Genomic DNA, 55,551 nt, shown 5'->3' with positions numbered 1-55,551 from the left:
CCCGGCTCGATCACCGGTGCATCCAGGCTCAGAGGGAAACCGGCCGAGTGCCAGGCCTTGAGGCCACCGTCCAGAATAAACACGCCATCTCGCTTGCCCAGCCAGGCGAGCAACCACCACGCCCGGGCGGCATAGGCGCCTGGGCCGTCGTCGTACAGCACCACGTCGGTGTCGGCATTGATGCCCCACGCGCGCAACTGTCGAACCAGGGTATCGGCCGCCGGCAACGGGTGACGGCCGGTCACGCTTTTGGTCACCGGGCCACTGAGGTGGCGTTCCAAATCAGCGTATTGCGCACCTTCGATATGCCCTTCGGCATAACTGCAGCGCCCGTAATCCGGGTCTTCCAGGGCAAAACGGCAATCCAGGGTCACCAGCCCTCCGGCCTTCTGGCGCTCGGCCAGTTGCTGGGGGCTGATCAGTTGGGCAAGCGGCATGACGGACTCCTGTGAACAGATTCGAGAAAGGTCCTACTTCACTTCTTCCAGTGCCTGATTCAACGGCACATAAAACTCTTTGAACAAGGCGTCTACCGCCTCTTTCGCCTGGGGCGTGACAAACCCCGCCTCCAGCAACAGCACCTGATACACCCCGCGCTTGATTGCTTCGGCGCTCAAGTGGGCGGAATTTTCATTGGTGGTGCACAGGAAACGCACCCAGGAGGTGAGGATGATCCAGGCATTGAGCGTCAGGGCCTCAGTTTGCACCGGGTCCATATTGAGGATGCCGGCGTCGACAAACCCTTGGTAAATCGCAGCGGCTTGACTCAGGCAGCGCTGAGAGAAGCGCCGGTAGCTGGTGGCCAATTCCGGGTCACTGTCCAGCATGTGTTCGAGGTCGCGGTGCAGGAAACGGTAACGCCACATGCCCGCCAGCACGGCTTGCAGGTAAAAGCGTTTGTCTTCGACCGTGACGGCTCGGCCCTCGGGCGGGCGCAGGAAGCTGTCTACCAGGGCTTCGTACTCACGAAACAGCACGGCGATAATCGCCTGCTTGTTGGGGAAGTGGTAGTACAGGTTGCCCGGGGAAATTTCCATGTGAGCGGCAATATGGTTGGTGCTGACACTGCGCTCGCCCTGCTGGTTAAACAGCTCCAGGCTGGTTTGCACAATGCGTTCGCTGGTCTTAATTCGTGGCGCCATAGGGGATCAGCTTCCATACACGTGATGAAGCATCTTACGGTCTATCCTCAACGGGATGAATCCGCAGGTTGATGCAACGACATTTGACAACTTAGAGCAATAACTCTAAAAATCCAGGCAGACCTATAACAATCGGGAACTGCGCCATGCCTGCCAACGTCGCCTATCTGCACGATCCCCAGGCGCTGGACGAACTCCAACACCTGTTCGACGCCCAACGCCGCGCCTATGCCGCCAACCCGATGCCACCGGCTGCGCAACGTCAACAATGGCTCAAAGCCTTGCGCGACCTGCTCAGCGACGAACGTCAGTCGTTAATAGACGCGATCAGCAGTGACTTCAGCAACCGCAGCGCAGATGAAACCCTGTTCGCCGAACTTATGCCCAGTCTGCACAGCATTCACTATGCCAGCAAACACCTCAAAGGCTGGATGAAACCTTCCCGGCGGGCGGTGGGCATTGCGTTTCAGCCGGCGTCGGCCAAAGTCATTTATCAGCCATTGGGCGTGGTCGGCGTGATCGTGCCGTGGAACTACCCGTTGTATTTGGCCATTGGCCCGCTGGTGGGCGCCCTCGCTGCCGGTAACCGGGTAATGCTCAAGCTCAGCGAATCCACGCCCGCGACCGGTAAACTGCTCAAGGCGCTGCTGGCGAAAGTCTTCCCCGAGGACCTGGTGTGCGTGGTGCTCGGCGAAGCCGATATGGGCGTTGCATTCTCCAGTTTACGTTTCGATCACCTGCTGTTCACCGGCGCCACCAGCATCGGCAAGCACGTGATGCGCGCCGCCGCCGAAAACCTGACCCCCGTCACGCTGGAACTGGGCGGCAAATCGCCGGCCATCGTTTCCGCCGACGTGCCGCTCAAGGACGCTGCCGAGCGCATCGCTTTCGGTAAAGCCCTGAACGCCGGGCAAACCTGTGTGGCGCCGGACTACGTGCTGGTGCCGGAAGATCGCGTTGAAGGTTTCGTCGAGGCTTACACCACCGCCGTGCGCGGGTTTTATCCCACGCTCGTCGACAACCCGGACTACACCGCCATCATCAATGAACGGCAACTGGCCAGGCTCAATGCCTACATCAAGGACGCCACGGACAAAGGCGCCACCCTCATTCCCCTCTACGAGCAAAGCCAGGCAAGGCGCATGGCTCACAGCCTGTTGCTGAACGTCAGCGATGAGATGACGGTGATGCAGGACGAAATTTTCGGTCCGGTGCTGCCGATAGTGCCTTATCGCGGCATTGACCAGGCGTTTGCCTACATCAACGCACGGCCGCGCCCACTGGCCCTGTACTACTTCGGCTACAACAAGCGTGAACAGAACCGCGTACTTCACGAAACCCATTCCGGCGGCGTGTGCCTGAACGACACGTTGCTGCACGTGGCTCAGGACGACATGCCGTTTGGCGGCATCGGCCCGTCGGGCATGGGCCATTACCACGGCCATGAAGGGTTTCTGACGTTCAGCAAGGCCAAGGGTGTGTTGGTCAAGCAACGCCTGAACGCGGCGAAATTGATTTACCCGCCCTACGGTAAATCCATCCAGAAGCTGATCCAGACGTTGTTTATCCGCTGATAGCGCCACTCACGGGACCCAAACAATGAACCCCAGCCTGACTGACTCACCTGCGCTGTCGCGGCGCGGCGTTTTGAAAATCGGCCTGTGCGCCAGCGCGTTCCTGGCCACCGCCGGGCTGGGCGCGAGCCTCAGTGGCTGCTCCAGCAGCACGCCGGCCACTGGTTTTGCCATGTTGCGCAGCAGTGACTTGCCGTTTTTACGCGCGGTGATCCCGGTACTGCTCGAAGGTGCGGCCAGCGTCGAGGAGGTGGTTGCCGGCATCGAAGACACCCTGAAAAAGCTCGACTACAGCCTGCAGCACCTGTCGCCAGAGATGTTCAAGCTCACCCAGCAGTTGTTTGACGTGCTGGGCATGGGCATCACCCGAGGCCCGTTGACCGGTATCTGGGGCAGCTGGGAAAACGCCAGCGCCGAGCAGATCCGCAGCTTCCTGCACCGCTGGGAAAACAGCTACCTGAACCTGCTGCGCATGGGCCAGGGCTCGCTGCTCAAGCTGGTGATCATGGCCTGGTACTTCCGGCCTGCGGCGTGGGTGCATTGCGGCTACCCCGGCCCACCAAAGATCTAGCCCTGATACCCCAATTCACTGTGGGAGCTGGCTTGCCTGCGATCGCGGTATATCAGCAAAGAATGTGTCGGCAGGCAGACCGCTATCGCAGGCAAGCCAGCTCCCACAGTGACTGCAACTTCGTATAAAAATAAGAGAGCAACCCCATGCCCGTACCCGATCTGTTCCGCGACGGCCTGGCCCGTGGCTGGAAAACCCACAACGGCGCCGCCCTCGGCGGCGACCTGACCCTGGAAGCCGACGTGGCGATCATCGGCAGCGGCGCTGGTGGCGGTACCACAGCGGAAATCCTCAGCGCCGCTGGCTACAAGGTGTTGCTGATCGAAGAAGGCCCGCTCAAGACCAGCAGCGATTTCAAGCTGCTTGAAGACGAGGCCTACGCCAGCCTGTACCAGGAAGGCATCGGCCGCATGAGCAAGGACGGCGCGATCACTATCCTGCAGGGCCGGGCGGTGGGCGGCACCACGCTGATCAACTGGACGTCCAGTTTCCGCACGCCCGACGCTACCCTCGCCCACTGGGCCAGCGAATACGCGGTGAAGGGCCACAGCAGCCTGGAGATGGCGCCTTGGTTCGAGAAAATGGAACAGCGCCTGGGCATCGCGCCCTGGGCCATCCCACCCAACGCCAACAATGATGTGATCCGCAAAGGCTGCGAAAAACTCGGCTACAGCTGGCACGTGATCCCGCGCAATGTACGCGGCTGTTTCAACCTGGGGTATTGCGGCATGGGCTGCCCGGTCAATGCCAAGCAGTCGATGCTGGTGACCACTATTCCATCGGCCCTGGAAAACGGCGGCGAACTGCTCTACCTGGCCCGCGCCGAACGCCTCAACTACAGCGGCGACACCATCAGCAGCCTCCACTGCGTGGCGATGGACGAGCGTTGCGTGGCACCCACGGGGCGCAACATTACGGTCAAGGCCAAGCATTACGTACTGTCGGGTGGCGGCATCAACAGCCCGGCACTGCTGATGCGCTCGGACGCGCCCGACCCGCATTCACGGCTCGGCAAGCGTACCTTTCTGCACCTGGTGAATTTCTCCGCAGGGCTGTTCGACGAGGTGATCAACCCGTTCTATGGCGCGCCTCAGTCGATTTATTCCGACCACTTCCAATGGCTGGATGGCACCACCGGCAAAATGTCTTACAAGCTGGAGGCGCCGCCCCTGCACCCGGGCTTGGCAAGTACGTTGTTCGGCGGCTACGGCACGCAAAACGCGCTGGACATGCGCCAACTGCCTCACACCCACGCCATGCTCGCATTGCTGCGCGACGGGTTTCACCCCGACAGCCCCGGCGGCACCGTGGAGTTGCGCGGGGACGGCACGCCGGTGCTGGATTATCAGGTATCGGCTTATGCCTGGGACGGCCTGCGCCGGGCCTTTCATACCATGGCCGAGATTCAGTTCGCGGCAGGCGCCAAGTCGGTCAAGCCACTGCACCACGATGCGCGCTACGTGACCACGCTGGCCGAAGCCAAAAGCATGATTGACGGGCTGAGCCTGGAACTGCATCGCACCACGCTGGGCAGCGCCCATGTGATGGGCGGTTGTGCCATGGGCGAAGACCCGAAACATGCAGTCGCCGACAGCCTCGGGCGACATCACCAACTGCGCAACCTGTCGATCCACGATGGCTCGCTATTCCCCACCAGCATTGGGGCTAACCCGCAATTGTCGGTCTACGGTTTGACTGCGCAACTGGCGAGCGCATTGGCCGAACGTCTGAAAACAGCGTGAAAAAACACGCTATTCGCGGTGTCTATTCGGCTTTCTTATGCATAAGTTGACTTGGCCGACCGGGACGGCTGCGATACCATCCGGTTCCCCAACGGACTCCGCCAGGACGACGCGATGAACCGAGTGTTGTACCCAGGTACTTTCGACCCGATTACCAAAGGCCATGGCGATCTGGTCGAACGCGCCTCGCGCTTGTTCGACCATGTGATCATCGCGGTCGCGGCCAGCCCCAAGAAAAACCCGCTGTTTCCCCTGGAACAGCGCGTGGAGTTGGCGCAGGAAGTCACCAAACACTTGCCCAATGTGGAAGTGATGGGCTTCTCGACCCTGCTGGCGCATTTTGCCAAAGAGCAGAATGCCAACGTGTTCCTGCGCGGCCTGCGCGCCGTGTCGGATTTCGAATACGAATTCCAGCTGGCCAACATGAACCGCCAACTGGCGCCGGAGGTGGAAAGCCTGTTCCTCACGCCGTCGGAACGTTATTCGTTCATTTCCTCGACGTTGGTCCGTGAAATCGCCGCTTTGGGCGGGGATATCACCAAGTTCGTGCACCCAGCTGTGGCTGATGCGCTGACGCTGCGCTTCAAGAAGTAGAGGCTTGTTGTGGCGAGCGGGCTTGCCCCGCGTTGGGGCGCGCAGCGGCCCTGAAACCAGGCGGCACGGTTCAGGCTGAAACTATGCGGTGTCTTTACTGGGGCCGCTTCGCAGCCCAATGCGGGGCAAGCCCGCTCGCCACAACAAGCCCGCCCACCACACCAAGCTTGCTGGCCACAGGTCAGACCTGCTCGCACTGCGGGCGCCAATACGGCACAATTGCGCGCATTAGTTTTCAGATGCCTTGGCTGACAGCCCTGGCAGGAGTTTCCATGTCCCTGATCATCACCGACGATTGCATCAATTGCGACGTCTGCGAACCCGAGTGCCCGAACGCCGCGATCTCCCAGGGTGAGGAGATCTACGTGATCGACCCCAACCTGTGCACCCAGTGTGTCGGCCACTACGACGAGCCGCAGTGCCAACAAGTGTGCCCGGTGGATTGCATTCCGCTGGATGAAGCGCATCCGGAATCGGAAGAGCAGTTGATGGAGAAGTACCGGAAGATTACCGGTAAGGCTTGAGGCTTTTTATTGCCTTCAGGGCCTCATCGCAGGCAAGCCAGCTCCCACATTTAGAAATGTGAATACATTCAAAGGTGGGAGCTGGCTTGCCTGCGATGGCGATATCAACCATCACACCGTCATCAGCTCTGGCACCTTGGGCAAAACACACTCGCGCGCTGCCCCAACACCACATTGCGCAATTCTGTCCCGCAGACCTTGCACGCCTCACCGCCCCGGCCATACACATACAATTCCTGCTGGAAATACCCTGGCTGCCCGTCGCCGCCGATAAAATCCCGCAATGTCGTACCGCCACGCTCGATGGCCGCCGCCAGCACGCGCTTGATCTCGATCGCCAGCTTCAAATAACGCCCACGGGAAATGCCGCCGGCGGGCCGACGCGGATCAATCCCCGCCGCAAACAACGCTTCCGTCGCATAAATATTGCCCACGCCCACCACCACCGCGTTGTCCATGATGAACGGCTTCACCGCCATCGAACGCCCGCGGGACAGCTTGAACAGGCGCTCGCCATCAAACAGGTCGGTCAACGGCTCCGGCCCCAGGCGAATCAGCAGTTCGTGGTTGTGCGGGTCCTGGCTCCAGAGCATCGCGCCAAAACGCCGCGGGTCGGTGTAACGCAGGGCCAGGCCCGACTCCAACTCAATGTCCACATGCTCATGCTTGAGCGCCGGCAAACCGGCTTCCACCAAACGCAAATTGCCGGACATGCCCAAATGGCTGATCAAGGTGCCCACTTCGGCGTTGATCAGCAGGTACTTGGCTCGCCGCTCCACTTGCACGATGCGCTGCCCGGACAGGCGCACATCGAGGTCTTCGGGGATCGGCCAGCGCAAGCGCCGCTCACGCACCACCACGCGGCTGACGCGCTGGCCTTCAAGGTGCGGTGCAATGCCCCGCCGGGTGGTTTCGACTTCTGGTAACTCGGGCATGCATACCTCTTGCAGAAAGGGTCAGTTCGCGCCCAGTTCGCGGATCGACAACTTCATGCTTTCGAAGTCGTAGTCCGACAGGCCCACGTAATCCAGCACCAGATGGCCGATGGCGTTCCACTCATGGTCCACCGCCTGGTTGCCCAGCACGCGATACGACGAGCAAATATGCTCGGCCATTTTCAGGATCGCCAGCAGGTTTTTAAGCTGTGGATTGCGCGTGGACTCATCGCTGAACACCGCCAGGGCGTTGTGGTGATTGGCGATAGCGTCGGTCACGTGCTCCGGCAAGCGCCAGGACTTGGCGGTGTAATAGCCGACCACGGCATGGTTGGTGTGAAACGCGTTGTTCTCGGTATCGACCACACGGCAATCCGGGCCAGCGTTGGCGTACGCCTCTTCCAGCACGGCCATGTAATTGGGGAAGCGCTTGAGCATCAGCGGCACGCCGCAATCGTGGAACAGGCCCAGCGCATAGGCTTCGTCGACAGCTTGGGAGCCGGTGCGCTTGGCGACGGTCAGGCAGGTCATGGCCACATCCTGGGCGGTGTCCCAGAAACGGTTGAGGGTGACGATAGTGTCGTCGCTCATCTCGCCCCTGATCGACAGCGCGTTGATCAGGTTGATGATCGAACGGCTGCCCAGCAGGTTCACCGCGCGCTGGATCGAGGCAATCTTGTTGCTCAGGCCGAAATACGACGAGTTGACGATTTTCAGCAAGGCACCGGACAGGCCCGGGTCCTGGGAGATCAGCCGCGCGATCACTTCCAGGTCCGGGTCGGGCATGTATTGCTCCATCTGCAAATCCACCATGATTTGCGGTTGGGGCGGCACGCTGATGCCCTGCAGGACCTGCTGGATCTGCTCGGGAGAAAGCTCTTGGGACATAAGTACACACTCTGGGCTAGGCGCGGATTCTAACCTCTATGGGAACCTGACCGACACCTCAAAAACCTGATCCGACACGCGATCAAATGTGGGAGCGGGCTTGTATGGGAGCTGGCTTGCCTGCGATAGCATCACCTCGGTTCCTTCACATACCGAGTCGCCTGCATCGCGGGCAAGCCAGGCTCCCACAGGGGCATCACAGCCCACATGTCCGGCGGCGCCACGGTTTCCTGCACAACACGGTATACTCCCGCTCTTTTTTCCGGAGCGACGTCATGTCCCTGCCAAGCCTGCGTCTCAAAGCCAACGCCGATCGTCGTTTGCGCAACGGCCACCTGTGGGTCTACAGCAACGAAATCGACGTGGCCGCCACCCCACTTCACGGCTTCCAGGCAGGCGACCAGGCCATCCTGGAAGCGGCCGGCGGCAAGACCCTGGGCATCGTGGCCATGAGCCCGAACAACCTGATCTGTGCGCGCCTGCTGTCGCGCGACATCAAGCTGCCTTTGGACAAATCGCTGCTGGTGCACCGCATCAACGTCGCCCTGTCCCTGCGTGACCGCCTGTTCGACAAGCCGTTCTACCGCCTGGTCTACGGCGACTCCGACCTGTTGCCAGGCCTGGTAGTCGACCGTTTCGGCGACATCCTGGTGGTACAGATCGCCTCGGCGACCATGGAAGCGCACAAGGAAGACGTGATCGCCGCGCTGACCCAAGTGCTCAAGCCGAGCGGCATTCTGTTCAAGAACGACTCCGCCGCGCGCGACGCCGAAGGCCTCAACCGCTACGTCGAAACCGTGTTCGGCCTGGTGCCGGAGTGGGTTGCGCTGGAAGAAAACGGCGTGAAATTCGAAGCCCCGGTGATTCAGGGCCAGAAAACCGGCTGGTTCTACGACCACCGCATGAACCGCGCGCGCCTGGCCCCGTATGCCAAAGGCAAACGCGTGCTCGACCTGTACAGCTACATCGGCGGCTGGGGCGTACAGGCTGCAGCCTTCGGCGCCAGTGAAGTGTTCTGCGTCGACGCTTCGGCCTTCGCCCTTGACGGTGTGGAGCGCAACGCGGCACTGAACGGTGTTGCCGAGAAGATGACCTGCATCGAAGGCGACGTGTTCGAAGCCCTGAAGGAACTGAAAGCCAGCGAAGAGCGTTTCGACGTGATCGTCGCCGACCCACCGGCCTTCATCAAACGCAAAAAAGACATGAAAAACGGCGAAGGCGCCTACCGCCGCCTGAACGAGCAAGCCATGCGCCTGCTCAGCAAAGACGGCATCCTCTTCAGCGCTTCGTGCTCCATGCACCTGCCGGAAGACGACCTGCAAAACATCCTGCTGACCAGCGCACGTCACCTGGATCGCAATATCCAGATGCTCGAACGCGGCGGCCAGGGACCGGATCACCCGGTGCACCCGGCGATTGCCGAGACGCGCTACATCAAAAGCATCACGTGCCGGTTGTTGCCTAATAGCTAAGGCCAGCACAGCGCTTTGACCCACCATAAATCAAGTGTGGGAGCTGGCTTGCCTGCGATGGCGGAGGATCAGTCAATAGATGCATTGGCTGATACACCGCTATCGCAGGCAAGCCAGCTCCCACATTTTGATTGAATTCCATTTTTTGCAGACTAGTATCGGTTTCTGGAATTACTCCGGAAAACAAAAACAATGTCTGGGCCGTACCTCTCCCGCTTCATCCTCATCACCTGCATCTCCCTGATCAGCTTCTTCCCGATCAATATCCTGCTGCCCTCATTCCCCGCCCTGGCTGCACGGTTCGACACCCCAACTGCCGATATTGCGCTGTCCATCAGCCTGTTCACGCTGGTCTTCTCGGTCTCTCAGCTAATCGCCGGCCCGCTGTCGGATAAGTGGGGTCGCAAAGAAGTCCTGATCGGCTGCATCACACTGTCGATCCTCGGAGCTATCGGTTGCGCACTGGCTTCGGGCTACCTGACCTTCCTGCTGTTTCGCGGCGTGCAGGCCATGGGCTGTGGCTTCTTTGTGCTCGGCCACGCGCTGGTAGAGGATCTATTCGAAGAACGAGACCGCGCCCGCGTGCGCCTCTATTACATGACCCTGAGCGGTTCGTTTGTGGCGCTGTCACCGCTGATTGGCTCCTGGCTGCAAACTACCTTCGACTGGCAAGGCAGCTTCTACGGCTTTGCGCTGATGGCACTGGGGATGCTGATCCATGCGTTCTGCATTCTGCCGTCCAAATCCGCCAGCCCGTATCGGGCGCCGGTGTCGATCTTCGGCACGCTCAAGGCCGTCGCACGCAATCGAGACTTTCTGCGCTACTGGTGGATCGCCGCGCTGGTGTTTGCCTGTTACTTCGCGCTGATCAGCGTGACACCGATGATTTTCATGGATGCCTTTAAGCTCTCCGAATACCAGTACGCCTTGGTGCTGATGGTGTACGGCGCGGCGTACCTGCTCGGCGGCGTGGCAGCCTCGTACTTGCAAAAACACATCTCGCTGTCCCGCCAGATCAACCTCGGCCTCGGCTTGCTTCTCGTTGCCGGCGTGCTGTTGACGCTGATCATCAGCTTCGAGGCCATCACCACCGTGACCCTGCTGGTCCCGATGCTGATCAGCGCCCTGGCCGTCACGCTGGTTAGACCTGCCGCGATTTCTGCGGCCATGTTGCTGTTCTCAAACAGCGCGGGCACGGCGGCATCGGCTGGCAACAGCATCATGTTTCTCACCGCAGCCGTCAGCAGCGCCGCGCTGGCGCAGGCTGGCAGCCATATGTTGATGACTATTGCCATCAGCTTCATCGCTTTCAGCTTATGGGGTTGGCTGACAAATTCGCGGGTCAGCCGTTGATGCCCCGCCACACGTCCCGTAACCGCTAACTTCACACTGGCGGCCATTCCCTCCCGCCGCCAGCGGTGTAGAATCGACGCTATTCATCGCCAGTCATCCCCCGGCGGGTTTATGAGCTCAAGGCCCAAGCACGCGGCGATCCCGCGACGCGAGTGGCAACTTTTGGACACACGGCCATTTTTCGGGTGTTCCAGACGTCAATAGAAGCTCACTCCCTTTGATACCGATTAGCCGCCCGGAGTGCTCCAATGCCTGATTACCGCTCGAAAACATCCACCCATGGCCGCAACATGGCCGGCGCGCGCGCACTGTGGCGTGCCACGGGGATGAAAGATGACGACTTCAAGAAGCCGATCATCGCGATTGCCAACTCGTTTACCCAGTTCGTACCCGGCCACGTCCACCTCAAGGACCTGGGCCAACTGGTCGCCCGCGAGATCGAACGCGCCGGCGGTGTAGCCAAGGAATTCAACACCATTGCCGTGGATGACGGCATCGCCATGGGCCATGACGGCATGCTGTATTCCCTGCCGAGCCGCGAGATCATCGCCGACTCCGTGGAATACATGGTCAACGCCCACTGCGCCGACGCTATCGTGTGCATCTCCAACTGCGACAAGATCACCCCCGGCATGCTGATGGCCGCCCTGCGCCTGAACGTCCCGGTGATCTTCGTGTCCGGCGGCCCGATGGAAGCCGGCAAGACCAAGCTGGCCTCACACGGCCTGGACCTGGTCGACGCCATGGTCATCGCCGCCGATTCCAGCGCCTCTGACGAGAAGGTCGCGGAATACGAGCGCAGCGCCTGCCCGACCTGCGGTTCGTGCTCCGGCATGTTCACCGCCAACTCGATGAACTGCCTGGTCGAAGCCCTGGGCCTGGCCTTGCCTGGCAACGGTTCCACGCTGGCCACCCACAGCGACCGCGAGCAGCTGTTCCTGCAGGCTGGCCGCACCATCGTCGAGCTGTGCAAGCGCTACTACCACGACAACGATGAGTCGGTGTTGCCGCGCAACATCGCCAACTTCAAGGCGTTCGAAAACGCCATGACGCTGGACATCGCCATGGGCGGCTCCACCAACACCATCCTGCACTTGCTGGCCGCCGCGCAAGAAGCCGAGATCGACTTCGACCTTCGCGACATCGACCGCCTGTCCCGTCACGTGCCGCAACTGTGCAAAGTCGCGCCGAACATCCAGAAGTACCACATGGAAGACGTGCACCGCGCCGGCGGGATCCTCTCGATCCTGGGTTCCCTGGCCCGTGGCGGCCTGTTGCACACCGACCTGCCGACCGTGCACAGCAAGACCCTCGCCGAAGGCATCGCCAAGTGGGACATCACCCAGACTGACGACGAAGCCGTGCACACCTTCTTCAAGGCCGGCCCGGCGGGCATCCCGACGCAAACCGCGTTCAGCCAGTCGACCCGCTATGAAACACTGGATGACGACCGTGAAAACGGCTGCATCCGCAGTGTCGAGCACGCCTACTCGCAAGAAGGCGGCCTGGCCGTGCTGTACGGCAACATCGCGCTGGATGGCTGCGTGGTGAAAACCGCCGGTGTGGATGAATCCATCCACGTCTTCGAAGGTCGCGCCAGAATCTACGAAAGCCAGGACAGCTCGGTGCGCGGCATCCTCGCCGACGAAGTCAAAGAAGGCGACATCGTGATTATCCGCTACGAAGGCCCCAAAGGCGGCCCGGGTATGCAGGAGATGCTCTACCCGACGTCCTACCTGAAGTCCAAAGGCCTGGGCAAAGCCTGCGCCTTGCTCACCGATGGCCGCTTCTCCGGCGGCACCTCGGGCCTGTCCATCGGCCACGCTTCGCCGGAAGCCGCTGCCGGCGGCGCGATTGGCCTGGTGCAGGATGGCGACAAGGTGCTGATCGACATTCCGAACCGCTCGATCAACCTGTTGATCAGCGACGAAGAACTGGCGGCACGCCGGGTTGAGCAAGACAAGAAAGGCTGGAAACCGGTTGAAAAGCGTCCGCGCAAAGTGACGACCGCGTTGAAAGCCTATGCCCTGCTGGCCACCAGTGCCGACAAGGGTGCGGTGCGTAACAAGGCGATGCTCGACGGCCTGTAAGCCTCGCCCATAAAAATGCCCCGCCAAGTGCGGGGCATTTTTTGCCTGATAAACCTCCATCAAACAATGCAGATCAACTGTGGGAGCTGGCTTGCCTGCGATAGCGGTGTGTCAGCTTGCATCTATAAAAACTGATACACCGCCATCGCGGGCAAGCCAGCTCCCACACTGACCGTACTTCGACTTAAAACTCTTTACTGGATGTCCTCAGGCTTGACGATCACCCAGTTCTTGTCCGCCGTCACCGGTAAACCTTCTTTAGCCTGCGCAGCCGCATGCTTGGCCATCATGCCGTTCAACTGGGTCATGTACTTGTCCTTGCGGTTGACCCACAAGTGAATGCCACCCTTGGCCACGTCCACATCGTGGAACAGCATGTAGCCATCGCTGGTCGGCGTATCGCCGCCCACGATCACCGGTTTTTTCCATTCGTCGATGTAGGTGAGGATCGCCGCGTGCTTGCCGGCCATCCAGGTCGCGGGGGTCCATAGGTACGGGGTCAGCTCCAGACCGAGGTTGGCCTTCTCGTCGTACTTGCCGGCGGTAATCTGCTTACGCGCGGTGGTCAGCTCCCCGGTCTTGCGGTCCTTGAGCAACGTGCTCACGCCGATGACGTTCTGGGGTTTAACGTTGTAGCCGTACTTCGGATCAGCCGCGACCATGCGCACCAGTTCCTCCGACGCGGCGGTCATCACGTACACCTCGATGCCGTTTTCCATCAGCTTGTTGTACAACTCGGCCTGGCCGGTGAAGACTTTTGGCGGCTGCACCTCGGACTTCTTCACCACGTCGCCTTCAAAGTAGGTGACGGGGACCGGTTTGCCGGACGCCATCAACTCATCCACCTGGACCTTGAGTTCCTTGAGGGTGAAGCCGGAAAAAATCTGCGCAACCCACGGGTAGCAGACCATGTCGTCGACTTCACAGAGGCGGTAGTAATAGCTGAACAGGCTTTCCTTGTGGTCGGCAGTGTCTTTGAACGGCATCAGCTTCAGGGAAGGGTCCATGCTGTCGCGGGTGATCAGGCCCTTGTTTTCCATGTACGGCAGCAAGGACTCTTCGAGGTCGTAGCGGTAGCTGGTGTTGTCCATGTCGAACACCGCGAAATTACCCTTGTTGGCGTTGGCGGCGATCATCTTGTTCAGTTGCTCGGCGGCAGGCGCCGGCCAGTGCTTCAACTCGGTGGCGGCAAAGGCTTGGCTGGCAAGGCCGAGGCAAAAAGCGGCGGCAAGCAACGTGGGCGCGAACTTCATAAGCGTTTTCTCCCTGAGTGAAAGACATCGACGCTAACAAACTCTTGTGACAATTCCCAAGTCGAGCACGACGGTGCGCGTTCTGATCCCGCCACAGCCATACACCTGAGCGTCAAACGCTTATTCCAAAAACGACAGTCACCATTCCATATCGGTATTAAATCAATATATTTCAAGCTGTTAGCATTTTCGGTTCGCAATCGCAGGCTCACGCGATTGGCAGCACTCTCAACGGAGCTTCAATGAATCTGCCCCTGATTCTCAACGTACTGGTGTTCGTGGCCCTGTTGCTGGGCCTGGCACAAACCCGCCGCACAAACTGGAGCCTGGCCAAGAAGGTCCTGTTCGCGCTCGCCCTGGGCGTGATATTCGGCACGGTGCTGCACACGATTTACGGCGACGGCAACCCGGTGCTCAAAGCCTCGATTGGCTGGTTCGACCTGGTCGGCAACGGCTATGTGCAGTTGCTGCAAATGATCGTGATACCGCTGGTATTCGCCTCGATCCTCAGTGCCGTGGCGCGTCTGCATAACGCCTCGTCACTGGGCAAGATCAGCTTCCTGACCATTGGCACGTTGCTGTTTACCACCGCGATTGCGGCGCTGATCGGCATCGGCCTGACCAACCTGTTCGGCCTCACCGCCGAAGGTTTGGTGGCCGGCACTCAGGAAATGGCGCGCCTGCAAGTGATCCAGAGTGATTACGCAGGCAAGGTCGCCGACCTGAATATCCCGCAACTGCTGTTGTCGTTTGTGCCGGCCAACCCGTTTGCCGACCTGGCTCGGGCCAAGCCGACCTCGATCATCAGCGTGGTGATTTTCGCCGCCTTCCTGGGGGTTGCCGCGCTGCAACTGCTCAAGGATGACGTGGAAAAAGGCCAGAAAGTGCTCAACGCCATCGACACCTTGCAAGCCTGGGTGATGCGGCTGGTGCGCCTGGTGATGAAGCTGACGCCGTATGGCGTTTTGGCGCTGATGACGAAAGTGGTCGCCGGCTCCAACCTGCAAGACATCATCAAGCTCGGTAGTTTTGTGGTGGTGTCGTACCTGGCGCTGGGCCTGATGTTTGTGGTGCACGGCCTGCTGCTGTCGCTGGCCGGGATCAACCCGCTGCGGTTCTTCCGAAAGGTGTGGCCGGTGCTGACCTTTGCGTTCACCAGCCGCTCCAGCGCGGCGGCGATTCCGCTGAGCATCGAAGCGCAGACGCGCCGTCTGGGCATTCCGCAATCCATCGCCGGGTTCGCCGCTTCGTTCGGCGCGACCATCGGCCAGAACGGTTGCGCCGGGCTTTACCCTGCGATGTTGGCGGTGATGGTGGCGCCGACCGTCGGCATCAACCCGCTGGACCCGCTGTGGATCGCGACGCTGGTGGCGATTGTGACCTTGAGTTCGGCCGGTGTGGCGGGCGTGGGCGGTGGTGCAACGTTTGCTGCGCTGATCGTGCTGCCGGCCATGGGCTTGCCGGTGTCACTGGTGGCGCTGCTGATTTCCGTGGAGCCGCTGATTGATATGGGCCGCACGGCGCTGAACGTGAACGGTTCGATGACGGCTGGGGCGATTACCAGCCAGGTTATGGGGCAGACGGATAAAGCGTTGCTGGATGCCGATGAGCATGCCGAATTAGCGCAAGCCTGACAGATCGCTATCGCGGGCAAGCCAGCTCCCACAGTTGACCGAGTTTTTCTGAAGAAACCGGATCAACCTGTGGGAGCTGGCTTGCCTGCGATGCTCTTAGGCCTTTTCCCAAACCTCAAAGTTGTACGCCGGCTTATCGCCCTCAGCCGGGTTTTCAACATTCGACACCAGATTCCACTGGTTCAAATCAAACGCCGGAAACCACGCATCCCCCTCAGGGCTCAACGCCACCCGCGTCAAATACAGGCGATCCGCCTGCTCCAGCCCCTGCGCATACAACTGCGCACCGCCGATCAGCATCAGCTCATCCACACCCTGCTCCAGTGCCCACGCCTCAGCGCGTTCCACGGCTGCTGCCAGTGACGGAAAAACTTCCGCACCTTCAAGCACAAGATCGGTCTGACGGCTAACCACCAGGTTCAAACGCCCCGGCAACGGTCGGCCCAGGGAGTCCCAGGTCTTGCGCCCCATGATGATCGGCTTGCCGAGCGTGGTGGCCTTGAAATATTTGAAATCCCCCGGCAAATGCCAGGGCATGCTGTTGTCGACGCCGATCACGCGGTTTTCACCGAGGGCTGCGATCAGGCTTAGAGGGAGAGTTTTTTTCATGGCGACGAGAATACCAGAGCCGCGAGTCAGCGGTTATGCTCCAGGCTCACTTGCTCAACAGGATGGCGCGTGACTGCACTGAACCCCCTGCAAAAACTCTGGCTGACGGAAACCGTGCGCCTGCGTGAAGAACACGCCGGTCCCCTGGAAGACCTGGAAGCCAACCGTCTGGCCCGCACGGCCGGTGGCGACTTGCCGGCGCGCATCCAGAACCGCGCGCTGCACCTGGCCGAGCGCGATGGCCTCACCGCCGCCCTTACCCGCTGGCTGCAAGGCGCGCGTCTGGCGCTGGTGCTGTTGGCGATAGTCGCGGTTATCAGCGGCGCCGGGCTGGCCTTTGCCGCATTGGGCAACGGCCTGACCCCAGTGAATGTGTTTTGGGCGTTGGGCAGCCTGCTTGGCTTGAATCTGATTTTGCTGACCAGTTGGGCCTTGGGCCTGCTGTTTGCCGGCGAGCACAGCGCCGCCCTTGGGCGACTGTGGTTGTGGCTCAGCGAAAAGCTCGCCCGAGACGCCAAGGCCGCGCAACTGGCGCCCGCGCTGCTGTTGTTGTTGCAGCGACAAAAGCTCAATCGCTGGGCGGTCGGTGTGCTGGTCAACAGCCTGTGGCTGCTGGCCTTGCTCAGTGCCATGCTGATTCTTCTCACCTTGCTCGCCACACGCCGTTACGGCTTCGTGTGGGAAACCACCATCCTCGGCGCCGACACCTTCGTCGCCGTGACCAGTGCCCTCGGCACCCTGCCCGCCTTGCTCGGCTTCAATGTGCCCACCGTCGAGATGATCCGCGCCAGCGGCGATTCCGCTCTGAATATCGAAAGCGCCCGTCAGGCCTGGGCCGCGTGGCTGGTCGGCGTGTTGCTGGTCTACGGCCTGCTGCCGCGCCTGATACTCGCCCTGCTGTGCCTGTGGCGCTGGAAACGCGGGCGCGCGGCATTGCGCCTGGACCTGAATCTGCCGGGCTACAGCCAGTTGCGCGAGCGTTTGATGCCGAGCAGTGAGCGCCTCGGCGTCAACGATGCCGCGCCCGAACAGCTGCATCACGTCAGCGGCGGCGTCAGCGAACTGGAAAGCGACGGCGCGCTGCTAGTCGCCATCGAGCTGGACGACCAACACCCTTGGCCGCCCAAGCTGCCAAACAGCATCAAACACGCCGGTATCCTCGACAGCCGCGAATCGCGCAACAAACTGCTGGAGCAACTCACGCGCTTCCCGCCCGCGCGCCTGGCGATCGCCTGCGACCCACGCCGCTCGCCGGACCGTGGCAGCCTGGCACTGATCGCCGAACTGGCGCGCAGTGCCACCGCCACCCGCGTATGGCTGCTGCAAGCGCCCACCGGCCAAGCGCTGGACGCCGAGCGCCTGGGCGACTGGCACACCGCGCTGCAACAGCTTGAGCTGCCCTTCGCCGATTGCGCGCCGCTGAACTGGCTGGAGACCGGTCATGACTAAACCGCTGAAACTCGCCGTGGTCGGCCACACCAATGTCGGCAAGACCTCGCTGCTGCGTACGCTGACCCGCGATGTGGGCTTCGGCGAAGTCTCCCATCGCCCCAGCACCACGCGGCATGTGGAAGGCGCGCGCTTGTCGGTGGACGGCGAAGCCTTGCTGGAGCTCTACGACACGCCCGGCCTGGAAGATGCCATCGCCTTGCTCGACTATCTGGAACGCCTGGACCGACCCGGCGAACGCCTCGATGGCCCGGCCCGACTGGCGCGTTTTCTGGAGGGCAGCGAAGCCCGCCAGCGTTTCGAGCAGGAAGCCAAAGTGCTGCGCCAACTGCTGGCGTCCGACGCGGGACTGTATGTAATCGATGCCCGCGAGCCGGTGCTGGCCAAGTACCGCGATGAGCTGCAAGTGCTCGCCAGTTGCGGTAAACCCTTGCTGCCGGTACTCAATTTTGTCAGCAGCAACGACCACCGCGAGCCGGACTGGCGCGAAGCCCTGGCGCGCCTTGGCCTGCATGCGCTGGTGCGTTTCGACAGCGTCGCGCCACCGGAAGACGGCGAGCGGCGGCTGTATGAAAGCCTCGCCCTGCTGCTGGAAACCGCGCGGCCACAGTTGGAGCGGCTGATCCTCGATCAGCAAGCCCAACGCCAGGCCCGCCAACAAAGCGCCGCGCGGTTGATTGCCGAGTTGCTGATCGACTGCGCCGCGTGCCGGCGCAGCGTGGTCACCGAGGATGAGCCGCACGCCATCAACGACCTGCGCAAAGCCGTGCGCCAGCGCGAACAAAAATGCGTGGAGGCCCTGCTCAAGCTGTTCGGCTTCCGCCCACAGGACGCCGCCGCCAGCGACTTGCCGTTGCTCGACGGGCGCTGGGGCGACGACCTGTTCAACCCCGAAACCCTCAAGCAACTGGGCGTGCGTGTCGGCGGCGGAATTGCTGCAGGGGCGGCGGCCGGTGCAGGCGTGGATTTACTGGTCGGCGGCTTAACCCTCGGCGCCGCCGCCCTGGCTGGCGCGATTGCCGGCGGCGCACTGCAAACCGCCCGCAGCTACGGCAGCCGCTTGCTCGGCAAGATCAAAGGCCAACGCGAGCTGACCGTGGACGACAGCGTGCTGCGCCTGCTTGCCCTGCGCCAACGCCAGTTGCTCAAGGCCCTCAACCTGCGCGGCCATGCGGCGTTGCACAGCATCAAGGTCGACACGCCCCAGGACAAAACCTGGCGCGAAGGCAAGCTCCCGGACGCACTGCACAAAGCCCGCGCCCACCCGCAATGGTCGTCACTCAACCCCCACGCCAAATTGAGTCAGGCCGAGCGCCAGGAACAGGTCGAAGCGCTGGCTCAGCGCCTGGACGCGACCTAAGCCGCCAGCAACCGTCGCGCTTTGGCCTTGAGCACGTCAAGGTCAAGCACCGGCACGTGCATTTGCTTGGCTTGCTCGTCCCAGTGGCGCAGGCGCAGGCTGACTTGGCAGAGCGGGTCTTGCGCAAACGCCCGGGCTTCTTCGGCGCTCATCACCCCGCCCTGATAACCCAGGGTACGACGGCTGGCTTCACTCAGGCGGGCGTAGTAGTCCGGCTGGCTGAAGGTCAGGTAGCGCTTGGCCTGCACGTGATACTCCACCAACTTGGCGATGCGCTCGCTGAAGCCTGCGCGGCGCAAATAATCCGCGCCCAGGCGCTCATGGCTGACCACGCCATAGCAGCCCATGTTCGCGCCGCCCTGGCCGCAGATATGCCCGATGTCGTGAAAGAACGCGGCCAACACCACCTCATCATCAAAGCCTTCGGCCATTGCCAGTTGCGCCGCCTGAGACATGTGCTCGATCTGCGACACCGGCTCGCCGATGTAATCCGCGGTGCCGTGCTGTTCGTACAAGCCGAAGACGTCGGCAATCGCCTGTTCCGGGTTCATCACGCCTCTCCCCACAACGTTGCGATATTTCGCTCGGCCATCGCCGGCCCCACACTCATGCCGACGCCGGTGTGCATCAGCGCCGCGCTCACGCCCGGTGCTGCCCGCAGGAACGAAAACGGCCCCGGCCCACGCGAGCCGTACACGCCTTGCCAGCGTTCCACCACTTGAATCTTGCAGCCCAGGGTCTGCTCGGCCAGTTCGATCATCCAGTCATCGACCTGCTCGGCATTGAACGGTGAGGCATCGCTGCCGTAGTCGTGGGAATCGCCGATGATCAGCTCACCCTGGGGCGTGGGGCTGATCAGCAAGTGAATCCCGTGCTCATGCAGGTACGGCGTTTCGCGAAGGATGTGCGCTCGCACTGGCGCGGCTTCCGGCAGGTCGGCGAAGGCGCCGTAATGCACGCAACTCAACCCCGTCAGCAAGGCATGTTGCAGGTTCAGGTCTATTGCAGGCCGCGCCCGCAGCATTTGCAGGCGGCAGATACTCGGGTTGAGTTCGGCAATCGATTCGGCCAGCAGGGTTTGGTAATCGTGGCCGGAGCAGACAATGATCTGCTCGCCGCGAAAGCTGCCTGCGGTGCTGTGCAGTTGGCCGGGCTCGACGTCGCGCACCAGGGTGGAGAAGTGAAAGTCCACGTTCAGCTCCTGCGCCAGGTAGTTGATCAGCGCCGGAATCGCTTCGCGCGAATACAGTTGCTGATCATCCTTGCCGTGCAGCGCCGCGCGGTGATGGCGGAACTGGCCGCCGTACACATCCTTCATCGCTGCGCCTTGCAGCAGCTCGACGTTGTAGCCGTGTTCCCTGGCGCGACCGGCGCAGAAGGCTTCCAGCAGATGCTCTTCAGCTTCGGTGCGGGCGAACAGGTACGAGCCGTTGCGCTTGAGCTGCAGCCCGGCCGCTTGGGCCCAATGGCCCCAGATGTCGCGGCTTTCGCGGGCGAGGTCCAGCATTGGCCCCGGTGGTTGGCCGGTGACCAGTGCCTGGCCGAAGTTGCGCACCGAGGCGCCCAGTGGCGTGGCGCTGCGTTCGAAGACCCTGACCTTGAGGCCGCGTTTGGCGGCGGCAAAGGCGTGGGACAGGCCGAGGATGCCGGCGCCCACAATCAGCAGGTCGTTTGGTTGTGTCATGTCGTGATGTCCTGAATTCGAGGCCGCTATCGCAGCCAAGCCAGCTCCCACAGGGGAATGCATTCCAGGTGTGGGAGCTGGCTTGCCTGCGATGAGGCCATCAGCCCTAACGAAAACTTACTGACCTGCCACCTTTTCCGACTTGCCGTCATAGCGCTTGCGCCATTCAGTCAGGATGCTGTCGCGGTTTTTTGAGGCCCAGGCGAAGTCGTTCTTGATCAGGCGCTGTTCGTAGTCAGCCGGCAATTCGGTCTGCGGCTTGGCAATACCCGGCTGGGCGAGCACGGCGAAGTTGTCCTTGTACAGCTCCATCGCTGCGGGGCTCGCGGAGAAGTCAGCCAGCTTTTTCGCGGCGTCTGCATGGGCGGTGCCCTTGATCACAGCCGTTGCTTCGATGTCCCAACCCAGGCCTTCTTTCGGCAGGATAATGTCCAGCGGCGCGCCCTGGCGCTTCAACTGCACGGCCGGGTATTCGAAGGAAATACCAATCGGGAACTCACCCGACGCCGCCAGCTTGCACGGCTTGGAGCCGGAGTGAACGTACTGGCCGATGTTCTGGTGCAGGTCGTCCATGAACTGCCAGCCCTGTTTCTCGCCGAAGGTTTGCAGCCAGGCGCTGACGTCGAGGAAACCGGTGCCGGATGACGCCGGGTTCGGCATCACGATCTTGCCCTTGTACTCAGGCTTGGTCAGGTCTTGCCAGCTCACCGGTTTGGTCAGGCCCTGCTTTTCGGCTTCGACCGTGTTGAAGCAAATGGTCGCGGCCCACACGTCCATGCCGACCCAGGCCGGCGGGTTGGCGGCGTCGCGGTAGTTCTTGCCGATCTTGTCCAGGTCCTTGGGCGCGTAGTTATCCAGCATGCCCTGCTGGTCGAGGATCGCCAGGCTCGAAGCAGCCAGGCCCCAGACCACGTCGGCTTGCGGGCGGTCTTTTTCAGCCAGCAGCTTGGCGGTGATGATGCCGGTGGAGTCGCGTACCCATTTGATTTCGACGTCCGGGTTGGCCTTTTCGAAGGCCTGTTTGTAGGTCTTCAACTGCTCGGCTTCGAGGGCCGTGTACACGGTCAGCTCGGTCTTGGCGAAGGCATTCAGGCTGAATGCAGTGAGTACCGCAGCGACCAGCGCCAGGGGCTTGAACATGGAACACCTCCTACAGGGACAATTATTGGCCGGGCGCGGTCTGGCGCCAGGCTTGGGAGCGGCGCAACGCGCCACGTGAGGCCCACGCCAGCAGCAGCGAGACGCCGGCCGAGGTGAACAAAATCAGGGTCGACATCGCCGCCGCGCCGCCCACGTTGCCGGCGTCATCCATATTCAACACGGCGACGGCGGCGAGGATGGTGTCGGGGCTGTAGAGGAAGATCGCGGCGGAGACAGTGGTCATCGCCGACACAAACAGGTAGCGCACGATGTCCAGCAAGGCGGGCAGGCAAATCGGTACCGTGACTTTCAAGTAATGGCGGTACAGCGGCGCCTTGAGGGACAGCGCGGCGGCTTCGAATTCGGCGTCCAGCTGGCGCAGCGCGGTGGTCGCGGTCATCTGCGCGGTGGTCAAATAGTGCGCGATGGTGCACACCACCAGCAGGGTCATGGTCCCGTAGAACACATGCAGCGGGTTGCCGTTAAGGTTAAAAAAGAACACGTAGCCCAGGCCGAGCACCAGGCCCGGCACGGCCATCGGCACAAAGCTGAGCATGCGCAGCGCCAGGTTCAGGCCTTTCTGGCCCTTGGTTTTTTCCATCAGGTAAGCGCCGGTGAAGATCAGCACACTGCCCACCAACGCTGTGCACAGCGCCATGGTCAGGCTGTTGCGGTAGGCCAGCCAGCCGCCGCCCGCGGTGTCTTCGAATTGGTAATGGCTGAGGGACAGCGACAGGTTGTACGGCCAGAATTTCACCAGCGAGGAATACACCGCCATGCCGAACACCAGCAGCAACACGGCACAGATCATCAGCACGATGGCCAGGTAGCAGCCGTCTCGCAACCGCGACGGCGCGGGCTGGAACACTTGGGCGCGGCCACTCATGGAGTCGCCATGGCGACGGCGCAGCCAGGCATCCACCGCAAAACTGAACAGCGCCGGCAGCAGCAACACCATGCCAATCAACGCGCCGCGACCAAACTGTTGCTGGCCGACCACCGCCTTGTAGGCTTCCAGCGCCAGCACCTGATAATCGCCGCCGACCACCACGGGTACGCCGAAGTCGGTGATGGTCAGGGTGAACACCAGGCAGAACGCCGCGAACACCGCCTGGCGTGTGGCCGGCCAGGTGATGCTGCGAAACGCCCGGGCCGGGCTGGCGCCCATGCTGGAAGCGGCATCAAACAAGCGCGCATCTGCCAGAGACAGCGCCGACAGTAGAATCATCAGGGCGTGTGGGAAGGTGTAGATCACCTCACCCAGCACAATCCCCCAGAAGCCGTAGATGTTGTCCGAGAGCAGGCCGCGCAACAGGCCTTGATTGCCGAACAGGTACACCAGCGCAATCCCCGGCAGCATCGACGGCGCCATCAACGGCAGCAGCGACAGGCCGCGCCAGATCGCCTTGCCGGGAATCAGCGTGCGTTGCAGGGCGTAGGCAAACAGGTAAGCCAGCGGTACGACGATGGCCGCGACGCTGAGGGAAACTTTAAGGCTGTTGCCGAGTAGCCAGTGGAAGTTGTCGCTGGTCACCAGTTCGCGCGCAGCCACCAGGCCGCCGCCCTGCCCGGCGTCACTGCTGAAGCCGCGCCAGAAGATCGCCAGCAACGGCATCAACACGGCGATGCCGAGCAGTAACAGCCACAGCAGTTTGCCGCCGACCACGAAAATACGGTCGCCCGTTTCGGCACGTGATGCCTGACGCGGCAACGTCATCACGGCGGCCATGTCAGGCAAACACCTGCAGGCTGCGCGGCGGCAAGGCTACCCAGATGTCCTGCGCACCGAGGCGCGGCATGGCTTCCGGGGCCAGCTCGGCGAGCAATGGATGCCCTGGCAGTTGCTCCAGCTCAAAGCTCATGCGGCAGCGGTTACCCAGAAAGGTGATCTCGCGGACCTTGGCCGGGAACAGGTTTTCTTCATGCACCGGCGGGTTGACGCTGATGGCTTCCGGGCGACAGAACAGCCGGCCGGATTTGGCCACGCCCGCATCGTCGGACAAGCGCATATTCATCCCGCCAACCTGGGCGTGGCTGGCACTGTTACGGCTGAATGGCAGCCAGTTGCCCTGGCCGACAAACTCCGCCACGAAAGGCGTGGCCGGGCGGTCGTAGATTTCCTGCGGCGTGGCGTACTGCTCGACCTTGCCGTTGTTCATCACGGCAATGCGGTCGGCCATCAGCATGGCCTCGTCCTGGTTGTGGGTGACCATCAGCGTGGTGATGCCCAGGCGCCGTTGCAGCTGGCGCAGCTCGGTGCACAGATGCTCACGCACACGGGCGTCGAGGGCGGACATGGGTTCGTCCAGCAGTAACAAGGAAGGCGCCGGGGCCAAGGCACGGGCCAGGGCGACACGTTGTTGCTGGCCGCCGGAAAGCTGGCCGGGGTACTTTTTTTCGCTGCCGACCAGGCCCACCAGTTCCAGCATCTGGCCGACGCGCTGACGCACTTCATCGCGGCCATTGCCCATCAGGCCGTAGCCGATATTCGCTTCAACGGTGAGATTGGGAAACAGCGCGTAGGACTGGAACAGAATGCCGTAGTCCCGCGCTTGTGGCGGCAACAGAGACACGTCGCGGTTGCCCAGACGCAGTTCACCGCTGTCCTGGCGCTCCAGGCCGGCGATGCAGCGCAGCAAGGTGGTCTTGCCGCAGCCGGACGGGCCTAGCAGGCACACCAGCTCGCCGGCGGCGACGTCCAGGGACACGTTGTCCAACGCGGTAAAGGCGCCAAAGCGCTTCTGGATACCACGCACTGTCATCGGCGCGCCGGGGTGGGTCAGGGCTGTGTTCATGGAGGCACCTCATCAAACTGATGAAGGCCATGCTAGGCGGGCAATGCGTCGCGGTTGTGGCAGGAAGGCAAAAGGCAGTGATAGTGGTATTGGTGGATTTGGGTAGGGCTCAGCAGGTGTGTTGTCGGGGCGGGCCCCATCGCAGGCAAGCCAGCTCCCACATTGGACGGTGTTCACCCATCAAAATGTGGGAGCTGGCTTGCCTGCGATAGCAACTCAAGGGCCGGCACTAAACCTCAGATTGGCGACATTTCCTGCGCCAGCCCCAGAAACGCCGCCGGCAGCCGCGCAGCCTTTCTTTCCTTGAGGCAGTACAAATACTCCGGAATCTGCGGCGCGTTTTCGATGGTCAGCACCCGCAACTGCGGGTCGTGGGGCACTTCCTGCCGGGCGATGATGCTGATGCCGATATTGCGCAGCACTGCTTCGCGAATCGATTCGCGGCTGCCGATTTCCAGCAGCGGCCCATAACTCACGCCGGCGCCCTGCAACATTTCTTCGGTCAGCCGCCGCGTGGTAGAGCCGGCTTCGCGCATCAACAAGGTGTGCCCGGCCAGGGCACTTAACGGCACGTGATCGAGGTTGGCCAACGGATGATTGCGATGCACCGCCAGCACCAGAGGATCAGTGCCCAGCACGCGGCGAATCAGGCGCGGGTCTTCGAGCAGTTGCGAGGAGGCCGCGACGTCTACGCGGTAGTCATCCAGCGCTTCAAGCACCTGCTGGGAGTTGCCGATTTCCACCGAGACGTCCACATGGGGCAGGCGCTCGCGAAAGGCTTTGACCAGATCGAGAATGTAATACGGCGCCGTTGCGGCAATGCGTAAGGCGCCCTGAACCTGGCCGGTGTTGCGCAGGAAAAACTCGATGTCCGCTTCCTGCTGCAACAGCGTCTTGACCATCGGCAGCAACCGCGCGCCGTCGTCGCTGACGGTGAGGCGGCGCCCGCCGCGGTAGAACAGCTCAACGCTGTATTGGCTTTCCAGGTTGCGAATCTGGGTGGTGACCGTGGGCTGGCTCAGGCCGAGTTTTTTCGCCGCCTGGGTGATGCTGCCCAGGCGGGCGACCATGTAAAAAGCCTTCAGCTCGGCACTCAGCACGCCACCCTCTCATCGTTTATTTGCGCAACAGACGCAGACCATTGAATACCACCAGCAGGCTCACGCCCATGTCGGCGAACACCGCCATCCACATGGTGGCCAGGCCCAGGAACGTGACCGCGAGGAAGATCGCCTTGATCACCAACGCCAGGGCGATGTTCTGCTTGAGGATACTCGACGTTTGCCGCGACAACCGAATGAAAGCCGGAATCTTGCGCAAATCGTCATCCATCAACGCCACGTCGGCGGTCTCGATGGCCGTGTCGGTGCCAGCAGCGGCCATGGCAAAACCGATCTCGGCGCGGGCCAGCGCCGGGGCGTCGTTGATGCCGTCGCCGACCATGCCCACGCGGTGGCCTTTGCCGTAAAGGGCTTCGATGGCTTGCAGTTTGTCGGTGGGCAGCAGGTCGCCCTGGGCCTGATCAATACCGACCTGGGCGGCAATCGCTTGCGCTGTGTGGGTGTTGTCGCCGGTGAGCATCAGGGTTTTGATGCCCAGCGCGTGGAGTTGCTGGATCGCTTCGCGGCTGCTGTCTTTGACGGTGTCGGCCACGGCGAACAGCGCCAGCGGGCCGGATTTGTCGAGCAGCAGCACCACGGACTTGCCTTGTTTTTCCAGGGCGAAGAGTTTTTCTTCCAGCGCCGGCGAGCACAGGCCGAGGTCTTCCACCAGGCGGTGGTTGCCCAAGTGGTAGGTTTCGCCGTTGATGTCGCCGCGCACACCGCGACCGGCCAGGGCCTCGAAGTTATCCACAACGTGGGCGGGCAGGTTTTTATCCACAGCTGCGTTGGCGATGGCCAGCGACACCGGGTGGTCAGAACGACCGGCCAAGCTGGCCGCCAGGGCCGGCGCGCTGTCTTCAATGTTGGGAAACAGCGCCAGGTAATCGGTTTGCACCGGCTTGCCGTGGGTGATGGTGCCGGTCTTGTCGAGGGCCAGGTAGTCGAGTTTGTAACCGCCCTCCAGGTACACGCCGCCCTTGATCAATATGCCTTTGCGCGCCGCTGCCGCGAGGCCGCTGACGATGGTCACCGGGGTGGAAATCACCAGTGCACAAGGGCAAGCGACTACCAGCAGCACGAGGGCGCGGTAGATCCAGTCAAACCAGACGCCTGCCATGAACAGCGGCGGAATCAGCGCCACGCCGAGGGCAAACAGGAACACCGCCGGGGTGTAGACCTTGGCGAAGCTGTCGACAAAGCGCTGGGTCGGCGCCCGCGCGCCCTGGGCTTGCTCCACGGCGTGGATGATGCGCGCCAGGGTGGAGTTGTTGGCGGCAGCGGTGACTTTGTACTCCAGGGAACCGGCCTGGTTGATGGTGCCGGCGAAGACTTTGTCGCCCACAGTCTTTTCAATCGGCAGGCTTTCACCGGTGATCGGCGCCTGGTCGATGGTGGATTGACCGGCGGTAACTTCACCGTCCAGGCCAACGCGCTCGCCGGGCTTTAACCGCACGATCGCGCCCATTTCAATACTTTTGACTTCCTGTTCAGCCCAGGAGCCGTCGGCCTGCTGCACCGTCGCTTGCTCCGGCGTCATCTGCATCAAGCCACTGATGGCATTGCGCGCCCGGTCCAGGGACTTGGCCTCGATCAACTCGGCCACGGTGAACAGGAACATCACCATGGCCGCTTCCGGCCACTGGCCGATCAGGATCGCACCGGTGACGGCGATGCTCATCAGCGCATTGATGTTCAGGTTGAGGTTTTTCAGCGCGATCCAGCCCTTTTTATAGGTGGTGAGGCCGCCGCTGAGGATCGACACCAGCGCCACCAGTGCGATGACCCAGGTCGGTGCGACGCCGCTGAAATGCAGCACCTCGGCACCCAACGCGCCTACGCCGGAGACAGCCAGCGGCCACCAGTGTTTCTTTGCAGGTGGCTCGGCGGCGGCGACGCCCTCTTCGATGGGGTCGGCCTGCATGCCGAGGGATTTGATCGCCTCGACAATCGGCGCAGTGCTCGGCAGGTCGTGGGTGACGCCGAGAATGCGATTGATCAGGTTGAATTCCAGTTGCTGCACACCGGCGAGCTTGCCCAGTTTGTTCTGGATCAGCGTCTGCTCGGTGGGGCAGTCCATGGCTTCAATGCGGAAGGTGCTCAGGCGCGAGCCGGCGGTGGGTGCTTCGCTCAGTTGCACCAACGCGGGGGCTGGCGTGCCGGAACAGCAGGCGCCGCCGTGGCCATGGTTATGCACAGGCGTGAGTTTTTTCGGGGCATGATCGTGGTCATGATCGTGATCATGGTCGTGTTTGTGCGGGGTGTGGAGGGAGTCGCTCATTCTGTCGCGTCCGTAAAGGTGCCTGTTGCCAAGTAAAGACCCTGTAGCCACTATAGGGTCAAGCACCCATTTGGAGATTGCTGCAATGAAGATCGGCGAATTGGCCAAACTGACCGACTGTCAGGTGGAAACCATCCGTTATTACGAGAAGGAAGGCCTGCTCTCGCCCCCGGCCCGCACGGACGCCAACTACCGCGTGTACACCCAGGCGCACACCGAGCGGCTGATCTTTATCCGCAATTGCCGCAGCCTCGACATGACCCTCGAGGAAATCCGCAGCCTGTTGGGGCTGCGCGACAGCCCGCAAGACCAGTGCGAAAGCGTGAATGCGTTGATCGACGAGCATATCCACCATGTAAAAGCGCGGATCGACGGGCTACTGGCCTTGCAAGAGCATTTGCTCGATTTGCGCCAGCGCTGCGGCGGCGGGGATCAGTGCGGGATCTTGCAGCGGCTGGAGGTCAGCGGTGGCGTGACGGCCAGTGAGGCCGAGCCTTCCCATGTGGGCAGAAGCCACGGCCATTGATTCAGCCTGGCAACCTGATTCAAATGTGGGCGCTGGCTTGCCAGCCCCCACATTTTTTGACCGAGGCCGCTTTCAGATGGCGACGTCGGCCTTGATGCTTGGGTCGGCGTCGTAGCCGACGATTTCAAAGTCTTCGAACTTGTAGTCGTAGATCGACGCAGGTTTGCGCTTGATCACCAGTTCCGGCAGCTTCTTCGGCGTGCGCGCCAGCTGGGTGCGGATCTGTTCCATATGGTTGCTGTAGGCGTGGGTGTCGCCGGTGGTGACGATGATCTCGTGCGGGATCAGGTCGCATTGCTGGGCGAGCATATGGGTCAGCAGCGCCAGGGCGGCGGTGTTGTACGGCAGGCCAAGGAACACATCGGAGCTGCGGATGTACAACTGCATCGACAGGTGACCGTCGTGCACAAACGCCTGGTACAGCAGGTGGCACGGCGGCAGGGCTTGCTTGCCGTCACGGGCGTTTTGCTGCGGGCTTTTGGTTTCGTCCGGCAGGTATTCGACGTTCCAGCCGTGAAACAGAATGCGACGGCTGTTGGGGTTGTTCTTCAGCGTGTCGACCATGTAATCGATCTGGTTGATCGTGCCGCCGTCCTTGGTCGGCCAGGCGGTCCACTGCTCACCGTAGACCGGGCCCAGGTCGCCGTCTTCGGTGGCCCATTCGTCCCAGATTTTCACGCCGTTTTCGTTCAGCCACTTGATGTTGGTGTTGCCGCTCAACATCCAGATCAATTCGTTGGCGATGCTTTTGAAATGAAGCTTCTTGGTGGTCAGCAGCGGGAAGCCGTCGGCCAAGTTATGCCGATACTGACGGGCGAACACGGCCTTGGTGCCGGTGCCAGTGCGATCGCCCTTGGTCAATCCATTGGTCACGACGTCGTTCAGTAGTTCGAGATATTGCTTCATGTTTTTACCTGTATCAAAGAAGCCGAGGCGCGCACGCCCCGGCGTTCGTATTTAAAGCGCGGCGTTCTTGATCGGTTGCGGGCGATTGTAAGCCCACCACAGCAGGCCCAGGCCAGCGATGATCATCGGCAGGCTGAGAATCTGACCCATGGTCAACCAGCCCCACGCCAGGTAGCCCAGCTGTGCATCCGGCACGCGGACGAACTCGACGATAAAGCGGAAGATCCCGTAGAACAACGCGAACATGCCGGACACGGCCATTGTTGGGCGTGGCTTGCGCGAGAATAGGTAGAGGATAAGGAACAGCGCCACGCCTTCCAGCGCGAACTGGTAGAGCTGCGACGGGTGGCGCGGCAGTTGCGCCGGGTCACTGAACGGCGGGAACACCATGGCCCATGGCACGTCGGTCGGCTTGCCCCATAGCTCGGCGTTGATGAAGTTACCGATACGCCCGGCGCCCAGGCCGATTGGCACCATTGGCGCAATGAAGTCCATCAGCTGGAAAAACGACTTGCCGTTGCGACGGCCGAACCACCACGCGGCGATCATCACGCCAACAAACCCGCCGTGGAACGCCATGCCGCCCTTCCACACTTCAAAAATCAGCGTGGGGTTGGCGATGTAGGCCGGCAGGTCGTAAAACAGCACATACCCCAGGCGCCCGCCGACGATGACCCCCATCGACAGCCAGAAAATCAGGTCAGAAAGTTTCTCTTTGGTCCAGGTCGGATCAAAACGGTTCAGGCGCCGGGAAGCCAGGAACCAGGCACCGCCGATGCCGATCAGGTACATCAACCCGTACCAGTGGATTTTCAGCGGACCGATGGCCAGGGCCACCGGGTCGATCTGCGGGTAAGGCAGCATTGCGACTCCTCGTTAATCATTAGTCATGGCGACCGGACCTTGCCCGGGCGCGATTAAGCCTGCGTTACATCAAGAAACTTATTCGCCGAGGAAGCCGACGGTCATCCACAAAGACCGGCATGTTAACGGATGGAAGGCATGCGACCCAACTGGATACGATGGAACGCCTGTGCCTGAGTGGGTAGAGTGGCAAAAAACACAAAAGGGATCGCCTGATGTGCCTGATTGTTTTTGCCTGGCGGCCGGGCCACGCCCAACCGCTGATCGTCGCGGCCAACCGCGATGAGTTCTACGCCCGCCCGAGCCTGCCGCTGGCGCAGTGGCCGGATGTTCCCGATATCTATGCCGGCCGTGATCAGCAAGCCGGTGGTACCTGGCTTGGGGTGAATGCAGCCGGACGTTTTGCGGCCCTGACCAATATTCGCGACCCTCACCAGCCACCGGCGCGCAAGTCCCGTGGGGAGTTGGTGGCGCGCTTTCTGAGTGGATCCCTGTCGATTGACGAATACTTGGCCGACGTTAACGGGCGTTCGATTGAATACGCCGGGTTCAACCTGCTGCTGGGCACGCGGGATGAGCTGTGGCATTACAACGCCAATGACACCGAGCCCACGCGATTGCAGCCCGGGGTATATGGGTTATCCAATGCCGGGCTGGACACGCCGTGGCCCAAGTTGCTCAAGGCCAAGGCGGCACTGAGCAGGTTGCTGGAGGATCCACAGCCGGAGCCGTTGTTGGGGATTTTGAGTGATGCGCAGACCGCGCCGTTCGCTGACTTGCCGGACACCGGGGTGGGGTTGGCGACGGAGAGCCTTTTATCCAGCGTGTTTATTGCCAGCCCGAGTTATGGGACGCGGGCGAGTACGGCGCTGATTGTGAATGCGGATGGGTCGCGGCGGATGGTGGAGCGCAGTTTTGGGCCGCATGGGGGGCGGCTCGGTGAAGTCGAACTGATGATTTAGCGGTGTCTGGACTGGCGCCATCGCAGGCAAGCCAGCTCCCACATTTGACTGTGTATGCAGTTCAAAATGTGGGAGCTGGCTTGCCTGCGATAGCCGCGCTTCGGTCTAAAGGGTTTTCGCCGAGGCCGGGTTAATCATCCGCGTCAGCCCCAGGTTCTTCAGCGCCAATTGCAGCGAGCTGTGGATAACTTGCGGGTTGTCGATGGTCATCAATTGCGCCAGCAGATCCTTGGCCATGCCCAGTTCCACCTGGCGCAACATCCACTTCACCTTCGGCAAGTTGGTGGCGTTCATCGACAGGCTGTCGAAGCCCATCGCCATCAACAGCACTGCCGCCGCCGGGTCGCCGGCCATTTCACCGCAGATGCTCACCGGCTTGCCTTCGGCATGGGCGTCGCGCACCACGTGTTGCAGGGCTTGCAGCACCGCCGGGTGCAGGTAGTCGTAGAGGTCGGCGACCCGTGGGTTGTTACGGTCCACGGCCAGCAGGTACTGGGTCAGGTCGTTGGAGCCGACCGACAGGAAGTCCACCTGGCGCGCCAATTCCTTGGCCTGGTATACCGCCGCCGGAATCTCGATCATTACGCCAATCGGCGGCATCGGCACGTCAGAGCCTTCGTCGCGCACTTCGCCCCAGGCGCGGTGGATCAGGTGCAGCGCTTCTTCCAGCTCATGGGTGCCGGAGATCATCGGCAGCAGGATACGCAGGTTGTTCAAGCCTTCACTGGCCTTGAGCATGGCGCGGGTCTGTACCAGGAAAATTTCCGGGTGATCGAGCGTTACACGAATACCGCGCCAGCCGAGGAAGGGGTTGTCTTCCTTGATCGGGAAATACGACAGTGACTTGTCGCCGCCGATGTCCAGGCTGCGCATAGTCACCGGCAACGGATGGAAGGCGGACAGTTGCTCGCGATAAATCGCCAGCTGCTCCTTCTCACTCGGGAAACGCTGGTTGATCATGAACGGCACTTCGGTGCGGTACAGCCCCACGCCTTCAGCGCCGCGCTGTTGCGCACGGGCTACATCGGCGAGCAGGCCGGTGTTGACCAGCAACGGCACGCGGTGGCCGTCGAGGGTGACGCAGGGCAGTTCGCGGAGAGAATCCAGGCCCAGTGCCAGTTGTTTCTCTTCTTCCACCACCTCGGCGAACTGCTTGCGCAGCAAGTCGCTGGGGTTGGTGTAAACCTCGCCGCGATGGCCATCGACGATCATGTCGATGCCGTCGACTTTGGAATACGGCAAGTCCACCAGGCCCATCACGGTCGGGATGCCCATGGCTCGGGCCAGGATCGCGACGTGGGAGTTACCCGAACCCAGCACCGAGACCAATCCCACCAGCTTGCCTTCCGGCACTTCGCCGAGCTGGGTGGCGGTCAGCTCTTCACTGACCAGGATGGTGTTGGCGGGGAACACCATGTTGGTCGTACGGTCTTCCTGCAGGTAAGCCAGCAGACGGCGACCGAGGTCGCGCACATCCGAGGCCCGCTCACGCAGGTAGGCGTCGTCCATCATTTCAAAGCGGTTAACGTGATCGGTCACCACTTGACGCAGCGCGCCCTGGGCCCACTGGCCGGTCTTGATCACAGTTTTGACTTCGTTCCCGAGGGACGCGTCGTCGAGCATCATCTGGTACACGTCGAACAGTGCGCGCTCTTCCGGGCGCAGCTGGGTGGCCAGCTTGTTCGACAGGTTGCGCATGTCGGCGCGCACGCCTTCCAGCGCGGTTTTGAACAGTTTTATTTCGGCTTCGATGTCTTTGACGGTCTTGTCCGGCACCACGTCCAGGTCCGCCGGCGGCAACATGACCACCGCCGTACCGACCGCAGCGCCCGGCGAACCCGGCACGCCGACAAACTTGGCTGCCTGGATGCCCTTGCCTTCACGGCCCAGGCCGCGAATCGAGCCCGTCGCCTCGGCATGGGCAATAACCCCGGCCAACTGCGCGCTCATGGTCACAAGGAAGGCTTCTTCACCTTCGTCGAACTGGCGGCGCTCTTTTTGCTGGATGACCAACACGCCGACGACGCGGCGGTGGTGAATGATCGGTGCGCCGAGGAACGAGGCGTAACGCTCTTCGCCGGTTTCGGCAAAGTAGCGGTAACGCGGGTGATCGGCCGCGTTTTCGAGGTTCAGGGGTTCTTCACGCGTCCCCACCAGGCCCACCAGACCTTCATTGGGCGCCATGCTGACCTTGCCGATGGAGCGCTTGTTCAGGCCCTCGGTGGCCATCAGCACAAAACGGTTGGTCTCGGGGTCCAGCAGGTAAACCGAGCAGACCTGGCTGCCCATGGCTTCCTTGACGCGCAACACAATAATCCCCAACGCCGCCTTGAGATCCTTGGCGGAGTTAACTTCCTGGACGATCTTGCGCAGCGTATTGAGCATGGCTCGGGGTCGAACTCCGTCGTCAGTCGCGCGCTAAAAGGCGCGGGGCAAGCTCTTTGAGAGCGCGACGATAAACTTCGCGCTTGAATGTCACCACCTGGCCCAACGGGTACCAATAGCTGACCCAACGCCAGCCATCGAACTCCGGTTTACCGGTTAAATCCATCCGCACCCGCTGCTCGTTGGAGATCAGGCGCAGGAGAAACCATTTTTGCTTCTGGCCGATGCACAGCGGTTGGCTGTGGGTACGCACCAGGCGTTGCGGCAAACGATAGCGCAACCAGCCACGGGTACAGGCCAGAATTTGCACATCTTCGCGCTCAAGGCCGACTTCTTCATTCAACTCACGGTACAAGGCGTCTTCAGGGGTTTCGTCGGGGTTGATTCCACCTTGAGGAAACTGCCAGGCATCTTGGTTGATTCGGCGAGCCCATAGCACCTGTCCGGCATCATTCGTAAGAATAATCCCGACATTAGGACGGAAACCATCGGGGTCGATCACGGCAACAACCTCGCAAACGCATGTCGCCGCATTGTTCCACAAAGGTTCATCAAGCGGCAACGAGGCTTCTTACCTTATGTGCACTCTTGTGAAAAGACCGTATTCTGGACGCCTTTTTACAGACTTTTCAGCGAGTAACTGCAATGCGCCTGGCTTTATTCGACTTGGACAACACCCTTCTCGGCGGTGACAGCGATCACGCGTGGGGCGATTACCTCTGTGAACGCGGGATTCTCGACCCGGTGGCCTACAAGGCACGCAACGACGCGTTCTATCAGGACTACCTGGCCGGCAAGCTGGATAACGCCGCTTACCTGAATTTCAGCCTGGAAATTCTCGGCCGCACCGAGATGGCTCAGCTGCAGGCATGGCACAACGACTTTATGCGCGACTGCATCGAGCCGCTGATGCTGCCGCTGGCCGAGGAACTGCTGGCCAGGCATCGCGCCGCCGGCGACAAGCTGGTGATCATCACTGCGACCAACCGCTTCGTGACTGCGCCGATTGCTGCGCGCCTGGGCGTGGAAACCCTGATCGCCACCGAGTGCGAGATGGAAAATGGCCGCTACACCGGGCGCAGCACCGACGTGCCGTGCTTCCGTGAAGGCAAGGTGACGCGCTTGAACCGCTGGCTGGAAGAGACAGGGAATAGCCTGCAAGACAGCTACTTTTATAGCGATTCGATGAATGACTTGCCGTTGCTGGAGCAGGTGACGCATGCGGTGGCGGTGGATCCGGACCCGAATTTGCGTGCAGAGGCCGAGAAGCGTGGGTGGCCGGTGATTACGCTGCGCAGCTGAGTGCGCTATCGCAGGCAAGCCAGCTCCCACCTTTTTGATTTGTGAACACAGTCAAAGGTGGGAGCTGGCTTGCCTGCGATGAAGCCGACTCGGTCTTGAGCCTTAAACCGGCTTGGCGCCCATCAACCCGGCAATCGCCACAAACCCCACCAGACTGACCACCGCCAGTACCAGGGTGAAATTCAGGTTGCCGCCCTCGCCTTTGCGCAGGCGATTAAGCCGCGCCACCAGCCAGAACCACGCCAGCGCCGCCACGGTGTAGAGAATGCTGGAGCCCAGGATCCAGATTTGCCCCAGCGGCCAGCCGATCAGATGCGCCAGCCACCAGCCGGTAAACGGCATGCTCACCAGGCAAACGCCCATCAGTAGCCACACAAACACCCACGGGCGTTGCACGGTCACCGCTGGGCCGGCGCTGCGTTTGCGCCAGGCCAGTACCGCCAGGCCGAGGCCGCTGAGCAGCAGCAATACGGTGGCGGTGATGTGGATAACCTTGAGGGTGGTCAGCGTTTCCATGGTCTCTATTCCTTAAGGGCCGCTCAGTCAGCGTAGTCGCTCAACCGAGGAACAGCTGGTAGGCCGGGTTTTCGCTTTCATCCCAGTACGGGTAACCGATTTCGGCCAGAGCGGCCGGCACCAGGTGGCGCTCGTCCGCCGGTACTTGCAGGCCCGCGACCACACGGCCATCGGCGGCGCCGTGGTTGCGGTAGTGGAACATCGAGATGTTCCAGCGCCCGCCCAGCTTGTTGAGGAAGTTGAACAGCGCGCCGGGGCGCTCCGGGAATTCGAAGCGAAACACCAACTCGTCACTGACTTTGGCCGCATGCCCACCGACCATATGGCGGATGTGCAACTTGGCCAGTTCGTTTTCGGTGAGGTCCAGCACCGGGAAACCCTGGCCCGTAAGGCTGGCGATCAACGTGCTGCGCGGGTCGTTTTCCGGGTGAGTCTGCACGCCGACAAAGATGTGCGCCTCGCGGCCGGAGTGGTAGCGGTAGTTGAATTCGGTGATCTGGCGCTTGCCCACGGCTTCGCAGAACGCCTTGAAGCTGCCCGGCTGCTCGGGGATGGTCACGGCGATGATGGCTTCGCGGCCTTCACCCAGCTCGGCGCGCTCGGCCACATGGCGCAGGCGGTCGAAGTTCACGTTGGCGCCGGAGTCGATGGCGACCAGGGTTTGCCCGGTGACACCACGGGTCTCCACGTATTTCTTGATGCCTGCCACGCCCAGGGCGCCCGCAGGCTCGGTGATCGAACGCGTATCGTCGTAGATATCCTTGATCGCCGCACAGATTTCATCGGTGCTCACGGTGATCACTTCATCTACATAGTCTTTGCAGATTTCGAAGGTGTACTGGCCGATCTGCGCCACCGCCACGCCGTCGGCAAAAATGCCCACGGTTGGCAACACCACGCGCTCACCCGCAGCCATGGCGGCTTGCAGGCAGTTGGAGTCGTCTGGCTCAACGCCGATGATCTTGATGTCCGGGCGCAGGTATTTCACGTACGCCGCGATACCGGCGATCAGCCCGCCGCCGCCCACCGGCACGAAAATCGCGTCCAGTGGCCCCGGGTGCTGACGCAGAATTTCCATCGCCACGGTGCCCTGCCCGGCAATGGTGTGTGGGTCATCATAAGGGTGAATGTAGACGTAGCCTTTTTCGTCGACCAGTTTCAGCGAATAGGCCAACGCTTCCGGGAAGGTATCGCCATGCAGCACCACTTTGCCGCCACGCGAACGCACGCCTTCAACCTTGATTTCGGGCGTGGTCTTGGGCATCACGATGGTGGCTTTCACCCCCAATACTTTAGCGGCCAGTGCCAGGCCCTGAGCATGGTTGCCCGCCGACGCCGTAACCACGCCGCGCGCGCGCTCCTCAGCCGTCAACTGGGTCAGCTTGTTATAGGCGCCGCGAATCTTAAACGAGAACACCGGCTGCAAGTCTTCGCGCTTGAGCCAAACGTTGTTGCCCAGCCGCTCGGAGAGCTGGCGAGCAGTTTGCAACGGGGTTTCCACGGCGATGTCGTAGACGCGCGAGGTGAGGATCTTTTTGACGTACTGTTCAAGCATCGGCGGAAATCACTGAGCAGGTTGGGCAGGGCCAAGGAGTCTAACCCAGCGTTTGGCCGGGCGACCACACGAATCCCGAGGTTTTGTTGGGTTATACTCGCGCCCCTCTTTAGTCCCCGCCCGTTCCGGAGCCCGCATGACCCAGGATCAACTCAAACAGGCAGTGGCCCAGGCCGCCGTCGATTTAATCCTTCCCAAACTCGACGACAAGAGCGTCGTCGGTGTCGGCACCGGCTCCACTGCCAACTGCTTTATTGACGCACTGGCCCAGCACAAAGGCGCATTCGACGGCGCCGTCGCCAGCTCCGAAGCCACCGCCGCACGCCTCAAAGGCCATGGCATTCCGGTGTACGAACTCAATACCGTGAGCGACCTGGAGTTCTACATCGACGGCGCCGACGAAAGTGACGCGCACCTGAACCTGATCAAAGGCGGCGGCGCAGCCCTGACCCGCGAGAAGATCGTCGCGGCCGTGGCCAAGACCTTCATCTGCATCGCCGACGGCAGCAAGCTGGTGCCGGTGCTCGGCGCATTCCCGCTGCCGGTGGAAGTGATCCCGATGGCCCGCAGCCACGTGGCCCGCGAGCTGGTAAAACTCGGCGGCGACCCGGTGTACCGTGAAGGCGTGTTGACTGACAACGGCAACATCATCATTGACGTGTTCAATATGCAGATTACCAACCCGGTGGAGCTGGAAAGCCAGATCAATGCCATCGTTGGCGTAGTGACCAACGGCCTGTTCGCCGCACGCCCGGCGGATGTGCTGCTGCTGGGCACCGCTGAAGGCGTCAAAACCCTCAAGGCCTAAGCAAAGCGGCTGTGCTTTTAGTGGGAGCTGGCTTGCCTGCGATGGCGGCGGTGCATTCACCAAAGCCATCGCAGGCAAGCCAGCTCCCACAGGGGTTCAGCGGCGGCTTGGGGGTCAAGGCTTCTTGAACACGTAAAACAGGTTCGGCTCGCTGACCAGATACAAGCTGCCTTCGTCATCCATGGCGATTCCTTCGGCCTGAGGCACACGTTTTTTCAGGCCCTGGCGCCCGTTGAGCAACGACAAGCTGCTTAACGGGCGACCGTCAATGTCCAGCTCCAGCACCAGAAACGACTCATCCGACAGCGCCAGCAAATGCCCGCTGCGCTCGTCGTATTGCAGGCTCGACAGGTCGCGTACAAACAGCCCGGCATCGCGCTTGGGGTTGTTGATCACGTGCACCGAATAGGTTTTTTCCGGCTTGAAGTGGGGAAACCCGTGGACCTCGTAGATCAACATCGGGTCGCGCTCCTTGGCCACGAACAGGCGCTTGCCCACCGAATCGTAGGCCAGGCCTTCGAAACCTTTGTTGCCGCCAATGTGCACGCCGAGGGTCATTTGCTCCGCGTCGGCGGCGTCGAGAAATTTCGTGTCGTCATCCACATGCACTTTGATCAGCCGCTGCTGGGCTTCATCGCTGATCACGTAGATGTTGTCGCTGATGAACTCCACCGCCTCGGCATCGCCAAAACCCACCAGCGGGATGCGCCGCAGGAGTTTGCCCTCCAGCGACAACTCGATCAGCTCGGCGTTTTTATTGGTAACGGTAAACAGGCTTTTGCGCACCGGGTCATAGGTGAGTGCCGAGACGTCGTCATTAAGGCCTTCGATCACCTGGCCTTCCACCACTACGCGGTAATCGGCCAGGCCAATCGAGCGCTCATCGGCAGGCGAGCGCCAGGTCTGCCAGTTGAACCACGCGCGTTCGAACAAGCGAAGTTGCTGCGCGACCAACCCGGTGGCAACCAGGGCAATCAGCAACAGAATAAGTAATGCGGGTTTGGGGCGGGTAAATCGGCGCATCAGCAGGGCTCAAGATCAAAAGTGGCGAATGAATATCACGCCTGTCTGAATTTAAACTTAAACGCTGCCCGATGTCTGGCGAATGCCGTTCCTGGAGAAATATCCGACGTAATCGTGGGTTATTTTTGCTTTTCGAAACGATAGAACAGGTTCGGCTCACTGACCATGTACAGCGTGCCGTTCTCATCCATGGTCACGCCTTCTGCGCGAGGGATGGTTTGCTTGAGGCCGTTGAAGCCGCCGAGCAGGGTCATGAAGCTGACTTGCTCGCCCTTTTCATCCAGTTCCAGCAACAGGTGAGAGTCGGCCGACAGCACCAGCAGGTGCCCGGTACGTGGGTCGACCGCCAACGCCGAAAGGTTGCGCATGTCCAGCTCGGTGCTGGCGACCTTTTGCTTGTCGCCGGTCAGCGCAATGCCATCGCTTTTCAAGGTGAACAGCGCGGGCGGGCGCTCTTCGCCGAGTACGATCTGGTGATTGCGCTTGTCCCAGGTGACGCCTTCGAAGGCTTTGTTCTGGTTTTTGGACGGGCCCAGGTCGTAAGGCTTGAAGTCGGCGATGTTCAACTGCTGGGTGCCCGGGTCTACCTTGACCACGGTCAGGCTGTGCATACGCTCATCGACAATGGCCATATGGCCATCTTCCATCATCGTCAGACCTTCCGGGTTGTTCCAGCCAATGAGCGGCATTTTGCGCAGCACATCGCCTTGCAGGCTTAGCTCAACAAGGAACGGGTTTTTGCCCATGACGGAAAACAGAGTTTTGGTCTGCGGGTTGTACGTCACATCCGAGGCTTCGTCCTTTTCCATGCTGGGCAACACTTTGGCGTCGATGACCACCTGATAGTCAGGCAGCCACACGCTGGCTTGCTGTTCGGCCGGGGTTTCAAAGCGCTCCGCTACCCACAAGACGCCGCGATCGTCCCAATGCATGACCCATGAAACGCCATACACAATCACCCCGACCAAAAGCAGCCAGGAATACCAGCGCAGGGAGAGACGGGAGCGAGGCTTGGAAGTGACGGTAGGCAAGGGCACGGCCATGGGGTGCTTTTCCGGGAAGTCAGCTTAAGGTGATAGCACAGGATCAACGGGCCTGCGCGCAGGAGGCTGGGGATTATCCGGATGGTGTGTGAAAAAAATGCAAAACCCGAAGCCTGGTATGCACACAAACCCCTGTGGGAGCTGGCTTGCCTGCGATGGCGTCAGTGAATTCACCACCGTCATCGCAGGCAAGCCAGCTCCCACATTTGGACTGTATTCAGCCTTTAGCGAACGCTGCTTTCGAAGCGGCTGCCGCCACCCAACTCCAGCACCAGTTCATCACCCACATTCAGCGGGCCCACGCCAGCCGGCGTGCCGGTGAGGATTACATCGCCCGCCTGCAGCGAGAAGCAGCTGGCCATGTGCTGGATCATCGGGATGATCGGGTTGAGCATCTGCGAGCTGTTACCGTCCTGGCGCACTTCGCCGTTGATGGTCAGGCGAATGCCGATGTCGGTCAGGTCCGGGAACGTGCTGCCAACCACGAACGGCGCGATCACCGCCGCGCCGTCGAAGGACTTGGCGATTTCCCACGGCAGGCCCTTGGCTTTCAGCTCGGCCTGCTTGTCGCGCAGTGTCAGGTCCAGCGCCGGGGCGAAACCGGAGATGGCGTCCAGCACTTCTTCGCGGCTGGGCTTGGTCGACAGCGGTTTGCCGATCAATACCGCGATTTCAGCTTCGTAATGCACCGAACCGCGCTCGGTCGGAATGGCAAACCCACCTTCCAGCGCAACCACGCAGCTGCCCGGCTTGATGAACAGCAACGGCTCGGTCGGTACCGGGTTGTCCAGTTCCTTGGCGTGTTCGGCGTAGTTACGCCCGATACACACCACCTTACCCAGGGGAAAGTGGATGTTGGTGCCGTCGACATACTTGTGCTGGTAGCTCATGGAACGACTCCTTCAGGGGGCGGTTAAACAGCGAAGATCTTGCCAGGGTTCATGATCCCGTTCGGGTCGAACACCGCTTTCACTGCTTTCATGTAGTCGATTTCAACCGGGGAGCGGCTGTAGGTCAGGTAATCGCGCTTGGTCATGCCAACACCATGTTCGGCGGAGATCGAACCGTTGTACTTCTGCACGGTTTCAAATACCCACTTGTTCACGGTGGCACACTTGGCGAAGAACTCGTCCTTGCTCAGGTTTTCCGGCTTGAGGATGTTCAGGTGCAGGTTGCCGTCGCCGATATGGCCGAACCAGACGATTTCGAAGTCCGGGTAGTGTTGGCCAACGATCGCGTCGATTTCCTTCAAGAACGCCGGTACTTTGGAGACAGTCACCGAAATGTCGTTCTTGTACGGCGTCCAGTGGGAAATGGTTTCGGAGATGTACTCGCGCAGTTTCCACAGGTTATGCAGCTGGGTTTCGCTCTGGCTCATCACGCCGTCCAGCACCCAACCCTGCTCCACACAGTGTTCGAAGGTTTCCAGGGCGTGGTTGGCGACTTCTTCGGTGGTGGCTTCGAATTCCAGCAGCGCGTAGAACGGGCACTCGGTTTCGAACGGCGCCGGCACGTCGCCACGCCCCATCACTTTGGCCAGGGCCTTGTCGGAGAAGAACTCGAAGGCGGTCAGGTCGAGCTTGCTCTGGAAGGCGTGCAGCACCGGCATGATCGAGTCGAAATCAGTGGTGCCGAGCACCATCGCGGTGAGGTTCTTTGGCGCACGGTCCAGACGCATGGTGGCTTCGACCACAAAACCCAACGTACCTTCGGCGCCGATAAACAGCTGGCGCATGTCGTAGCCGGTGGCGTTCTTGATCAGGTCGCGGTTCAGCTCCAGCACATCACCCTTGCCGGTGACGACCTTCATGCCGGCCACCCAGTTACGGGTCATGCCGTAGCGAATAACCTTGATCCCGCCGGCATTGGTGCCGATATTGCCGCCAATCTGGCTGGAACCGGACGAGGCGAAGTCCACCGGGTAGTACAGGCCTTTTTCTTCGGCGACGTTCTGCAATTGCTTGGTGACCACGCCCGGCTGGCACCTGGCAGTGCGGTCGGTGAGGTTCACCTCGAGAATCTGGTTCATGTAGTCGAACGACACCACCACTTCGCCATTCGCTGCCACCGCAGCTGCCGACAGGCCGGTACGCCCACCCGATGGCACCAGCGCCACCTTGTGTTCATTGGCCCAACGGACGATGGCCTGCACCTGCTCAGTGGTCTTCGGGAAGACAATAGCCACCGGAGCCGGCGCGAAGTGCTTGGTCCAATCCTTGCCATAAGCCTCAAGGGAGTCAGCATCGGTCAGGACCTTGCCAGGCTCTACCAGGGTCTTCAGCTCATCAATCAGGGCAGGATGGGTCATCGACAGAACTCTCGAACAATTCATGGTCATCCTGAGAACGCTTCACGTCGCAGGAATGGGTGTTTAGCGGGGCACGTATGCTAGCATACCGCCCCCGCAGGACAGAGCCCAAGGGCGTTTTGCGGTGACGGCTTTCCTGCCGTCCGGGTCAGCTTACGCGATCCGATTCCCTGCCATTTTTCTCCGGGATACAGGTTTACGCAGATGAGCAAGACTTCTCTCGATAAGAGCAAGATCAAGTTCCTTCTTCTGGAAGGCGTCCACCCATCGGCCGTCGAAGTCCTGAAGGCCGCCGGGTACACCAGCATTGAGTACATCACCAGTTCTCTGCCGGAAGCCCAGTTAAAGGAAAAGATCGCCGACGCGCATTTTATCGGCATTCGCTCCCGCACTCAGTTGACCGAAGAGATCTTCGATCACGCCAAGAAGCTCGTGGCGGTCGGCTGTTTCTGCATCGGCACCAACCAGGTCGACCTCAATGCTGCACGCGAGCGCGGCATCGCGGTGTTCAACGCACCGTACTCCAACACCCGTTCCGTTGCGGAGCTGGTGCTGGCCGAGGCCATCCTGCTGTTGCGCGGCATCCCTGAGAAAAACGCTTCCTGCCACCGTGGCGGCTGGATCAAAAGCGCAGCCAACTCCTTCGAAATCCGTGGCAAGAAGCTGGGTATCGTCGGTTACGGCTCGATCGGCACTCAGTTGTCGGTACTGGCTGAAGGCCTGGGCATGCAGGTGTTCTTCTACGACACCCTGACCAAGCTGCCATTGGGCAACGCCACTCAGGTGTCGAGCCTGACCGAGCTGCTGGGCATGTCCGACATCGTCACCCTGCACGTTCCGGAAACCACTGAGACCCAGTGGATGATCGGCGAGAAGGAAATCCGCGCCATCAAAAAGGGCGGCATCCTGATCAACGCTGCACGCGGCACCGTGGTCGAGCTGGACGCACTGGCCGACGCGATCAAGGACAAGCACCTGATCGGCGCCGCGATCGACGTGTTCCCGGTGGAGCCACGCTCCAACGACGACATCTTCGAAAGCCCGCTGCGTGGCCTGGACAACGTGATCCTGACCCCGCACATCGGTGGCTCCACTGCTGAAGCCCAAGCCAACATCGGCCTGGAAGTCTCGGAAAAGCTGGTCAAGTACAGCGACAACGGCACCTCGGTGTCTTCCGTCAACTTCCCGGAAGTGGCGCTGCCGGCTCACCCTGGCAAGCACCGTCTGCTGCACATCCACCAGAACATCCCTGGCGTGATGATGGAGATCAACAAGGTCTTCGCGGAAAACGGCATCAACATCTCCGGTCAGTTCCTGCAGACCAACGAGAAGGTCGGTTACGTGGTAATCGACGTCGACGCCGAATACTCGGACCTGGCGCAAGAGAAGCTGCAGCACATCAACGGCACCATTCGTAGCCGCGTGTTGTTCTAAGGTTTCAACGCACCACGAAAAAGGGAGCCCCTCGGGGCTCCCTTTTTTTCATCTGAACAACGCTTACTTGACGTTAACCGTGATCACTTTCGAGGCGACAGTCGGGTTGAACTGCATGTGCAGTTTGTCGCCGGCGACCAGCTGCAGGGTGTGCTTGCCCGGGGTCAGGGTCAGCTCGGTTTCGGTTTGCGCCTTGCCGTAGTGGATCACGGTGTCGGTGGCCGGGATCGGCATGCTGGCGTCCGGCAGTTCTTTCTGGTCGATCAGCAGGTGATGGTGGCCAGTACCTGGATCCTGGCTGGTGGCCGGAGCCAGTTTCAGGCCTTCCATGCCGAATTTGACGGTGAAGGTTTTATCCACGGTGGCGCCGTCTTTTGGCGACACGATAAACACTTTGGCACCTTCAGGTGGCGCGCTGCGGGGAATTCCGTCAGCAGCGCTGGCCAACATGGAAGCACCCAGCAGCAAGCTGGCAATCGTGGCACGGGACAATAGAGCGTTCATTCGTTTCTCCAGTTTCTGCGGGAAATCTGTTGGGTTATGACAACTTCGCGACAAATTGCTGTCCAAGGCACTCAATACCCTAGCAAAGCGACGCCGACTGGCGTATCGCACAGCTGAATTTTTTGGAGCGACCATGCGCTTTTCGCCTGGCCTTGTACTGTTGCTTTCCCTTCTGAGCCCATTGGCTCATGCCGACCTGATCGATGATGTGTTCGACCGAGGCGAACTGCGTATCGCCCTGGAGGCCAACACGCCACCCTTCAACTTCAAGGACGGTGACAAGCTCACCGGGTTTGAAGTGGAGCTGGGTGAGCAACTGGCCAAGGAAATGGACGTACGCCCCTCGTTCATCACCACCGATGACGCCGACCTGCTGCCAGGCGTTGAATCCGGCAAATACGATGTGGCTATCAACCATATCGCTCTGACTGCCGAGCTGCAGGATCGGTTCGATTTCAGTGACGTCTATAAGCAAACACCTGAGCTGGCGATTCCATTCCAAAAAGGCAATCCGGCGTTCAAAAGTAGTTTGGACAAGGCATTGCATCAGATTAAGGCGGATGGTCGCCTGAAGGCGTTGACGCAGAAGTGGTTTGCACCTGAGTAAATGCAATCAATGTGGGAGCTGGCTTGCCTGCGATAGCAGTATGTCAGTCACACATCAGGTGCTGACCCAAAGCTATCGCAGGCAAGCCAGCTCCCACAGTTGATTCAGGTTGAGTCAGTGAGATGGGTCAGCGCCTGTGCCGCCTCGGGCAATTCCAGCTCACTGAACACCACCACCCCATGGCGCTTGAGCAGCGCCGCCGTGACGCCTTCGCCGCTGACCTTCACTCCACTGAAGGTGCCGTCATAGGTCAGCAGGTTGCCGCAGGATGGGCTGTTGGCCTTGAGCACAGCGATGCGGATACCGTGGCGCTGCACCAGCGCCAATGCCTGGCGGGCGCCGTCGAGGAAGGCGGCGCTGAAGTCTTCGCCCTCGGCCGTCAGTACCTGGGCGCGCCCTTCCCACACATCGATGCCCTGCCCGCCGGGAATCTCGGCAGACGGCCTGGGCGTCGGCAAACCGCCCGACACTTCCGGGCAGATCGCAACGACGCGGTCCTCAGCCTGCCACGCCGCCAATTGATCGAACGGCCCGCTGGCCTCGCCGTCGTAGCGCACCTTGTGCCCGAGCAGGCAGCGGCTGACCAGAATCTTTTCCATGGTTAAAACGGCTCGTTGCCGCGCCGGCGAAACCAGCCAGTGAGGGACAAGCGCTCGCGCGTGGCGGGCAGGACTTCGTGGGGTACCTCCCCGGACAGAAACACCACCAGGCAACCGCCAGTGGGCACCACGTCGTATTCGACGCCGCCTTTGAGGTACATGCGCAACTGGCCGCCATGCTCGGGCAGCCAGTCCTCATTCAAGTAAACCACCGCCGAAACCATGCGCCGGTCATCGTCGCGAAAACGGTCCACATGCTTGAGGTAGAACGCGCCCGGCGGGTACATCGCGAAATGGCTTTCGAAATCTTCCAGGCCCAGAAACAGCCCGCGATTCATCGCCTGGCGCAGGCTGTCCATCACGCCCATGTAGGTCTCACAAACGGCTGCGTCGCCCTCCTCCAGCCACTGGATATGGTCACCGCGAATGCCCTCGCGGATCTCCTGCGCCGGCCCGCGTCCGACTGCGGCAGGTGCCAGTTCCCCTTCGGCCGCACGTTTATGGCACTCAGCCGCCAATTCCAGGGTCAGAGCCTGGGGCAGGAAGCCGTTCTGCTGCGACCAGCCTTTTTCGGCCAGGTCATCGACAATGCGTTGCAGCAGGGGATGATCGAGGGGGATTTGCATGGCGCGCATAGTATCCATACGCCTGTGAATCCGACAGAGCCGCCGAGCGTCTGAATACACTTTAGTCAGGTAGCCGATAGGATTTCTCGACAAATCCTACGCCCGACACGGACAATAGTGGCCGACTGACAGGAGTCCCTATGCGTCGTTTGTTTTTTTCCATGCTGATGCTCTGCGTTTTGCCCGCTTGGGCAGACGGCCATGACCAGTTGTACAAGGTTGCCGGCTGGGCCGAACAACGTGCGCATTTCAATGACGCCCTCAGTGCGACCCAGCAGCGCTACCGCAATAGCCTGCCGCCAGCGGTGTACCAGGCGCTGGTCGACAACAGCAATAAGCGCTTTGCCGCCCAGGCGGTGGACAAGCGCGCCGAAGCGCAATTGCGCCAAAACCTCGCGGACCCGAAACCTGCACTGGCGTTTTTCCAGTCGCCGTTGGGCCGCAAGATCGTCGCCGCCGAGTTACTCGCCACCCGCCGCGACCAGTTGGCCAAAAATGCTCAGGGCCTGCCGCACATCGAAGCCGACGCCACCCGCAGCCTGATCATCGGCCACCTCGCCCAAGCGTTACCGGCCCGTGAAGCCGGTGCGGAAGTCAGCCTGGCAATTGCCGGTGTAGCCGCCGACAGCTTGAGCCAGATGATCCCCGGCTTGTTGGGCGGTGGTCAGGCGCAGGGCATGTTGAATGGCCAGCGTGAGCGGTTGATGCAGCAGATTGGCAATGACCTGAATAACACGTTGTTGTATGTCTATCGGGATTTGTCTGACCCGGAGCTGGAAGAGTTCGCCACGTTTGCGGAGTCGCCGGAGGGTAAGGCGTATTACAAGGCGGCACTGGCAGCCATACGTGCGGGCCTTGCCGTCGGCCAGAGCACTTCCAGCCTGGCGCAGTAAACAATGTGGGAGCGGGCTTGTCGAATCGTCGCACCGCTGCGATAGCGGTGGGTCAGTCACACCGCTATCGCAGGCAAGCCAGCTCCCACACTTCCACCCTGTTACTTCAGGTGATCGGTGAGGTACTTGAAGTATTCTTCGCGAATCTCTGGAATCTCATTCGCCAAATGATGCCTGCCTCGCTTCAGCATCAATACCTCGGGCTGATCAAACTTGCTTCGCAGCACCTGCAAGTTGTGTTGCCAGTCCACCGTCATGTCTTCCTCACCCTGCACAATCACCGGCCGACGTGGGCTGCGCGGTGCGGCTTCGATGCGTTTGATCCAGCGCGACAATGCGCCCACCCAGGCAGTCGGCAATTGGCGCGGCTGTAACGGGTCGGCTTCAAGGAAGGGTTTGAATGCAGGGTCGTGGGTGTTCTCGCTGAACCGTCGCGCAATGCCTTTGACGAACGGGCGCAGCAGGTAATAGCTGACCTGCGACCAGCCCCAGGCACGCGGGCGCACCAAGGGCGACAGCAGGAAGGTTTCACCCTGAGCCGGGCTGTCGGCGCCATGGTTGAGCACGTGGTCCACCACCACCGCACCACCGGTGCTTTGCCCGAACAGGTGCCAGGGTTGCGGCAGTTGCAGCATTTTCGCCTGGGCAAACAGCGCCTGCACCACGTCCTGGTACACCGCAAAATCATCGATGCTGGCGCGCGCGCCGCTGGACAGGCCATGGCCCGGCAAGTCGCAGGCAATCACCACGAAACCCTGATCCAGCGCCCAGTCCACCACGCTGCGGTACAGCCCCATGTGGTCGTAGAAGCCGTGGAACATGAACATTGTCGCCACCGGCACCGGCGGCCACCACACTTGCGCCACGACTTGAAACCCATCCACTTCGAAGCGCCCCAGGCGGCTGGTGGCTGGCACGTTGCGCGCCGACAGGTCCAGCCCGTAGAAACGCTGGTAGACCCGCGCCTCGGCGCTGAGCGGTTGCGCATCCACTAAAGGCCGCAAGCTTTCGCGCAGATGATCGGGGTCAAAACTGACAGGCATAAAGGGTTCCAGACTCACGGTGAAGATGAATATCGAGCTGCGATATTCATCTGTCAGGGCAAGCATGGCAAGCTACGCGATCTTCGAGGATTGATCTGAATGCGACAACCCTACCGCTCCGCCTTGTTCGCCAGCCTGCTTTTGGTCATTTGCGCCGGGGTGCTGTGGACGGCGTACGACTGGTTCCAGGGCCGCTACCTGCGGGCGTTCAGCGAACACACGGCGGTGTTTTCCGGCGATGCCTTGCGCCTGCCCGCCGAGCTGGCAGGCCCCGGCCCGATCCGCCTCGTGCACTTCTGGGACCCGGCGTGCCCGTGCAATGTCGGCAACCAGCAGCACCTGAGCGAGCTGATCGAGCACTACGCGCCCAAGGGCGTCGAGTTTTATGCCCTGCAAAAAGCCGGCAGCCACGGCAAGCTGCCCGATAACCTGCGCGACATGAAAACCCTCGCCGGCCTGTACGGTGCCGACCAGGTACCGGCTACACCGGCCGTGGGCATTTGGGATCGCAGCGGAAAACTGGCGTACTTCGGCCCCTACAGCGAAGGGCTGACGTGTAACACCGGCAACAGTTTTATCGAGCCGATTCTCAAGGCCCTGGACGCCGGGCGCGAGATCGATGCCACCCACACCCTGGCGGTGGGTTGCTATTGCCAGTGGGGCAATGCGTCAAACTGAACACAAGCTGTTCGACCGGCAAACTCCAGTCACCCGGCCAGCAGGCTCATGTATCGTAGTTTTCCAGCGGGTTTGTAAAGCAGACGACAGGAACACATGAGCCAGTTAACCATCATCCTCTGGATGCTCAACGTGATCGTTGACACATCCGGCCAGCTGGCATTCAAAGCCGCCGCCTCCGCCAGTGCCGAACACGACGGCCTGGCCCACTGGAAGCACATGCTCAAGCGCCCGTGGATCTGGCTCGGCGTCATCTGCTACGTCTTCGAATTCGTGTTGTGGCTGGCGTTTCTGTCGCTGGTGCCGTTGTCGGTGGGCGTGATGCTCGGCTCGATCAACATTGTGGTGATCATGATTGCCGGGCGTTTCCTGTTCAAGGAAAGCCTGAGCAAGTGGCGGTTGATCGGCATCCTGCTGATCGCCTGTGGCGTGACCGTCGTAGGGTTCGAATGATGAAACGCTTTTATATTCTGGGTTTTCTCGCGCTGATCATTTTCGACACACTGGCGCAGGTCAGTTTCAAATTCGCCTCGGTGCATGCAGAGCCCTTGGCGATGGATGTCGCCTGGCTGGTTCGCGTGTTTGGCGCACCGTGGATCTACGGCGCTTTCGTGGGGTACATCGGCGCCTTCTTCACCTGGATGACGTTGCTCAAGTACGCGCCGGTAGGCCCTGCGTTTGCGGCGTCGCACCTGGAGCTGATCAGCGTCACGCTGATCTCCGTCTGGCTGTTCGATGACAGCCTGACCCTGCCCAAAATCATCGGCGGCGCGCTGATCATCGCGGGCATTCTGTGCCTGGCGCGCAGTGAAGACGAAGCCGAAAAAGTCGTCGAAGCCGACCCTGCGGAAACGCTCGCGTAATGCTCCGTCGAGAAATCCCGCCCACCGCAGGGCTGCCTCTGCGCTGGCAGGATTTACTCGGCCTTTCGGGTGAACTGGCCCCCGCGCTGGCCCGCCAACTCTCGATCCCACTCCCCGCGTTGCCCTGCTCCGGCACTGCCGCACTGATCATCGCCCTGCGCGTGTTGCAGCAACGCATGCCCGGCCGCACCCGGCTGATCGTGCCGGCCTACACATGCCCGCTGGTGGCATTGGCCGCCCATTACTGCCCGCCGTTGCGGGTGGTGCCGTGTGATTTGCAGCAGGGCGGCATCGACCTGGATGAAAGCCAAATGGCGCAACTGTGCGACGAAAGCACCCTCGCAGTGGTGGTCACTCACTTGGCGGGGCGCGTGGCCGATGTGGATACGGCCAGGCGCATCGCCAGTCGCGTCGGCGCCGCAGTGATCGAAGACGCCGCCCAAGCCATGGGCGCGCTGGACGACGGCCACTCTGTGGGGCTTAAAGGCGACGTGGGGTTTTTCAGCATGGCCCTCGGCAAAGGCCTGACAACGGCGGAAGGCGGCGTGCTGTTCAGCCGCGACCCGGTGCTGCATCAGGCACTGCATCGCCAGTGCCGCAACGACCTGCCCTTCAGCCTGCGCTGGGAGCTGCAACGCAGCGCCGAACTGTGGGGTTACGCGCTGGTTTATCAGCCGCGCGGTTTGTATTACGCGTATGGCAAAGGCCTGCGCGCAGCGCTGGCACACGGCGATGAAGTGGCCGCCGTGGGGGACGACTTTTCGGTCGACGACATCCCGCTGCACCGTCTCGGCGGCTATCGACGCAAAGTCGGCGCCGCCGCACTGGCTCGCTTGCCTGACTACTTGCAGCAAGGCCGCCAGCGCGCATTGCACCGCGCAGCACGCTTGAATGCCCTGCCCGGCGTCTCAGTGGTGATGGACCGGCCAGGGCAGCAAGGCACCTGGCCTTTTCTGATGGTGGTGATGCCGTCTGCACAGGCCCGTGATGCGGCGATGGCCCAGCTGTGGACCTCCGGGCTCGGCGTAACGCGCCTGTTTATCCACACCCTGCCCGGCTACCCCGCCGTCGCCCCGCTGTTGCAGACGGCAGGCCCGATCACTCAGGCCGAGGACTTCGCCCGCCGCAGCCTGTCGATCAGCAACAGCCATTGGCTGAGCGACGAACACTTCGAACGGATACTGGCTCAGCTCAAGGCGATTGTTGCCAGCCCTGATTGATGCGCGTCACCAGCCGGCTGTTCAGCTCGTTCTGTTGTTGCTGCCAGATATGTATTTGCGCCGCAGGCAATTGCTCCTGGCCGTCGGACGCACTCAGCCAGCGCTTGAACGTGCTTTGATAGCTGTATGCCGACACGTCCCCGGTGATGTCCGCGCCGATGATCCGGCCCTCGCAGGCGCTGATCAGGTCGTTCAAATGCCGCTCAAGGAACTCGCCCTGGTCCCAGTTGGTGTTCACCACGGCGGGGCTCAGCACGTCTTTGTCGATGGACAGGTACACCGGCAACGAGGGATCAAACTGCGCCAGAAACGCATGCATCAATGCATCGGGATTGCTGAACGCCCGATTGCCACGACTGGCACCCACCCAGTTCATCCAGCGCGTGTCGACGTTGACGTTCCAGTAGGTCAGCTTGCGCTTGAGCAGCGGCGACCAGTGATTTTCCCAGGCGTGGCCCAGGGCAATGTCCTGCGAGCCAATGCCCAGCACATGCACATGCTCGACCTGCGGCAAGCGGCTGGCCCAGTAGACCCACGAGCCGCAGTGGATGCCGAACGGGTAGCGCATGTTGTCGGGGTGGTTGTCGCAAATGATCAGCTGAAATTTTTGCTGCGCGGGCAGGCGGTTCAGCAGCAGTTGGCTGAGGTGGTGATAGTCGCCGCTGCCGGTGAACACGCAGCCATAGTCGCTTGGCATTTGTGCATCAAGGGCCGTTTCCAACGCTTTGAATTGCGCCCAACTGCAGCCGAAACGGATTTTTTCCTGCCAGGTTTGCAGCGGCACGGTGACTGCGCCGGGGATGTCACTGACCGCGCCGTCGAAATCCAGGATCAGCGGCGCTCGGGCCACACTCATGAGGTTTGCTCCTGATGCCATTGGTTGTCGCTTTCAAAATGATGGCGAAAACGATTGCCCAACTTGCGCAGCAGCGGGTTGCGTACCCACACCAAATGGCGCGTAAACGTGAAGTCGGCGCCGAGGTTGGCCTTGACCTGCGGGTCGGTCCAGCCCGCCACATAGAATTTCAGGCCGTTGGCCACGGCGTACTCCAGGTTCACAAACCAGCTGACGAAGTAGAGGTTGAACTCCAGCGCCAGCGGGTAATTCAGGCCGATGTACTTGTCGAGCAGCTTGCCGCCCTGCACGTAGCACAGGTTGAAGCCGATCAGCTCGTCGCAGTGCCAGTAGCAGAACACGCGGCCGTTGCTGTCGGGATCCCTCAGCAAGCCGCTGAAAAACGCAGGGGTCAGCAGGTCAAAGTGGATCTCGCTCTGGTCGTACACCGCCTTGTACAGATCAAACAATTGCGTCAGCCAGGCGTCGTCGTTAAACCGCGCATCGCCGGTGTCGAGAATGTCCACGCGCATGGCCTCACGGCTGCGCAACTTGCGTCGGATATTGCGGCGACGGCTGTGGGACAAGCGCGCCAGGTATTCATCAATCGTGGTGAAGTTGATCGGCACATACGCCAGTGCCTGGCCCTCCAGGCTGATAAAGCCGCGCCGGGTGCAGTCCTCGATCAAGGCCTGGGCGTAGCGGTTGTCCGCGTCACTGAGCAGTGGGGAGTCGCACGGCACATCCTTAATGACAGTGAGCTTGCGTTGCGTCACGCATTCGTCCTGCAGCCATTGCGCGAGGTCCTGAGGCGCAATGCGTTGTGGCAACGGCGCGTATTCGCTGACCGTGGTGCCGACGAAACAGCTGTCGACACGCAGCCACGAATGCCAGAAGCGATACCCCGGCCAGCCGCGCACACGCGCCACGAATGCGTCGTCGGCGGTGGTCAGCAGGTCGAATGGCGTGAAGAAATACGGCAGGCCCTGAGCGGACAGCCGAGCGTCAAAGCCCACTGGCGGGTGCTGCAAAAACTGCCCGATCAGCGAGGGCGCTTCCAGGCAACACGCGTAGGTGGCCTCGGGGCGGCTGGAGTCTGACAGGGGTTGCAGGGCGCAGGTCATGGCGAAAAGCTCAAAGATGACAGGTGGAATAATAGCCGCTTCGAGGTGTTCTCCACTTGAACCTCGGCTGTCGCAGCAGCAATTCCCCGAGCCTTCGCCAAACCCATTAGACTCCGTTGACCTCCAAGGTGACTGACTCAAGGACCGTCCATGAAACGCAGCCTGACCGTGCTCGCTCTGCTGATTGCCGCCCTCCTGGCGGGCGCCGGCTGGTATGTCTACAGCAAGCAACCGACCCGCCAGGGCACCGAAACACTGGCCAACCTGCAGGGCTCGGTCACTGTGCGTTATGACGACCGTGGCGTGCCGCACATCCGCGCAGAGAACGAGACCGACCTGTACCGCGCCCTCGGCTACGTGCATGCTCAGGATCGGCTGTTCCAGATGGAGATCATGCGGCGCCTGGCCCGTGGCGAGCTCGCCGAGGTGCTGGGGCCCAAAGTGCTGGAGACCGACAAACTGTTCCGCAGCCTGCGCATTCGCGAGCGCGCCTTGAGCTACGTGGAACACATGGACCACGACTCGCCGGCGTGGAAAGCGCTGCAAGCCTATCTGGACGGCATCAACCAATATCAGGACAGCCACGCCAGCCCGATGGAATTCGACGTGCTGGGCACTCCCAAACGCCGCTTTACCGCCGAAGACACCATCAGCGTTGCCGGTTACCTGGCCTACAGCTTTGCCGCCGCGTTTCGTACAGAACCGTTGCTGACGTACATCCGTGACCAGTTGGGCGGCGACTACCTGAAAGTCTTTGACCTCGACTGGCAACCCAAGGGCGCGCTGAACCTCGCCGCCAGCGACTGGAACCGCCTCGGCGCCCTCGCCTCGCTGAGCGATAAAGCCCTGGCCGACAACGGCCTGCCGCAGTTCGAAGGCAGCAACGCCTGGGCCATCAGCGGCAGCCGCACCAAGAGCGGCAAGCCGTTGCTGGCGGGTGACCCGCATATCCGCTTCTCGGTGCCGTCGGTGTGGTACGAGGCGCAACTGTCGGCGCCGGGCTTTGAGCTGTATGGCTATCACAACGCACTGGTGCCGGTAGCGTTCCTGGGGCACAACCTGGATTTCGGCTGGAGCCTGACCATGTTCCAGAACGATGACCTCGACCTGATCGCCGAAAAGGTCAACCCGGCCAATCCCAATCAGGTCTGGTACCACGACCAGTGGGTCAACATGACCAGCAGCGAGCAGCAGATTGCGGTCAAGGGCCAGGCGCCGGTGACCATTACCCTGCGCCAGTCGCCCCACGGCCCGATCATCAATGACGTGCTCGGCGAAAGCGCCGGCAGCACGCCGATAGCCATGTGGTGGGCGTTCCTTGATACGCAGAACCCGATTCTTGAAGGGTTTTACCAGCTCAACCGCGCCGACACGCTGGCCAAGGCGCGTGCGGCAGCGGCCAAGGTCTCGGCACCGGGGCTGAACATTGTGTGGGCGAATGCCAAGGGCGATATCGGCTGGTGGGCGGCGGCGCAGTTGCCGATCCGGCCGGCCGGGGTCAACCCGGGGTTTATCCTGGATGGCAGCAGCGCTCAGGCCGACAAGTTGGGTTTTTATCCTTTCAGCGCCAACCCCCAGGAAGAAAACCCGGCGCGCGGGTACGTGGTGTCCGCCAATGCGCAGCCGGTGTCGCCTACTGGCATGGAGATTCCCGGTTATTACAACCTGGCTGACCGTGGCCAGCAGTTGAATGCGCAGTTGAGCGACAACAGCGTGAAGTGGGATGTGAATAACAGCCAGGCCTTGCAGCTGGGTACAACCACCGCGTATGGCCCGCGGTTGCTGGCGCCGTTGTTGCCGGTACTGCGTGAGGTGGTCAAGGACCCGGCGCAGTTGAAGCTGGTCGATCAACTGGCTGCATGGAAAGGCGACTACCCGCTGGAGTCCACCAGTGCCACGTTGTTTAACCAGTTTTTGTTCAACCTGACGGATGCGGCTTTTCACCCCAAGCTTGGCGACAACCTATTCAAGTCGCTGTTGAGTACGCGTGTGATCGATGCTGCGTTGCCGCGCCTGGCTGATTCGCCGGATTCGCCGTGGTGGGGTGGCAAGCGTGCCGAGACCGTGAAACTTGCCTGGGATAACAGCCTGGCGCATCTCAAGGCGACGTTTGGTGATGACCCGAGTCAGTGGCAGTGGGGCAAGGCGCATACCTTGACGCACGGGCATCCGTTGGGGATGCAGAAGCCGTTGGATGTGGTGTTTAACGTTGGGCCGTTTCCGGCTCCCGGCAGCCACGAAGTGCCGAATAACCAATCGGCTGCGATTGGGCCGGCGCCTTGGCCGGTGACGTATGGGCCTTCGACGCGGCGGCTGATTGACTTCGCTGACCCGGCTCATGCGTTGACGATCAACCCGGTGGGGCAAAGCGGGGTGCCGTTTGATTCGCACTATGGTGATCAGGCGCAGACGTACATTGAGGGTGGGTATGAGCAGGCGCACTTTACTGATGAGGAAGTCACGGCGAATACGCGTGGAACGTTGAAGTTACTGCCTGCCCGGTAACGGCCTGTAAACCCGATTAATGTGGGAGCTGGCTTGCCTGCGATGGCGGCCTGTCGGGGTGCATATCCGTTGCTGCGGTAACGGCTTAAATTGGTTCCGCTCTTACAGCGGGTCACTTTTGGAAAAGAGCCCCAAAAGTAACCAAAAGGGCTCTTGCCCCACCACTCGGCACCTCGCTTAGGCTCGGTGTGCCCGCACTCCGGCTTGAATCCGTGGGCCGCCGCGATGGGCC

General features: G+C 61.3%; 52 protein-coding genes (1 of these 52 only partly in view). 23 read left to right on the top strand and 29 right to left on the bottom strand.

Annotated features, from left to right (window positions below):
- A protein-coding gene (locus ACP7A2_RS04945; protein WP_426133335.1) for a sulfurtransferase crosses the window boundary here: on the bottom strand, window positions 1-437 show its 5' portion. Its footprint begins 418 nt before the window's first position; only the first 437 of its 855 coding nucleotides appear in the window; its start codon is at window positions 435-437; its stop codon lies beyond the left edge, outside the window.
- A 33-nt stretch (window positions 438-470) separates the two neighbouring features.
- Window positions 471-1,142, bottom strand: a complete 672-nt coding sequence (locus ACP7A2_RS04940) for a TetR/AcrR family transcriptional regulator (protein ID WP_426133334.1) — start codon at window positions 1,140-1,142, stop codon at window positions 471-473.
- A gap of 146 nt (window positions 1,143-1,288) precedes the next feature.
- Here ACP7A2_RS04940 and ACP7A2_RS04935 point away from each other — a divergent pair, with 146 nt between their 5' ends.
- From ACP7A2_RS04935 to ACP7A2_RS04915, 5 genes are all read left to right on the top strand, one after another.
- The gene (locus ACP7A2_RS04935) at window positions 1,289-2,716 is read left to right on the top strand and encodes a coniferyl aldehyde dehydrogenase (protein ID WP_426133333.1); all 1,428 of its coding nucleotides are present in this window, start codon (window positions 1,289-1,291) and stop codon (window positions 2,714-2,716) included.
- 25 nt (window positions 2,717-2,741) lie between these two features.
- On the top strand, window positions 2,742-3,287 hold the full coding sequence (locus ACP7A2_RS04930) for a twin-arginine translocation pathway signal protein (RefSeq protein WP_426133332.1): 546 nt from the start codon (window positions 2,742-2,744) through the stop codon (window positions 3,285-3,287).
- Window positions 3,288-3,433: 146 nt separating this feature from the next.
- Window positions 3,434-5,029, top strand: a complete 1,596-nt coding sequence (locus tag ACP7A2_RS04925; RefSeq protein WP_426133331.1) for a GMC family oxidoreductase N-terminal domain-containing protein — start codon at window positions 3,434-3,436, stop codon at window positions 5,027-5,029.
- 114 nt (window positions 5,030-5,143) lie between these two features.
- Entirely contained in the window at window positions 5,144-5,623 is a 480-nt protein-coding gene (gene coaD, locus ACP7A2_RS04920; RefSeq protein ID WP_426133330.1) for a pantetheine-phosphate adenylyltransferase, read from the top strand.
- 272 nt (window positions 5,624-5,895) lie between these two features.
- On the top strand, window positions 5,896-6,147 hold the full coding sequence (locus ACP7A2_RS04915; RefSeq protein ID WP_008364838.1) for a YfhL family 4Fe-4S dicluster ferredoxin: 252 nt from the start codon (window positions 5,896-5,898) through the stop codon (window positions 6,145-6,147).
- 122 nt (window positions 6,148-6,269) lie between these two features.
- On the opposite strand, the gene mutM is transcribed toward ACP7A2_RS04915, so the two are convergent.
- Together mutM and ACP7A2_RS04905 are read right to left on the bottom strand one after the other, a co-directional pair.
- Window positions 6,270-7,082: a bifunctional DNA-formamidopyrimidine glycosylase/DNA-(apurinic or apyrimidinic site) lyase gene (gene mutM, locus ACP7A2_RS04910; protein ID WP_426133329.1), complete on the bottom strand. Its 813-nt coding sequence runs from the start codon at window positions 7,080-7,082 to the stop codon at window positions 6,270-6,272.
- A gap of 21 nt (window positions 7,083-7,103) precedes the next feature.
- Window positions 7,104-7,916 (bottom strand): HDOD domain-containing protein, encoded by an 813-nt coding sequence (locus ACP7A2_RS04905; RefSeq protein WP_426133435.1) that lies wholly within the window; start codon window positions 7,914-7,916, stop codon window positions 7,104-7,106.
- Between the two features lie 329 nt (window positions 7,917-8,245).
- On the opposite strand from ACP7A2_RS04905, the gene ACP7A2_RS04900 reads away from it, so the two are divergent.
- The 3 genes from ACP7A2_RS04900 (at window position 8,246) to ilvD (ending at window position 12,885) form a co-directional block, all read left to right on the top strand.
- Window positions 8,246-9,442, top strand: coding sequence for a class I SAM-dependent rRNA methyltransferase (locus tag ACP7A2_RS04900; RefSeq protein ID WP_375066455.1), 1,197 nt, complete (start codon window positions 8,246-8,248; stop codon window positions 9,440-9,442).
- 192 nt (window positions 9,443-9,634) lie between these two features.
- Entirely contained in the window at window positions 9,635-10,795 is a 1,161-nt protein-coding gene (locus tag ACP7A2_RS04895; RefSeq protein ID WP_426133328.1) for an MFS transporter, read from the top strand.
- A 248-nt stretch (window positions 10,796-11,043) separates the two neighbouring features.
- Complete coding sequence (gene ilvD / locus ACP7A2_RS04890) at window positions 11,044-12,885, top strand: dihydroxy-acid dehydratase (RefSeq protein WP_426133327.1); 1,842 nt, start codon at window positions 11,044-11,046, stop codon at window positions 12,883-12,885.
- Between the two features lie 194 nt (window positions 12,886-13,079).
- Here ilvD and ACP7A2_RS04885 read toward each other — a convergent pair whose 3' ends face one another.
- Window positions 13,080-14,138: a haloacid dehalogenase-like hydrolase gene (locus ACP7A2_RS04885; protein ID WP_426133326.1), complete on the bottom strand. Its 1,059-nt coding sequence runs from the start codon at window positions 14,136-14,138 to the stop codon at window positions 13,080-13,082.
- Between the two features lie 242 nt (window positions 14,139-14,380).
- Between ACP7A2_RS04885 and ACP7A2_RS04880 the strand changes: the two genes are divergently transcribed.
- On the top strand, window positions 14,381-15,772 hold the full coding sequence (locus ACP7A2_RS04880) for an L-cystine transporter (RefSeq protein ID WP_375070670.1): 1,392 nt from the start codon (window positions 14,381-14,383) through the stop codon (window positions 15,770-15,772).
- A 96-nt stretch (window positions 15,773-15,868) separates the two neighbouring features.
- Here ACP7A2_RS04880 and ACP7A2_RS04875 read toward each other — a convergent pair whose 3' ends face one another.
- On the bottom strand, window positions 15,869-16,381 hold the full coding sequence (locus ACP7A2_RS04875) for a dihydrofolate reductase (protein ID WP_426133325.1): 513 nt from the start codon (window positions 16,379-16,381) through the stop codon (window positions 15,869-15,871).
- A gap of 69 nt (window positions 16,382-16,450) precedes the next feature.
- Between ACP7A2_RS04875 and ACP7A2_RS04870 the strand changes: the two genes are divergently transcribed.
- Together ACP7A2_RS04870 and ACP7A2_RS04865 are read left to right on the top strand one after the other, a co-directional pair.
- Window positions 16,451-17,830: a DUF2868 domain-containing protein gene (locus ACP7A2_RS04870; RefSeq protein WP_426133324.1), complete on the top strand. Its 1,380-nt coding sequence runs from the start codon at window positions 16,451-16,453 to the stop codon at window positions 17,828-17,830.
- On the top strand, window positions 17,823-19,190 hold the full coding sequence (locus ACP7A2_RS04865) for a DUF3482 domain-containing protein (RefSeq protein ID WP_426133323.1): 1,368 nt from the start codon (window positions 17,823-17,825) through the stop codon (window positions 19,188-19,190). Before ACP7A2_RS04870 ends, ACP7A2_RS04865 begins: the two co-directional genes overlap by 8 nt.
- Here ACP7A2_RS04865 and ACP7A2_RS04860 read toward each other — a convergent pair.
- The 7 genes from ACP7A2_RS04860 to ACP7A2_RS04830 form a co-directional block, all read right to left on the bottom strand.
- Complete coding sequence (locus ACP7A2_RS04860; protein WP_426133322.1) at window positions 19,187-19,741, bottom strand: phosphonate degradation HD-domain oxygenase; 555 nt, start codon at window positions 19,739-19,741, stop codon at window positions 19,187-19,189. The two genes, ACP7A2_RS04865 and ACP7A2_RS04860, sit on opposite strands and share 4 nt — an antisense overlap.
- Window positions 19,741-20,874, bottom strand: coding sequence for a TIGR03364 family FAD-dependent oxidoreductase (locus tag ACP7A2_RS04855; protein ID WP_426133321.1), 1,134 nt, complete (start codon window positions 20,872-20,874; stop codon window positions 19,741-19,743). The genes ACP7A2_RS04860 and ACP7A2_RS04855 overlap by 1 nt, the downstream gene beginning before the upstream one ends.
- A 117-nt stretch (window positions 20,875-20,991) precedes the next feature.
- On the bottom strand, window positions 20,992-22,014 hold the full coding sequence (locus ACP7A2_RS04850; RefSeq protein WP_426133320.1) for a putative 2-aminoethylphosphonate ABC transporter substrate-binding protein: 1,023 nt from the start codon (window positions 22,012-22,014) through the stop codon (window positions 20,992-20,994).
- Window positions 22,015-22,036: 22 nt separating this feature from the next.
- Window positions 22,037-23,743 carry a putative 2-aminoethylphosphonate ABC transporter permease subunit gene (locus ACP7A2_RS04845; protein ID WP_426133319.1) on the bottom strand — a complete coding sequence of 569 codons (1,707 nt, stop codon included), beginning with the start codon at window positions 23,741-23,743 and terminating at the stop codon, window positions 22,037-22,039.
- 1 nt (window position 23,744) lies between these two features.
- Window positions 23,745-24,809, bottom strand: a complete 1,065-nt coding sequence (locus tag ACP7A2_RS04840) for a putative 2-aminoethylphosphonate ABC transporter ATP-binding protein (RefSeq protein ID WP_426133318.1) — start codon at window positions 24,807-24,809, stop codon at window positions 23,745-23,747.
- Window positions 24,810-25,045: 236 nt separating this feature from the next.
- Window positions 25,046-25,909: a LysR family transcriptional regulator gene (locus tag ACP7A2_RS04835; protein ID WP_348056851.1), complete on the bottom strand. Its 864-nt coding sequence runs from the start codon at window positions 25,907-25,909 to the stop codon at window positions 25,046-25,048.
- A gap of 16 nt (window positions 25,910-25,925) precedes the next feature.
- Window positions 25,926-28,190, bottom strand: coding sequence for a heavy metal translocating P-type ATPase (locus ACP7A2_RS04830; RefSeq protein ID WP_426133317.1), 2,265 nt, complete (start codon window positions 28,188-28,190; stop codon window positions 25,926-25,928).
- A gap of 85 nt (window positions 28,191-28,275) precedes the next feature.
- On the opposite strand from ACP7A2_RS04830, the gene cadR reads away from it, so the two are divergent.
- Entirely contained in the window at window positions 28,276-28,716 is a 441-nt protein-coding gene (gene cadR, locus ACP7A2_RS04825) for a Cd(II)/Pb(II)-responsive transcriptional regulator (RefSeq protein ID WP_426133316.1), read from the top strand.
- 72 nt (window positions 28,717-28,788) lie between these two features.
- On the opposite strand, the gene ACP7A2_RS04820 is transcribed toward cadR, so the two are convergent.
- Window positions 28,789-29,622: a thymidylate synthase gene (locus ACP7A2_RS04820; protein ID WP_078739624.1), complete on the bottom strand. Its 834-nt coding sequence runs from the start codon at window positions 29,620-29,622 to the stop codon at window positions 28,789-28,791.
- Window positions 29,623-29,673: 51 nt separating this feature from the next.
- A complete protein-coding gene (gene lgt / locus ACP7A2_RS04815) occupies window positions 29,674-30,486 on the bottom strand; it encodes a prolipoprotein diacylglyceryl transferase (protein ID WP_348056845.1) in 813 nt (270 codons plus the stop codon).
- Window positions 30,487-30,701: 215 nt separating this feature from the next.
- Here lgt and ACP7A2_RS04810 point away from each other — a divergent pair, with 215 nt between their 5' ends.
- Window positions 30,702-31,448 carry an NRDE family protein gene (locus ACP7A2_RS04810; RefSeq protein WP_426133315.1) on the top strand — a complete coding sequence of 249 codons (747 nt, stop codon included), beginning with the start codon at window positions 30,702-30,704 and terminating at the stop codon, window positions 31,446-31,448.
- Between the two features lie 105 nt (window positions 31,449-31,553).
- Here ACP7A2_RS04810 and ptsP read toward each other — a convergent pair whose 3' ends face one another.
- Window positions 31,554-33,833 (bottom strand): phosphoenolpyruvate--protein phosphotransferase, encoded by a 2,280-nt coding sequence (ptsP, locus tag ACP7A2_RS04805; protein ID WP_348056841.1) that lies wholly within the window; start codon window positions 33,831-33,833, stop codon window positions 31,554-31,556.
- Window positions 33,834-33,855: 22 nt separating this feature from the next.
- Window positions 33,856-34,335: an RNA pyrophosphohydrolase gene (locus tag ACP7A2_RS04800; RefSeq protein WP_003176750.1), complete on the bottom strand. Its 480-nt coding sequence runs from the start codon at window positions 34,333-34,335 to the stop codon at window positions 33,856-33,858.
- 143 nt (window positions 34,336-34,478) lie between these two features.
- On the opposite strand from ACP7A2_RS04800, the gene ACP7A2_RS04795 reads away from it, so the two are divergent.
- On the top strand, window positions 34,479-35,135 hold the full coding sequence (locus ACP7A2_RS04795) for an HAD family hydrolase (protein ID WP_426133314.1): 657 nt from the start codon (window positions 34,479-34,481) through the stop codon (window positions 35,133-35,135).
- Between the two features lie 102 nt (window positions 35,136-35,237).
- Here the strand turns inward: ACP7A2_RS04795 and ACP7A2_RS04790 are convergent, their stop codons facing one another.
- Both ACP7A2_RS04790 and ilvA read right to left on the bottom strand, forming a co-directional pair.
- Complete coding sequence (locus tag ACP7A2_RS04790; protein ID WP_375070645.1) at window positions 35,238-35,651, bottom strand: DUF2269 family protein; 414 nt, start codon at window positions 35,649-35,651, stop codon at window positions 35,238-35,240.
- 40 nt (window positions 35,652-35,691) lie between these two features.
- Window positions 35,692-37,206, bottom strand: coding sequence for a threonine ammonia-lyase, biosynthetic (ilvA, locus tag ACP7A2_RS04785; protein ID WP_426133313.1), 1,515 nt, complete (start codon window positions 37,204-37,206; stop codon window positions 35,692-35,694).
- Window positions 37,207-37,342: 136 nt separating this feature from the next.
- On the opposite strand from ilvA, the gene rpiA reads away from it, so the two are divergent.
- Complete coding sequence (gene rpiA / locus ACP7A2_RS04780) at window positions 37,343-38,014, top strand: ribose-5-phosphate isomerase RpiA (RefSeq protein WP_426133312.1); 672 nt, start codon at window positions 37,343-37,345, stop codon at window positions 38,012-38,014.
- A gap of 114 nt (window positions 38,015-38,128) precedes the next feature.
- Here rpiA and ACP7A2_RS04775 read toward each other — a convergent pair whose 3' ends face one another.
- The 4 genes from ACP7A2_RS04775 to ACP7A2_RS04760 form a co-directional block, all read right to left on the bottom strand.
- Entirely contained in the window at window positions 38,129-39,037 is a 909-nt protein-coding gene (locus ACP7A2_RS04775) for an SdiA-regulated domain-containing protein (RefSeq protein WP_426133311.1), read from the bottom strand.
- Between the two features lie 119 nt (window positions 39,038-39,156).
- Window positions 39,157-40,080 (bottom strand): SdiA-regulated domain-containing protein, encoded by a 924-nt coding sequence (locus ACP7A2_RS04770; protein WP_426133310.1) that lies wholly within the window; start codon window positions 40,078-40,080, stop codon window positions 39,157-39,159.
- Window positions 40,081-40,304: 224 nt separating this feature from the next.
- Window positions 40,305-40,970: a fumarylacetoacetate hydrolase family protein gene (locus ACP7A2_RS04765; RefSeq protein ID WP_426133309.1), complete on the bottom strand. Its 666-nt coding sequence runs from the start codon at window positions 40,968-40,970 to the stop codon at window positions 40,305-40,307.
- 23 nt (window positions 40,971-40,993) lie between these two features.
- Complete coding sequence (locus tag ACP7A2_RS04760) at window positions 40,994-42,388, bottom strand: FAD-binding oxidoreductase (RefSeq protein WP_426133308.1); 1,395 nt, start codon at window positions 42,386-42,388, stop codon at window positions 40,994-40,996.
- Window positions 42,389-42,592: 204 nt separating this feature from the next.
- On the opposite strand from ACP7A2_RS04760, the gene serA reads away from it, so the two are divergent.
- Complete coding sequence (gene serA, locus ACP7A2_RS04755; RefSeq protein WP_426133307.1) at window positions 42,593-43,822, top strand: phosphoglycerate dehydrogenase; 1,230 nt, start codon at window positions 42,593-42,595, stop codon at window positions 43,820-43,822.
- 63 nt (window positions 43,823-43,885) lie between these two features.
- Here serA and ACP7A2_RS04750 read toward each other — a convergent pair whose 3' ends face one another.
- Window positions 43,886-44,326 (bottom strand): DUF4399 domain-containing protein, encoded by a 441-nt coding sequence (locus ACP7A2_RS04750; protein WP_426133306.1) that lies wholly within the window; start codon window positions 44,324-44,326, stop codon window positions 43,886-43,888.
- A 133-nt stretch (window positions 44,327-44,459) separates the two neighbouring features.
- On the opposite strand from ACP7A2_RS04750, the gene ACP7A2_RS04745 reads away from it, so the two are divergent.
- Window positions 44,460-44,933: a transporter substrate-binding domain-containing protein gene (locus ACP7A2_RS04745; protein WP_426133305.1), complete on the top strand. Its 474-nt coding sequence runs from the start codon at window positions 44,460-44,462 to the stop codon at window positions 44,931-44,933.
- A 104-nt stretch (window positions 44,934-45,037) separates the two neighbouring features.
- On the opposite strand, the gene ACP7A2_RS04740 is transcribed toward ACP7A2_RS04745, so the two are convergent.
- Both ACP7A2_RS04740 and ACP7A2_RS04735 read right to left on the bottom strand, forming a co-directional pair.
- Complete coding sequence (locus tag ACP7A2_RS04740) at window positions 45,038-45,532, bottom strand: DUF523 domain-containing protein (protein ID WP_426133304.1); 495 nt, start codon at window positions 45,530-45,532, stop codon at window positions 45,038-45,040.
- A 2-nt stretch (window positions 45,533-45,534) separates the two neighbouring features.
- The gene (locus tag ACP7A2_RS04735) at window positions 45,535-46,167 is read right to left on the bottom strand and encodes a 2OG-Fe(II) oxygenase (RefSeq protein ID WP_426133434.1); all 633 of its coding nucleotides are present in this window, start codon (window positions 46,165-46,167) and stop codon (window positions 45,535-45,537) included.
- A gap of 131 nt (window positions 46,168-46,298) precedes the next feature.
- Here ACP7A2_RS04735 and ACP7A2_RS04730 point away from each other — a divergent pair, with 131 nt between their 5' ends.
- Complete coding sequence (locus ACP7A2_RS04730) at window positions 46,299-47,051, top strand: DUF2059 domain-containing protein (protein ID WP_348056817.1); 753 nt, start codon at window positions 46,299-46,301, stop codon at window positions 47,049-47,051.
- Between the two features lie 101 nt (window positions 47,052-47,152).
- Here ACP7A2_RS04730 and ACP7A2_RS04725 read toward each other — a convergent pair whose 3' ends face one another.
- The gene (locus ACP7A2_RS04725) at window positions 47,153-48,094 is read right to left on the bottom strand and encodes an alpha/beta hydrolase (protein ID WP_426133433.1); all 942 of its coding nucleotides are present in this window, start codon (window positions 48,092-48,094) and stop codon (window positions 47,153-47,155) included.
- A gap of 99 nt (window positions 48,095-48,193) precedes the next feature.
- Between ACP7A2_RS04725 and ACP7A2_RS04720 the strand changes: the two genes are divergently transcribed.
- The 4 genes from ACP7A2_RS04720 to ACP7A2_RS04705 all read left to right on the top strand — a co-directional run bounded on the left by ACP7A2_RS04720 (window position 48,194) and on the right by ACP7A2_RS04705 (window position 50,855).
- Window positions 48,194-48,772 (top strand): DUF6436 domain-containing protein, encoded by a 579-nt coding sequence (locus ACP7A2_RS04720; RefSeq protein WP_348056815.1) that lies wholly within the window; start codon window positions 48,194-48,196, stop codon window positions 48,770-48,772.
- Window positions 48,773-48,868: 96 nt separating this feature from the next.
- Entirely contained in the window at window positions 48,869-49,225 is a 357-nt protein-coding gene (locus ACP7A2_RS04715; RefSeq protein ID WP_375070623.1) for an EamA family transporter, read from the top strand.
- Window positions 49,225-49,635 (top strand): DMT family transporter, encoded by a 411-nt coding sequence (locus tag ACP7A2_RS04710; RefSeq protein ID WP_348056811.1) that lies wholly within the window; start codon window positions 49,225-49,227, stop codon window positions 49,633-49,635. Before ACP7A2_RS04715 ends, ACP7A2_RS04710 begins: the two co-directional genes overlap by 1 nt.
- Entirely contained in the window at window positions 49,635-50,855 is a 1,221-nt protein-coding gene (locus ACP7A2_RS04705) for a DegT/DnrJ/EryC1/StrS family aminotransferase (RefSeq protein WP_426133303.1), read from the top strand. Before ACP7A2_RS04710 ends, ACP7A2_RS04705 begins: the two co-directional genes overlap by 1 nt.
- Here ACP7A2_RS04705 and ACP7A2_RS04700 read toward each other — a convergent pair.
- Together ACP7A2_RS04700 and ACP7A2_RS04695 are read right to left on the bottom strand one after the other, a co-directional pair.
- On the bottom strand, window positions 50,827-51,711 hold the full coding sequence (locus ACP7A2_RS04700; protein ID WP_426133302.1) for a hypothetical protein: 885 nt from the start codon (window positions 51,709-51,711) through the stop codon (window positions 50,827-50,829). The two genes, ACP7A2_RS04705 and ACP7A2_RS04700, sit on opposite strands and share 29 nt — an antisense overlap.
- Window positions 51,708-52,814: a GNAT family N-acetyltransferase gene (locus ACP7A2_RS04695; protein ID WP_426133301.1), complete on the bottom strand. Its 1,107-nt coding sequence runs from the start codon at window positions 52,812-52,814 to the stop codon at window positions 51,708-51,710. Before ACP7A2_RS04695 ends, ACP7A2_RS04700 begins: the two co-directional genes overlap by 4 nt.
- Before the next feature lie 150 nt (window positions 52,815-52,964).
- Here ACP7A2_RS04695 and ACP7A2_RS04690 point away from each other — a divergent pair, with 150 nt between their 5' ends.
- Window positions 52,965-55,319 (top strand): penicillin acylase family protein, encoded by a 2,355-nt coding sequence (locus ACP7A2_RS04690; protein WP_426133300.1) that lies wholly within the window; start codon window positions 52,965-52,967, stop codon window positions 55,317-55,319.
- Window positions 55,320-55,551: the final 232 nt, after the last annotated feature.

The organism is Pseudomonas sp. PWP3-1b2, from assembly GCF_049896045.1.
In the GTDB taxonomy this organism is placed as follows: Bacteria; Pseudomonadota; Gammaproteobacteria; order Pseudomonadales; family Pseudomonadaceae; genus Aquipseudomonas; species Aquipseudomonas antarctica_B.
The sequence above is the reverse complement of the archived record's forward strand: the minus strand, read 5'-3'. Positions and strand labels throughout refer to the sequence as shown.

Excerpts from the sequence above, each read along its gene's own strand:
- ACP7A2_RS04940 (WP_426133334.1), bottom strand. The coding sequence starts at position 1,142 with ATGGCGCCACGAATTAAGACCAGCGAACGCATTGTGCAAACCAGCCTG.
- ACP7A2_RS04935 (WP_426133333.1), top strand. The coding sequence starts at position 1,289 with ATGCCTGCCAACGTCGCCTATCTGCACGATCCCCAGGCGCTGGACGAA.
- ACP7A2_RS04930 (WP_426133332.1), top strand. The coding sequence starts at position 2,742 with ATGAACCCCAGCCTGACTGACTCACCTGCGCTGTCGCGGCGCGGCGTT.
- ACP7A2_RS04925 (WP_426133331.1), top strand. The coding sequence starts at position 3,434 with ATGCCCGTACCCGATCTGTTCCGCGACGGCCTGGCCCGTGGCTGGAAA.
- coaD (WP_426133330.1), top strand. The coding sequence starts at position 5,144 with ATGAACCGAGTGTTGTACCCAGGTACTTTCGACCCGATTACCAAAGGC.
- ACP7A2_RS04915 (WP_008364838.1), top strand. The coding sequence starts at position 5,896 with ATGTCCCTGATCATCACCGACGATTGCATCAATTGCGACGTCTGCGAA.
- mutM (WP_426133329.1), bottom strand. The coding sequence starts at position 7,082 with ATGCCCGAGTTACCAGAAGTCGAAACCACCCGGCGGGGCATTGCACCG.
- ACP7A2_RS04900 (WP_375066455.1), top strand. The coding sequence starts at position 8,246 with ATGTCCCTGCCAAGCCTGCGTCTCAAAGCCAACGCCGATCGTCGTTTG.
- ACP7A2_RS04895 (WP_426133328.1), top strand. The coding sequence starts at position 9,635 with ATGTCTGGGCCGTACCTCTCCCGCTTCATCCTCATCACCTGCATCTCC.
- ilvD (WP_426133327.1), top strand. The coding sequence starts at position 11,044 with ATGCCTGATTACCGCTCGAAAACATCCACCCATGGCCGCAACATGGCC.
- ACP7A2_RS04885 (WP_426133326.1), bottom strand. The coding sequence starts at position 14,138 with ATGAAGTTCGCGCCCACGTTGCTTGCCGCCGCTTTTTGCCTCGGCCTT.
- ACP7A2_RS04880 (WP_375070670.1), top strand. The coding sequence starts at position 14,381 with ATGAATCTGCCCCTGATTCTCAACGTACTGGTGTTCGTGGCCCTGTTG.
- ACP7A2_RS04875 (WP_426133325.1), bottom strand. The coding sequence starts at position 16,381 with ATGAAAAAAACTCTCCCTCTAAGCCTGATCGCAGCCCTCGGTGAAAAC.
- ACP7A2_RS04865 (WP_426133323.1), top strand. The coding sequence starts at position 17,823 with ATGACTAAACCGCTGAAACTCGCCGTGGTCGGCCACACCAATGTCGGC.
- ACP7A2_RS04860 (WP_426133322.1), bottom strand. The coding sequence starts at position 19,741 with ATGAACCCGGAACAGGCGATTGCCGACGTCTTCGGCTTGTACGAACAG.
- ACP7A2_RS04855 (WP_426133321.1), bottom strand. The coding sequence starts at position 20,874 with ATGACACAACCAAACGACCTGCTGATTGTGGGCGCCGGCATCCTCGGC.
- ACP7A2_RS04850 (WP_426133320.1), bottom strand. The coding sequence starts at position 22,014 with ATGTTCAAGCCCCTGGCGCTGGTCGCTGCGGTACTCACTGCATTCAGC.
- ACP7A2_RS04845 (WP_426133319.1), bottom strand. The coding sequence starts at position 23,743 with ATGGCCGCCGTGATGACGTTGCCGCGTCAGGCATCACGTGCCGAAACG.
- ACP7A2_RS04840 (WP_426133318.1), bottom strand. The coding sequence starts at position 24,809 with ATGAACACAGCCCTGACCCACCCCGGCGCGCCGATGACAGTGCGTGGT.
- ACP7A2_RS04830 (WP_426133317.1), bottom strand. The coding sequence starts at position 28,190 with ATGAGCGACTCCCTCCACACCCCGCACAAACACGACCATGATCACGAT.
- cadR (WP_426133316.1), top strand. The coding sequence starts at position 28,276 with ATGAAGATCGGCGAATTGGCCAAACTGACCGACTGTCAGGTGGAAACC.
- ACP7A2_RS04820 (WP_078739624.1), bottom strand. The coding sequence starts at position 29,622 with ATGAAGCAATATCTCGAACTACTGAACGACGTCGTGACCAATGGATTG.
- lgt (WP_348056845.1), bottom strand. The coding sequence starts at position 30,486 with ATGCTGCCTTACCCGCAGATCGACCCGGTGGCCCTGGCCATCGGTCCG.
- ACP7A2_RS04810 (WP_426133315.1), top strand. The coding sequence starts at position 30,702 with ATGTGCCTGATTGTTTTTGCCTGGCGGCCGGGCCACGCCCAACCGCTG.
- ptsP (WP_348056841.1), bottom strand. The coding sequence starts at position 33,833 with ATGCTCAATACGCTGCGCAAGATCGTCCAGGAAGTTAACTCCGCCAAG.
- ACP7A2_RS04795 (WP_426133314.1), top strand. The coding sequence starts at position 34,479 with ATGCGCCTGGCTTTATTCGACTTGGACAACACCCTTCTCGGCGGTGAC.
- ACP7A2_RS04790 (WP_375070645.1), bottom strand. The coding sequence starts at position 35,651 with ATGGAAACGCTGACCACCCTCAAGGTTATCCACATCACCGCCACCGTA.
- ilvA (WP_426133313.1), bottom strand. The coding sequence starts at position 37,206 with ATGCTTGAACAGTACGTCAAAAAGATCCTCACCTCGCGCGTCTACGAC.
- rpiA (WP_426133312.1), top strand. The coding sequence starts at position 37,343 with ATGACCCAGGATCAACTCAAACAGGCAGTGGCCCAGGCCGCCGTCGAT.
- ACP7A2_RS04775 (WP_426133311.1), bottom strand. The coding sequence starts at position 39,037 with ATGCGCCGATTTACCCGCCCCAAACCCGCATTACTTATTCTGTTGCTG.
- ACP7A2_RS04770 (WP_426133310.1), bottom strand. The coding sequence starts at position 40,080 with ATGGCCGTGCCCTTGCCTACCGTCACTTCCAAGCCTCGCTCCCGTCTC.
- ACP7A2_RS04765 (WP_426133309.1), bottom strand. The coding sequence starts at position 40,970 with ATGAGCTACCAGCACAAGTATGTCGACGGCACCAACATCCACTTTCCC.
- ACP7A2_RS04760 (WP_426133308.1), bottom strand. The coding sequence starts at position 42,388 with ATGACCCATCCTGCCCTGATTGATGAGCTGAAGACCCTGGTAGAGCCT.
- serA (WP_426133307.1), top strand. The coding sequence starts at position 42,593 with ATGAGCAAGACTTCTCTCGATAAGAGCAAGATCAAGTTCCTTCTTCTG.
- ACP7A2_RS04750 (WP_426133306.1), bottom strand. The coding sequence starts at position 44,326 with ATGAACGCTCTATTGTCCCGTGCCACGATTGCCAGCTTGCTGCTGGGT.
- ACP7A2_RS04745 (WP_426133305.1), top strand. The coding sequence starts at position 44,460 with ATGCGCTTTTCGCCTGGCCTTGTACTGTTGCTTTCCCTTCTGAGCCCA.
- ACP7A2_RS04740 (WP_426133304.1), bottom strand. The coding sequence starts at position 45,532 with ATGGAAAAGATTCTGGTCAGCCGCTGCCTGCTCGGGCACAAGGTGCGC.
- ACP7A2_RS04735 (WP_426133434.1), bottom strand. The coding sequence starts at position 46,167 with ATGCGCGCCATGCAAATCCCCCTCGATCATCCCCTGCTGCAACGCATT.
- ACP7A2_RS04730 (WP_348056817.1), top strand. The coding sequence starts at position 46,299 with ATGCGTCGTTTGTTTTTTTCCATGCTGATGCTCTGCGTTTTGCCCGCT.
- ACP7A2_RS04725 (WP_426133433.1), bottom strand. The coding sequence starts at position 48,094 with ATGCCTGTCAGTTTTGACCCCGATCATCTGCGCGAAAGCTTGCGGCCT.
- ACP7A2_RS04720 (WP_348056815.1), top strand. The coding sequence starts at position 48,194 with ATGCGACAACCCTACCGCTCCGCCTTGTTCGCCAGCCTGCTTTTGGTC.
- ACP7A2_RS04715 (WP_375070623.1), top strand. The coding sequence starts at position 48,869 with ATGAGCCAGTTAACCATCATCCTCTGGATGCTCAACGTGATCGTTGAC.
- ACP7A2_RS04710 (WP_348056811.1), top strand. The coding sequence starts at position 49,225 with ATGAAACGCTTTTATATTCTGGGTTTTCTCGCGCTGATCATTTTCGAC.
- ACP7A2_RS04705 (WP_426133303.1), top strand. The coding sequence starts at position 49,635 with ATGCTCCGTCGAGAAATCCCGCCCACCGCAGGGCTGCCTCTGCGCTGG.
- ACP7A2_RS04700 (WP_426133302.1), bottom strand. The coding sequence starts at position 51,711 with ATGAGTGTGGCCCGAGCGCCGCTGATCCTGGATTTCGACGGCGCGGTC.
- ACP7A2_RS04695 (WP_426133301.1), bottom strand. The coding sequence starts at position 52,814 with ATGACCTGCGCCCTGCAACCCCTGTCAGACTCCAGCCGCCCCGAGGCC.
- ACP7A2_RS04690 (WP_426133300.1), top strand. The coding sequence starts at position 52,965 with ATGAAACGCAGCCTGACCGTGCTCGCTCTGCTGATTGCCGCCCTCCTG.